Origin of the sequence: Paenibacillus sp. NPDC058177 (genome assembly GCF_042883835.1) — a bacterium.
GTDB classification, from domain to species: Bacteria; Bacillota; Bacilli; order Paenibacillales; family Paenibacillaceae; genus Paenibacillus_AQ; species Paenibacillus_AQ agri.
In genome coordinates, this window is record NZ_JBHVVB010000005.1 from 184,982 (window position 1) to 242,652 (window position 57,671).

The following is a 57,671-nucleotide window of genomic DNA, read 5'->3' on the forward strand; positions in this document are numbered from 1 at the left end:
TCCCCGTCCAGGTGAACGAGATCCGTATGCGGGGACAGCAAAAAAGCTCCGGCTGGCAGCTCCTCGCCTTGGTCCCGCAATGATAATAGTGTCATAAGGACAAGCGTCCCTCCTACAGAATCGCCTCCCAGTATAATATCACCAGCAGCATAGCCCTGATTCCGCAGCCAGCAGTACGTGTTAAGGCAATCCTCATTAGCGGCTGGGTAAGGATGCTCTGGGGCCAGGCGATACTCCACAGTGAGTACCTTGCTCCCGCTGGACTTTGCGATTCTAGTACAAAGATCCCGGTAAAAATCGCAAGTTCCGGCAACAAAGCCCCCTCCGTGAAAATACAGAATCGCCTTGTTCTCCATATCTGGAGCCAGATTGCCAGGAATGGCCCATTCGCCATGCAGTGGCCCGATACTCTCTGGTCGGTACGTCATATCATCATGGCTTGGCATCCCCGCTGCCGGGTTCGCCATACTCTGCCTTATACCTGCCACCGTCTGACTCTCATAGTTATTGTTGTGCCGCAAATATTCTTTAATGGCCTCAAGCTGCTCTATACTCGTTCTTAACATAGTAACGCCCTCCTACTGGTCTTGTTACGACTACTTTAAGACCTGTAGTTAGGTACAGGGTCAACTAGGAATCCATATTGAGGATTTGCAGTGTCGCTTGCACGCCTGGATGCATATCCGTGGACTGCAAGTTGCTTTTCAACTGATTCAGCGCCAGGAGCATTTCTTCTTTTTTCGAGATCTCGGATCTGATCTTCTCCTGCTTTCGGTCTATTGTCATTAGAAAATCATCTATGTTGATTTCACTATTTCTGGATTTAGTTAGAGCCTTTCTAATTTCCTTCAGCGTGAATCCGCAGGATTTGGCGTTATGAATAAACGTCAGCCGGTCCAGCACCTCTTCCGGATAGAGACGGTATCCAGATTCTGACCGCTGCAGCCGGGGCAGCAGCCCTTGCTTCTCGTAATATCTCAACGTTTCCATATTTACATTGGCTAATTTCGCTACCTGTCCACGCAAGTATCCCGTCACCTTCTTGACTCCTCCCATCATCCATCTCTTCTTATTCTAGCAAAAAAATTCCAAGACCTGAATATCAGGCCTTGGAATCATGCGAATCTATCTATTTTGTTACATAACGAAAAGACGAACGAATGACTATTGATTCTTTTTGGCTAACAGAAGCTTAACAATCGAGTCTAGCTGCATTTCCAGAGAGTAGGGGTCCTCCATAACAAATTCATCGCCTTTTTCATCAAATGAACCGTACATGTAGACCTGACCCTTTTGAACAGCGGGCAGACCCTTCCATAATTCACTATCCAGCACATCACTCGCTCCTTCGTCTTTCGCACCGTATACAAAGATATGATCACCCGTATATTCAGGTAGAAGCTCAAGTGAAATATTCTCAAATCCCTCTTTCATATTCAGTGCCTTCTCCGTAGGCGGAAGCTTAAGCATTTGATAGATTGTGGAACTGCCGTAGTTGCCGCCTTCTGCCGCCAGAACATACAATGACTTATTAGCCACCTGTACAATGGAGACCGTCTCGCCTTCTTTGATGATCCCTTCAATGCTCTTTCGAGCCTCCTCGACTTTACCCTCATACTCTGCTATCCATTGCTCCGCGACCTCTTGCTTGCCAAATATCTCACTGATTCTGCGGAATTTATCCAGCGGTCCTGCGGTAGATAAGCCTTCCCAATATGGAAGGAATACCGTTGTACCGATCTTTTTGTAATCCTCGATATTCTTCTCTATCGAACCTATGATTAGATCAGGCTCCAAATAAGTTAATTTCTCCAGATTCATAGGGAACCCTCCGAGGTCCTCAATACCGGCCAGGATCTCCTTGGATATCCCCGACTGATCGAGCCAAGCCTCGTTCAGCATGAAGGTTCGCACGCCTACCGGAATAATCCCTAATTTCAAAAGATGGCCCATATACTGATCGGACACTACCCGCTGCGGATCTGCCGGCACTTCGACATCCCCCATTAGCGTAGATACCGTTCTTGTTTTGGATTGTACAGCCTCCGGCTGCCCGTTGTCCTTAGGCTGATTATTTCCGGTCTCAGCAACCGTCTTAGCAGGCTCTGCCTGCGTTCCTCCACCAGCTGCTGGCGAGTTTGCGCAGGCTCCCAGCAACAACGATAGACACAACAGCATCGTCATTGCGGTAATTTTGATTCTACCGTGCATGAATAAATCCCCTTCCACATTGTTCTGATATTGATAATCAGTATCAGTATAATGGGTGGATGGGCTCTGCTGAAGTGCATATTTTGCCATTGATAAGGGCAAATCCTGATATCTCGCATGATGCTGACGTTCTTTTTTGAAGTGTACAGGGGATAAGCCCTTATATTTTTTGAAGCTGCGGCTTAAAGAATGAGCATCCGGGTAGCCCACATTCTCCGCAATTTCCTGTAAGGTCGCGTCCGTCTGCATTAGCAGCTCCATCGCCCGGTCGGCACGTACCTGACCCAAGTAATGAATGGGGCTAGTATGCATTTTGTGCTTGAACAGCCTGGACAGATGTCCTGCGCTACACTCCAATTCTTCAGCAATCGACTCCAGTGTTAGAGGCTTGCTGAAGTGTTCACGAATATACTCCGCAGCCTGCAATACCGGATCAGGCTTCAACGGACGTATGCCTTGACGGTGCATCTGCCCTAACAGGTCGTACACAAACTGATGGAATATTGCCCTCACATGCAGTTTGCCAAGTCCCGTCATCTGGCGCCATTCCTGCTCCAGCAGTTCTACTTTATTATGCAGGGACAAGGGATTGTGCGGTGGAAAGGCATATTGATCTCGGAAAGGATTCTCCCTTTCCAGCAGCTGAACAATTTCCTTGCGGGCCGGAAGGGCAAGAATGGCTTTATATAAAATCATATAGTATTCAAGCTCATCCTCTGCAGCAATGTTCAATGACATGCCCTTCCCGCCATGCAGAATATGGAACCGCTCCACGCTATGTATCCTCTGATCCAGCCATACCCGGGCGCTGCCACGCACAGTATATAAGAAGGCGCTCGAAGGCAGACGGTAGTCCCGCAGTTCCCCATCCTTTTCCATTCTTTTGTGACGGACATCCATCACTTTTATAAAAACATGATTCCACAGCTTGATGTGATCATTCAATTTCATGAACGCTGTTCAACCTCCGATTCAAACCTAACGTTCTCTCTTTTCCCGCTTCTTGGACGTAACTCTATTATAGTTGATAATCATTCTCATTGACAATGAATGCTTAATCAATACAAAAAAAAGCCCGGATAAAGCTCATCCAGGCTTCTTCTCACAATATTTGAACCCACTTCCATTTAATCTCTATCAATCCACCAGATACAGGTCGCCGAAGGCGTCAATATCCTTGGAGGTCCCTATGCCACTATTGTATTCGACCCAGCCTTTACGCCCTTCTCCGTCATTGTCATTGACCAGGATTGAGAATTTCAGCTTCAGGCCCTCTTTCACCAATGTGGTCTCATGGCTTAACTCTTCCCACGGAATCGCCAGCTCGTAGGTGGTTTTTAAGCCCTCCCGTTGGATGGCGTATTTAAGGTCTACAGCATCGCCCACTGGGAAGCCGCTTGGCGCGATCCAGCGCCACTTGTACAATGTCCCGTTGTCACCCCTTGCGGCACCTAGTTCATGATATTCTGACGGAACTGTGCCATCTGAGTTGGCTATGCCTATCCCGATCTGGATGCTGTCCCCGCTCCAGATGGCATCCCCCGATGCCGGCTGAACATGCTTGTCGTCAGTGACCTCTACCCCAAGATACAGGTTGTGATCATCCCAGGAGAGCTGGCCGGTGGCGCTAAGATCCTGCTCTCCTTTCCAGTCGTTGACCCTGACATCCTTCACAGCAAATCTAGCAGAATTATTCCACTCCGACAGATCGCCCTCGATCTTCAACGGCTTGCTGAGCTTTGGGATTAGAAGAGCATTGAAGGTATCCAACGCTGTCTGCAGCAGTGTACCCTGATCGTTAGAAGCTTTCAGTGTGCGGTGGCCCCTTGCCAATTCGGGAAGATCAACACGTACCTTCTCGCCTGGTTGCAGTGCCTCCACAGCTGTTGTAAAAGTACCAGGGGTAGATTGTGCTGTCTCATAATCCACTTGCAATAAACCGCTGAATTTGTTCTTGGACCGGTTAACAACGTCCATATGAGTTCTTACCGCTTGCCGTGATTGATCGTAGAAAGTCATATAATGTACCTCCAACGGATCAATGACATTCACATTGACGGTAAAGCCCTGGGCGGTCTCGCGCCCTTGGCCCTGCCACACATCAACGGATAGATTTCCTCGCTTAACGCCCTCTGGAGTCTGGATCTGCAGTGTGTGGTTCTCTTGTCCTATGAGCTCCCATCCATTCGGCAAAGAAACATTAAGCTGCTCCCCGGTAGTTCCTCTGTAAGCTTCGGGAAGTTTGATTTCAAAAATATCACCAGACGCAACGGAGAGACCGGAATTCTCCGGCAACCGGTCAAGGCCTCGGCTGTTCCGAACATTCCATAAAAAATGCGAGGTTGTCTCCACGATCTCGTCGATATACTTCGTGTTCTTGTAGTCGTGGCCTACGCCCTCCATCGTAAGCAGATTATGATAAATTCCCTGCTCCTTCAATTGGTTGCCCAATTCCACACTTAGCTGGTATGGAACCAGCTTGTCTATGGTCCCATGGATAATAAGAAACGGAGGAAGCTTGCTATCCGGAAGCCTTGTCATATCCCCGCCATAAATATCCACAATGGCAAAGACAGACTGTACAAGGGCCGGATCACTGGACAAAGAAAGATTGACAAAATTTATAGAAAGATGGCCTCCAGCAGAATCCCCACCGATCACAATGTGTCCGGCATCCAGTCCGTAAGTCGCTGCATTATCGTTAATCCAATGAATCACGTCCCGTATATCCTCGCAAGCATCGGTAAGCGTGCGGCTGAAGTTAATAAACGGGTCTGTCTTCAAGCGGTAATCCACGGACAGGACCACATATCCCCGTTTAGCCATCGCCGTTGCAAAATCGGCAGCATCTTCCTTGCCTCCTCCTGAATAACCGCCTCCATGGATGAAAACGAAGACCGGTCTCAGCTTGTTGTTGTCGCCAGTGGGCTGGTACAGGTCAAGCTTCAACGCTTCCTCCGCTTCTGTCTCATTCTTCTTCTTGGCATACAAAATATCACGTTTCACCTCAACCTCATAAGCCGGGGTCAAGTACTGCACCGGTTCTTGCTCATAAATCGCCTTAACGTTGGACTGTGCTCCACTGTTATTGACAGGAGCGACGGCTACCACCTCCTTCTCTTGATTATCAGAAACTTTGTTATCCTCGCGGTTATACAAAAATAGCCAGGCACCCAGAACAATAAGCAGAATCGGAATCACATAAAAAAGCCTTTGCTTCACTGTGATAACCTCCTAGAATGTTTTTATTTGCATACTCTTCACCCGAATCCAATGCCTTAGGATATATAATTATAACGGTCTGTTTACATTCTAGGTTTCTGGAAAGCATTTAACAATTATGTATTCCTTCGAAAATAGAGTGTATTATTACGTATTTCTATCATTATTTGTGAATTCAGAGACATGCCATTATTAGGACATAATAAAAAATCGCCTATAACCATAAATATGGTGATAGACGATTTTAATTTCCCATATGATCTGACAGCTATCCGTTATCTGTATTGAACGCAGCCCCCAGCGTTACAATCTCCGCTGGGCCAACGCTGACCTTCGCGCTTCCTGCTGAAGCAGGCAGCGGCTCGCTCCGCTCCTCCAGCACCGTGCTCCGGTAGAGCATAGTGGCAGGTCTAGTCACTGTCACACTCAATTCAGTCTCTTCCTCTGTCATATTGTACCACCTTAGCACAAGATCATCACTATGCTCACTGACCTTCACAGCTGTGAGCGCTAGCCCTTCACCTGCCCACTCGGCAAAGGTATGCTCCACAGGCAGCGTTCCGCTCTGCATAGGAGCCTGCACAACCGTTATGGGTGACTGGTTCTGGTAGGCCAACGCAAAAGATTCTTCTCTGGCACTGCCAGCTCCATGTGGAATCACCGCATATTTGAAGCTATGGTTACCAAGGCATTGAGCTTCTGGTGTAGGGAATACCCCCCAATCACCCAATTCCCCGACTGCACGAAGCAGGGTAACGGCAATGGTTCCCTGACCATCACGCAGTACCTCGTACTCGTTCAGGCCTAGGTTTCTAATGGTCAAGCCGACGTCAGGGCTGCTTACATTAACAAAGGCCTGCTGATGCTGGCAATGGCTAGGATTGATCCATTCCGCAGCAGGTACGGTATCACGCAACGCCACCTCGAACACAGAATCCACCCGGTGTACCGGAGATTCTATGCCTGTGGGGAACAGCACCCGCAGGCGGTGATCCTGAACCTGATTGTCTATAAGCGTCTCCACATGAAGCTGCGGATCGCCTTGAATCAATGTGAGGGTGGTCGTGATCCGAAACGGAACGCTTTGCGGGCTTCGGGCCGCTGTCCGCTCCAGAAACGGAACGAACGCCTCCCGCTCCGAAACCAGCCGCTCGTCCGCCCCTTCAGGCAAGGACCAATCATGTATGATTTCCACACTCTTACGGAACGAACCAGATGGAAGCTTCACAATACTGGCCCGCAGCCCTTCTGTGGTCAGCGGCTGATCGCCTTCCGGAGCCTTGAAAATATACTCGTTCCCAATATCCCCGATATTCTCATATACGCCCAGACCCGGGAAGACACCGCCGCTTATCTTATCTGTTACAGTATAGGAGCCATTCTCCTGCACGGAAACATGCAAAAAATCGTTCTCCAGAATGTACTCCTGTTGCTGCTGTTCCTGCTGCTCCCTCTCAATGTTACCGGCATTCAACAGGTCAAGCTTCTCTGAAGATGCTGTGTGGCTAACCCCCGATACCGGGACAAAAGCATAGGTCCGGTATCCCAGTACAGGCACCCGTTCAGCTAACAACGTTACGCTCACCATTCTCGCCATATAGGGCTGGCGGAAACGATCCTCCGGCAGATCGTAGCCGAACCGTACACCCAAATCCGTGATCTCTGCGGGTATAATCTTCCCAGAAGCATCTTGAACCTGGCCAGTTACAGCTTTCGCGGTAAGCTCGTGAATAATATCAGCCCTCTTCCGACCCTTCATGTAGATACGCTCTGTCTCAAGCTCTACAGTGATGGCTGATGTTCTGACCCAGCCAGAGGTGTTCAGCGCAACGAATGACACCGCGCCTTCAAGCTGTCCAAAGGCACTTGCAGTGTCAATACTGCTAGTGATGACATCCGCACTCTCTGCTATGATCTCTTCCGCGATGGCATCTGCCTTCGCGAAGCGGGTCATCATCTCGCGGTGCACCTCATCCACACTGCATCCGCAAATGCTGTCATGGGGATGATTCTGCATCAGTGTCTTCCATGCAAAGCGCAACAGATGATGCGGGTACGGCTTTCCAAGCAGTGCGGCGAAGGCAGCGAGCGGCTCTGCCGTACGCTCCAGTAATGCCTGCGAGTGCTGGTTGGCCTGCTTGATATATACACGTGCAGAAGCCGTATTTACTAGCGTCCACCAGCCGTCTGTCCGCTGGCTGCGCAGCTCTCCACGCACCGTGGATAGACTCTGCGGCAAGGAGGCCTGGACTTGACGCACATATTGGCCGAAATCGGAGTGCACAAATTGAACATCCGGGAACAGACTCCGCGCCGTATCCAGAGCGGCACTCAGGTCACTCTGTACCGGTTGATGATCGCATCCATTCATAAACAGCAGATGAGGTGTGGAAGCATAGGCTCCTGCATCCTGCAGACGCTTGTTCCAGTATTGCTGTGCTTCAGCAGCATCGACCGGAATCTCCATCCCATTGTTATACCAGTTGGCGAATAGGATGCCCAGCACTTGCGAACCGTCAGGCGATTCCCAGTTTAGCTCAGAATACGCCGACTCATAATCACCCTTCAATTCATTATTGAAGCCAACAGGCTTCACCCCCCGGCCAAAGACCGCTACGTCTATACCTGCTTGCCGTAGGAGCTGGGGAGCTTGCCCCATGTTGCCAAAGGAATCCGGGAAATAGCCGATTTTGGACACCGCTCCATATTCCGCAGCATCTCTATGCCCGATTTGCAGGTTGCGGATATTGGCTTCCCCGCTGGTCAGAAATTCATCTTGCAGGATGTACCAGGGACCGATAACCAGCCTTCCCTCTTGTACCAGCCGCTTCAGAATATCCTTATTCTCCGGCCGAACCTGCAGGTAATCCTCCAATACAATCGTTTGGCCGTCCAGATGAAAGCTGTGAAACTGCGGATCACGATCCAGTAAGTCAATCAGAGTATCCATCAGTTGGATTAACCGCACGTGATGCTTCTCGTAAGGCAGATACCATTCCCTATCCCAATGGGAATGAGCGATAATATGGGCAACTTTTTTTGTAGTCATCTGATCAGTTCCTTCCGAACATTATTATTCTTTGATTGAGCCTAGCATAACGCCTTTGACAAAATACCGCTGGAGGAATGGATAGAGCAGCAAGATCGGTACTGTCGCAACAATGATCGTTGCATATTTGATCGTCTCCTGAATCAGACCTTTGTCGACATCCGCCACGGTACTCATCATGGAGTCTGTGCTGTTCGTAATCAGAATTCCCTGCAGAACGAGCTGCAGCGGGTATAAATCCTTGTCGCGCAGGTAAATCAGCGCATCCATATAGGCATTCCAATGCCCTACACCGTAGAAGAGAGTCATTACAGCCATAATTGGCAATGAGACCGGGATAAAGATCTGGAACAGAATACGAAAATCATTGGCCCCGTCTATCCGCGCTGATTCTTCCAGCGCTGCGGGGATACCTGCAAAGGAGGTACGCATGACCAGCAGGTTCCAGGTGCTGATCGCAGACGGCAGAATCATCGCCCACCGCGTATCGAGCAGCCCCAGATGCTTCATATTGAGATAGGTAGGAATCAGACCCCCGGAGAAGAACATCGTGAATACGATGGCAAACATAATGGGTCCGACGAATCGAACACCCTTACGAGACAGCGCATAGGCAGCGAAGCTGGTCAGCGTCAGATTCAGCGTCGTACCGACGACAACGTAAATCATAGTATTGAAATAACCGATAGAAATCATTGGATTCTCGAATACCAGCTTATAAGATTCAAGACTGAAGCCGGTCGGCATCAACAGCAGCCCCTGATGCTGAATCAGATCGGAAGGGTTACTGAAGGAAGCAAACAGCACATACAGAAACGGATACAGGGTAACAGCCATCAGCACCACCATAAATACGTTGATGCAGATATCAAATAGCCGTTCTCCCCAGGAAATATGAGACTTCAAGGATCATTCACCCCCTGGAATGGACTACCACAGACTTGTTTCATTGATCTTCCGGCTGATCTTGTTGGCCGAGACGAGCAACAGGAAGTTAATCACATTGTTGAACAGGCCGATTGCTGCCGAAAAACCATAATCCATCTGAAGCAATCCTCGCCGGTATACGAAGGTGGAGATCACGTCCGCCGTTTCATAGGTTGTTGAGTTGTACAACAAAAGAATCTTTTCCAGACTGCCCCCAGCCATCAGTGTACCGAATCGCAAGATCAGCATAATGATGATCGTCGGCATAATCCCCGGGAGGGTGACATGCAGAATTTGCTTGAATCGTCCTGCACCATCAGTCTTGGCAGCTTCGTAAAGACTGGGGTCAATACCCGCAATCGCCGCCAGATAAATAATCGAGCCCCAGCCTACTCCTTGCCAGATTCCGGAAGAAACATAAATGGTCCGGAACCATTCAGGTACAATAAGGAAAGAAACCGAAGGAATACCGAAAAAGCCAGTCAACTGATTGATCAGACCGTTCCCGGAGAGAAAGTCGACCAGCATTCCCGAGACTACGACTATTGAGATAAAGTGCGGGAGATACGTAATGGACTGCACCACATTTTTAAATACACGGCTTCGAATTTCATTAAGCAGCAGGGCCAGAATGATAGGAGCCGGAAAGCCGAAAACCAATTCATACAAGCTAATCAACAGTGTATTGCGAATCAAGCGCCAGAAGTAATAACTGTCATAAAATGATATGAAATGCTTGAACCCGACCCATTCGCTGCCCAAAATTCCTTTGACAGGTGAGAAATCTTTAAAAGCAATCTGCAAACCGTACATCGGAAAATAAAGGAATACCAGATAGTAGATCACAACGGGAAGCAGCATCAAATAGATATATTTATGTCGGGACCAGTCTCGCAGCAGCTTCAACACATAGACCTCCTTCATGTACAGAGTAAAAACAGCGGGTCCCAGGCCGGCGCAGGTCAGCGCGACGAACCATTAGGAACCCGCTCAAATCAGCGTTACCGTTTCAAATATCGTTCGTAAGCTGCCTGCTGAATATCAATAGCCTCTTGAATCCCCATGCCTTCAATGGTTTTTACGAAGGTATCGAAATTGTCGATTGGCTCCACACCCATAACGAATCTGTCGAACATCTCGTCACGATAAGTAGTCACATCCGTCATAATCGCTGCCAATCTTGCCGATTCATCATTGGTTAACGACAGCGTTGGAAGCCAGTCACCATTCTCTACATCCATCCAGGTACTGAGCGCTTCCTTCTGTTGAGGCAGCGAAACGTTCTGCTCCTGATAACGTTTATCCTGTACAAACGGACCTCCGAACGGAATCGCATATTGGCCGAGCGCAGTAGCGAAAGCCATGCCATCCGGATTTTTCATAATTTCATCGGTATAGGTAGGAAAGCCGTCCTTCATCTCGTAGCTCTTGCCCTCAATACCAAAGTTGAACAGCATACTTCCCTCTTCACCATATTTGAAATCCAACCATTTTACTGTCTCCTCGATATGCTTGTTGCTGCTGGTAATGGCCGCTCCCACACTGTTGAAAATTGGCGTAATTTGTCCCAGAACCGGCTTGTCGCCCTTCTTGAGCGTTGGATAAGGTGCACCTACCAGGTTAAAGTCGGGATCTTTCTCGGACATCGCTGTCATATATTTTCCGATCCCGCCGCCTACCGCCAGTTCAGATGCAGCTAACAGCCCGCCAGTCCATTTGGCGTCCTTCTGCTTGTCGTCCGTCGCTGCATAATCGCGGTCAATTAGGCCTTCTGCGTACCAGTTGCGCATCGTGTTCAGGAACTCTTTATATTCCGGCTGAATTGGACCGTATGCTGCTTTTCCGTCCTTCAAATAGAATTGGCTGGTAATTCCCCAGGCATTGAGGAACACATTACTGAAATTCAGCATCGTATCCTTTTTAATCAGGAGTGGAATTTCATCGGCTTTGCCGTTTCCGTTGGGATCGCCTTCCTTAAGCGCTTTCAATACAGTGTGCCATTCGTCAATAGTTGTTGGTACCTGAAGGCCTAGCTTATCAAGCCAATCCTTACGGATGCCAAGGCCAAAGTACGTACGCAAGTATGGATCCGCCCGCAGGAAAGGAAACGCATAAATCCGCCCATCGTCCGTGGAAACCTCTTTCTTGATCTCCGGGTGGTCTGAGAGCAGTTTGGTCAAGTTCGGAGCATATTTATCAATGTAATCATTAAGCGGAACAATAACACCGCTGTTCATGGCACCTACACCACCGCCCGGGTAATCATTCCAGCCCCATTCGATAACATCCGGATAAGAGCCTGAGCTCATCAGCAGATTGAACTGGTTCTTCTCCTGACCGGTAGTAGGACTCTGGAATTCAATATGAATTCCTGTCTTTTTCTCTGTCTCTTGATAAGCAGCAATATCATTTTGAGTCTTGATTCCTGGCGCCGCACTGCCCAAACCCTGTACATAATAAGTTAATGTAAGCGGGCTGGATACGATCTTACCATCCTTAGGCTCTTCCACATTCCCCGTTCCCGCCGGTGGCGAATTCGCAGGTTCTTCTGCTTGGTTCCCCCCTGAACAGGCCGATAATGAAACGGTTAGTGCCGTCATGGCCGCCAGCATGGTGATCAGGCTTTTTTTTCCATAACTCATGAATATATTCCCCCCTCTGGTTACTGTATGGTGTGCGTCCACTCGCAACTCCGACATCATCATACCCATGTTACACTGTCGCTGAATATGGCCTGGATGTTACATTGCCATTCCAATTGAAAGATCGGAGACTGCACATATCTAAGATCGATGTTCCGTTTGTGTGTTCGTACGATATTGACCAGGGGTGATCCCCTCATGTTTTTTGAAAAAACGAATAAAACCAATGTCGTTGGAGTAGCCTACCGCACGGGCCACATATGCTACGGTACGATCCGTATCCGTCAACAGCCGTTTTGCCTCCTTAAGTCGGGTCTCTGCTATAAACTCAAGAATCGTGTGGCCGGTAACCTTTTTGAAAAAAGAGGATAGATATGGCTGTGTAATTCCCAATTCATCCGCAATCAGGTTTACACTCAACATGTTCTCGCTGTAACGTTCCCTTACGATCTGTTTGATCGTCTCCAGCATCCGGCTGCCCTGATCACTACGTCCTTCCCGCCAGAGACGGCAGACGGTCTGAAACTCTCCTTTCAGCTGCTGGAATGTACGGTGGGCATCCGCGTTGCCATCGGACTGATTCTGTAAAAGCCGCATAGCAAGCTCCGCATCCGCATTCGGTGTATTCTGGACAATCCGGAACAACGTCGAAGACAAATGTAGCAGGAAATACGAGCCAACCAGCGGACTGCTGCCGTCAGTGCTGTAATGATCCGAATACAAAGCATTCAGAAGCTGTTCTGTTTTCTCTTCCTCACCTGATTTCACATAATTGGTCAACTGCTGTTCGATATCCAACGGATAATAATAAACCGGCGGCCGCTCCCGTAATTGGTCAACTGCGTGATCCTTGGCCTGCTGCTTGGCGTCCTCATCGAGCCGCTTGAGAGCATCGCGGAAGGCTTCGCCGATTGTTTTTATTTCCCGCGCAATGAAGCTCGCACCAATAGACACCTTTAGCCGGAATCGCTTACACAGCATGTGTTCCAGTTGCTCTGTGATCGCTGACAGTTCTGCCGTGCATGCCGCCTCATCGGCTTCACTGAAATTAATCAGGAGAGCAATTCTGCCCTGATCCAGCTCAGTGGTGTAGGCGATATGTCGCTCGCCCACCAGATCGGTGGCAATATTCGAAATAACGAAGTTGATAAAGAGCCATTCTTTAGGATCATTTTCAGTAGAAAAAGTATTCATATCCTCCACGTCGATCAACAAGATCGCAAAAGTATCGGAAATAAAACGAATATCCATGAATTCCAAGGCTTCCGGCTGCAGCTCATGAGGATCTGCGTAGCCCTTGATCAGCCGATTCAGGAAATGAAGACGAATAATGGGTGTCTGCTGCGACAACCGGCCCCGGAGTTCCGTTTCCGTTATTCGGGCCGACTGGATCGATGTATGTATGAATTGATATTCCAGAGGTCCCTCCTTGCGCGGCAGCGCAGGACTGTTGCCCGTTACAACCGATACTAAATCACGGAGTGGGCGTACGTTACGATAGGATAGATAGAACGATACAGCCGCTCCTGAAAGCGCAGCCAAAATCAGCAGCAATAAGGCCCAGCTTCGTACCTCGTTCACTTCCTTCAGAAAGACTACACGGGGAACCTCCAACACAAATTTCCACCCGAAGACGCTTGAAGTCACATAGGAGACTATCATCTCTTTCCCCTCACGCCGGGTCTCCAGCTTACCCTGCTCTCCTTGCATGTCTCCATATGTAAAAGATAACGGTACCTTACTGGCGGCCGTTGTGCTGACCATCCGGTTACTGCTGTCCACAATGTAGATACTACCTTGTCCGGCATCCGCCAAGCCCTGGAACATTTTGCGTAGTTCATCTTCATTAATCATGATAAACAGCGTGGCTAATCCCTTGGAACGGTTGCCGAGCGGAAGGGTCTGCATATATGCTAGAATGTCGCTTGACTCCCCGATACTGCTCCTTGCATGCAGTGATGGCTCGAAGGTACGGAAATGGTATCCGCTTTCAAATTTCTGCACCCATTCATCAGCGCTCAACCCGTCAAAGCGAACGGCCTGCTCAAACAAAATCTCCGGTGTAGTCTTCACGCCCGGCCCCAGCATGGTTCCAGTTTTGGGCAGATATATGTAGTAATCATTAATGAATGGTGTCAATTGCTTGTAGCGCTTCAAATCCTCGGCTAATGCAATCATCTCGTACTGCTCTTTATCAGACAGGGGCGTTCTACTGCTCATTAGCTGCAGCAGTTTGGGATGATTGGCGATCTGCTGTTCCAACTGCTCGATCATTTGCAGCTGCCCATCAGCAAGCTCCCGGAGCTGTCCCAGCATAGCGGAATTACTACGCTCCACGGATTTCACCACCACTTCCCTGGCGCTCCAGTAAAGTATGCTGCCAAGAACAAGCAGCAGCAGAAGTATTGAGATATAGGACCAGAACAATGCCGGCCAAGCGCCTTTGAACCTAAACCATTTCCAGCTTCTCATACCTTTCTTCTCCATCGGCTCTCCTCCGCTTCCGCTCTATTGTTGTGCCCCTAACACCTAGAGGACCTCTATAATCCCGCTTTAGTATACCATCATTACAAGTGGGCAGGACCTAACCATTCGTTCACTGGAGTATCCATTTGTATGATTTGTAAGGAGATACCACTGGAATCCAAGCATAAAAAAACCATCCTCCAATAAGTTACGGAGAATAGTTCTGGATCTGATCCTGCAGAAGGCTTCTTCTTCGGGTGATACGACACCTCATTCCATCATATTTATTGATGCTGGGGATACAACGTTGACGAACTACTCCATTTTCTATTCTATTAAAAACACCTGATACTGCCTGCGGTACTCCCCTGGCGTGAGTGAAGTTTGGCGCTTGAACAAGCGTGTAAAATAGTTATTGTCCTGCAGGCCACACAACTCACCGATCCGTTTCAATGAAAGCTCGGAATGCGCCAGCAGCCGCTTGGCCTTCTCGATCTGAAGATGGTGCCTGTATTGTAGCGGGCTCATCCCCGTATACTGCTTCAGGCAGCGAGCCAGATAATCGAAATGATAGAGCAGATCACGCTCCATTTGCACGGAATCGAACGGCTGCTCTAAATGCTGGTTCAAATAAGCCGCCACCTTCTCGCTGAGAAAATAGGAACGGGCCTGCGGACTGCTGCGTCGCATCCCGTTCTGCAGTTGCAGGAGAAATTGGCCGAGCAGGATATTCAACTCAAAGGAACGCTGTAGGGTCAACACATGGTGCAGCTCAAGCATCTCGGTCAACAGAGGCTGGAGTGAGCGCAGATCCACAGCAGCGAATTTCGGAATCTCAATGACTCCCGGTGGAGCTTCCGTATCCTGATCACTCCGCTGGAGCAGCGGCTGCTGCCAATGTGTCTTCTCCTTCAAGATGGGTTCCACAGACACAGGGTACTGAAAATGAATCCAGTACACCTCGGTCTCCAGCTCGGTCGGCCGTGAGCCGCGATGGGTTTTGCCAGGCTCCAGAACCAGCATCATGCCTTCGGCTACCTCATAACCAATACCATCTTCCTCCATGTGCAGCATCCCTTTGGCGCATATAATGAGATCGAATACCTCGAACTGGCGCTGAGCATGCTGCACACCGGGCTTCCATAACGTGTGACCGATTGCCGCCAGCAATGGAAAGGGCGGGACAGGTAGTTCAAGCACAAGCATGTAACGTCCTCCTGATTTAAAGACACCGAAATTGTACTATACAAAGTCGGAATTGTCGGCTGTATGTCATCCCATAATCCATTAGAGTGGTAGATATAATATGATTCTATCATTTAATGACCAGGGGGACGCAAGCATGAAATTTCGTCAGGTGCATCTCGATTTCCATACATCCGAAGCCATTGAAGGCATTGGCCGGGACTTTTCCAAGCAGCAATTTCAGGAAATGCTCAAGACTGGGCATGTCGATTCCATCACCATCTTCTCAAAATGTCATCATGGCTGGGCCTATCATCCGACAACCGCCAATGAAACACATCCACATCTGGATTTTGACCTTCTAGGCGCCCAGATTGAAGCTGCGCATGAAATCGGCGTGAAGACGCCAGTCTATCTCTCCGCCGGATTGGATGAGCGGCTCGCCCGTAAACATCCACAGTGGCTGATTCGCAATCAGCAGGAGGTCATTAGCTGGACGGGTGACTTCATGACACCGGGATATCATCAATTCTGTATGAACACCCCTTATCTTGACGTTCTGGCCCAGCAGGTGGAAGAAGTCGTGAAAAACTACGATGCAGACGGCATCTTCCTGGATATCGTCGGCGTCCGGGAATGCTACTGTCAATATTGTGTGGCTGACATCCGTGAGCGGGGCTCAGACCCGCGTAATCTGGAAGATATGCGGAAGATGTGGGAAGAGACCTATGCCCGTTATGCCAAAAGAATGAATGATACCGTTCACACGGTGAAGCCTGGGCTTCCGGTATTTCATAACAGCAGCCACGTTGACCGCGGGCGGCGTGACCTTGCCCATGTCAACACCCACCTGGAGCTGGAGTCGCTGCCGACAGGGGGCTGGGGCTATGACCACTTCCCGCTCTCCGCACGTTATGCACAGACGCTGGGCATGGATTTCCTCGGCATGACCGGTAAGTTCCATACCTCCTGGGGCGAGTTCGGCGGGTACAAACATCCGAACGCGCTGCGGTATGAAGCCGCGTTGAGCCTTGCCAACGGAGCGCGTTGCTCCATCGGGGATCAGCTGCATCCCGGCGGCAAGATGGATCTCGCCACCTACACGCTGATCGGCGAAGCTTACCGCGAGGTAGAAGCCAAGGAAGAATGGTGCCAGGATACCACGGGCATCGCTGATATTGCCCTATTGTCACTTGAAGCTGCATCATGGGCTGCTGGCAATGGTCCGATCCCTCAGCACAACAAGCATGACACAGGAGCCGTGCGGATTTTGCTGGAGGGCAACTATCTCTTCGATGTGGTGGATTTGGAGGCAGATCTGGCATCATACAAGGTGCTAATTCTACCGGACGAGATTCAGATTACAGCGCAACTTAAGACTAAACTAGATGACTTTATTGCTGGCGGCGGCAAAATCCTGGCTACCGGACGTTCCGGTCTGTCCGTGGACGGAAGCGGATTTGCACTGGATTTGGGCGTTACTTGGCAGGGGGTATCAGCGTTTCGGCCATCATATCTGCGGCCGTCTTTCGAGCTTCCTTCGCTGCGCACAGCCTCCTTTGTCATTTATACCGAAGGTCAAGACGCTGTACTCTCACCGGGCGGTACTCTGCTCGGCAGCAAGGAAAATTCATACTTCAACCGCGACTTGTTCACCTTCTGTTCGCACCAGCATACTCCTTCCGATCTACAAGAAGCCGGAGCGGGCATCGCAGAGGGACTGGACGGTATCTATGTAGCTTGGCATGTGTTTGAAGATTATGCGGTAAAAGGTAGCCTGCCCGTGAAGGAAATCATCTGCTACGCGCTGGATCGCCTGCTAGGAAACCATAAATCGCTGACTACCAATCTGCCTGCGCAAGGTGTTACCACTTTGCAGGCGCAGCCGGCCTTCAAGCGTTGGGTTAATCATCTGTTATACGCTTCTCCGGTCCGCAGAGGGGAAGGTGTAGAAATTATCGAGGATCTGCTGCCTCTCATGAATACAGAAGTCACCCTTTCGGCGACAGAACAAGTTAAAGATGTATATCTGGCGCCTCAAAACGAGAGTCTTCCATTCAACCAAGTTGACGGCAACTTGAGCTACACTGTGCCGCTGTGGGCCTGTCATCAAATGGTTGTGATTCAATTCTAGTGCGGATGTCCAGCCAATAGTCCATTGTTATACAGAGCATCCCCGCTACCAGCCATGGTCGCGGGGATGCTTTTTAGCTAGACTTAATTTAGTAACGTAGGGATGGTTATTCTCTTAAATGATTCACAGACACCGAAGTAAGTTCAACAACTGCAACTTTAGCTTATCTAGAAAACTTAGATATATACTTTCACCGATTTTTTAAGTGGAATAGACTTTGTAAATACCTTCAATTCGTTTGGTTAACTCGCTTCTTACATGTTCAGGCTCGATACATTCGCATTTGTCCCCAAAGCTAAGTAAATGAGTATATCCATGGTCATTTGCAATGAAGGGGAACTTTGCTATCCACTTAGCACCTTCATAGAAACGAATGTTCTTCTCTCCACAGTACTCGCTCATATAAGGAATAAGTGATTGGTCAAAAAGCAGAGTTAAATGTATGATTTCTTTCTCCGTTATATCTAAAACCTCGTCTTCGATTTGTCTTTTCCTAAATGTATCCTGGTGAGTAACAAGAGAAGAAATGCGGGAAACTTTAAACATTCGGAACCCCCCTTTCTCTGTACAAAATCCTTGCATATACCACACTGAATTCTTCAATACTAGTCTGCAAGGCTCAATGGTGAGTTCCAAAGGAGTCATACCTTCAAAAGGATCTAGATATTCAAATGTAATTAAGCGGTCCTGTTCAATTGCGGTTCTAATTTGCCCCAATTCAGGTGGTTTGACATGAGTACTTCCGAACCAAGGTGAAGGATCAATTGCTATTAGTTTATCTACCAGTTGATTTTCATCTTCCGAGATCAAAGATTTCACTTTAGCAATGGCATTCAAGACTTCATCGCTAGAAACAGTTGAATGGATACTGTTTAATCCAAGTATTAAAACTAATATCTCCGCTTGCGTAAAGATCTTCTTCTCAAATTTGTAACGCTCCATAATACTGAAGCCCCCATTCACACCAAGGGAAGAGGTGATTGGAATTCCGGCTTTGGTAATGGTTTCGATATCTCGAAAGATAGTACGGGGAGTGACCTCAAACATGTTCGCTAATTCAGAGGATTGGCGCTTTAGTTGCTGCACTTGCAGGGAACTTTCAAGTTCTTTTATTAGGGCGAGTATTACAAGCTTTTGGAACAGGCATCATTATTCCTTTAATGTATAACATCGTACTTATTATTTTTCCCATACACAAAAGAGGAATGGCCATGGGATTAGTAACTATGGTTTATACAGCAGCTCCCGCAGTTGGACCCACTGTGTCTGGCTTGATTCTTTCTAATTACACTTGGCATTGGATCTTTTGGATTTCATTCACGCTTATGATGGCTGCACTCATTGTCGGATGGATCTCTATGCAAAATGTATCACAACCCCAAAAAATAAATTTCGATGTTGTATCGTTGGTTTTGTCAACCATTGGATTTGGAGGAGTTGTATTTGGATTTAGTCAAGCTGGTGAAGGGACATCTGGTTGGCTAAGTATTGAAATATATTTGCCCATTATCATCGGGGGGTTAGGCCTCTATTGGTTTATTAAGCGCCAACTTTCAATGGCAGAACCATTAATGGACTTGAGAGTATTTTTCAAACCGATGTTTATTATTGGAAACGTGTTAATTTTCATTTGTATGATCGTCAATCTCTCAGTGACATTGCTCTTGCCAATGTTTCTAATTAGAGTTTTGCATATGGGTGCATTTTCAGCAGCAATTACTTTGCTACCAGGTGGGATTATATATGCACTAATTTCACCGATAAACGGCCGCTTGTTTGATCGTTTTGGACCGAAATGGCTTGTTAGGACCGGGACGATTTTAATGGCAGCAGGCATGTTTTCTTTTATATTTCTAGATCCAGACTCGTCCAAAATGTATATTATACTGATGCACATCATTGTCATGTTGGGCTTATTATTCGTATGGATGCCCGCTCAAACGAATGGAATGACGGCATTGCCACCTCATATGCACAAAGATGGCAATGCCGTCATGAATACCATTCCACAGATTGCAGGTGCCATCGGAATTGCACTTGCTGTTAGCATTATGACGGTGAGTTCGCGTAAGTATTCTGGTGATTTGCTCCCATCTAACCATGAGGAATTTTCAACAGGCGCATTAGTTATGGGAATTCAAAGCTCATTCATATTTTTGTTTATTGTTGCAATAGTGGGTGTTATAGCTTCACTGTTTTTGCGCAGAATACATGGAGATAGTGATCTATCAACGTAATTCAAAAAACAGTTAATTAGAAAGTAATGATTAACAAAAGAAATGGAGAAAATGTATCTATGAAATCAATCGCTGTATTCTGTGGTTCCAAAGAAGGAAGATCTGCAATTTATAAAGAAGCTGCAATAGAACTGGGTCATGAACTAGCCAGACGCGAAATCACCCTGATTTACGGAGGCGCTATTACTGGGCTCATGGGAGAAGTTGCTGATGCAGTGTTGGATAAAGGGGGCCTTGTAATTGGAGTGCTTCCTCATTTTTTACAGACTCGTGAGATTGCGCATAAAGGTTTGACTGAACTTATTATGGTCGATTCTATGCATGAACGTAAAGCCAAAATGGCTGAATTAGCAGATGGATTTATTTCACTCCCAGGCGGGCCAGGGACATTGGAAGAATATTTTGAGATATTTACTTGGGGCCAGCTTGGCCTGCATCAAAAGCCTTGTGGTTTATTGAATGTAAATCAATACTTCGATCCCATTGTATCCATGTTTAATGTTATGGACCGGGAACGTTTCATGCAACCGAACGTTCGTGATATGGTCTTAATAGATCAAACTCCGGAAGGGATACTTAATCAATTTTCAATGTATACTGCTCCTCCTGTCAGAACGTATCTCACGGAAAAACGCACTTGATTAAATGAAGCTCTCCAAACCACAGAATAGCGTTCACTAAAGTACGAACAACTCTCTATTACGTTCTAACGGGAAACGATAGCTTAAATAGCAGATTGCTAATGCAATCTGCTTTCTTTATTGAAGTAACGGGCAAAGTAGTTCCACGTTCGTTAATGTCTGGATAGCCCGTTAAGTGAACGGATCATGCCCCAATCTACTCCTGGATCAGCATCATACCCAGCGCCCATATCTTCTCTATGTTCTGCTCATCCGCAGCGTAAGCGGGATAGCTCTCCGATCCAAAGATATTCCTCAATTGTGCGAGGCCTGTCTCCGTTGTTGCCGGATGCATAATCTCTCTCCTGTGGTTAATGAACCGTCCAGTGACAGTCTTGAATTCGTCAGAGGTGCAGATGTGAAAATAATGATCAGCCATACCGGATGGCAGTGGGTTGGTCAGATTTTGGACCCGTGCCAGCACTCGCCACAGGGGACTCATTTTGTTAATCGTCGCTGTAGACAACTTTACACGATTAATCTGCAAGGCATTCACGTTAATCCCTCGGCTCTTGTACTCTTCGGCCAGCTTGAAGTTCAACAGCAATAAGGCCATCTTGGAATCCCCATACCGCTTATACATACTGAACGGCCGGGTGCTACGGTATTCACCGCGCAAATTATCGAACTCAATCGTCCGTTTGGGATCAAAGAAATGCTTGATATTCGTCGTACAGGCATGCAGAATCCTCGCGTCTGGCGATTGTTCAAGAAGGCCGTGCAGCAAATGACTCATTAGCAAAGGACCAAATGTGTTGGTCGCAAAGGTCAGCTCGATATGCTCGGGGCTGAGCTTATACTCTTTTTCACCATGATTCAAGTAAGCAGCGTTATGGACGAGGATATCCAAACGGGGGTACTTGGCTATAAAAGCTGTACAGAATGCACGGATGGATGCAAAAGAAGACAAATCAACCTCCATAAGATCGACACTCTCGTTACTGGAAAGCCGTATAATCTCCTCCTGGACGCCCCTGCTCTGCTGCAAACTTCGACAAGCCATCACCACATGATAGCCCTCACTGGCAAACTTCAGCGTCGCCGCCCTGCCTATGCCCGAATTTGCCCCAGTAATGATCACCATTCGCTGTTCCATACCCGGCCTCCCTAACATCTTAGTTTGCCTTGGACCTCTAATCTTGAATTACTCAATTCTTTCTATCAAGCCTGTAATGATTATAGCTTTCGTTATCGATCTCAATAATCCCTTGCAATTGAAATCCGGATTTTTGGATGACTTTATTAGACGGCAAGTTAATTAAAAGTGCAATAGCATTCAGCACTTCAACCTTCGTATGTGCGAATAAATACTTGACCATCCCTTGCACGGCTTGTGTTGCGTATCCTTTACCCCTATGATCCCTGGATATTGCGTACATAATTTCTCGGCTTGAGGCCGGCAATTCATCCTTTATCCCTGAAGCGCACCATCCGATTAACTCTCCCGTCTCTTTCAAAACAATACCCAGTCGAAGGCGGAGTTCACCAACATCCCCACCTTCTGCTACAGCCTTCAGAAACTGCCCGTTCTCTGGAATTTCGTAGTGTATGAGCCATTCTTCCCGCTGCTCTTTCGCTACGTTCCAGCCTGGCAAAAATTCATGTATTTCAGGTTGCCAGGTAAGCGAATGAAATGCATCCAGATCAGTAACTATGTATTCTCTTAAAATGATGTCCTGACAGTCAATGCTAAATGTATGACCTTCTTCATGATTATGAGTATAGGTGTCCATGAGATAGCTCCTTCGGGAAAATGTCCTTTTATCCATCATAATCATTTATTAGATTCTATGACTTGGCGAAAATAATTATAGCTAAACTGTACCGTTCATGAAGAAAACCTGAGTGATGCGGGGCGCCTCGTTTTCATCTCACCCATTTCTAGAATTTTTATTAGCCTAAAATCAATCCAATAACTGGTTCTTTATAATCTCAACAAATTTTGTCGATGCTGGCGATAAGGATACACTTTTCAAAAAAGAGATGCCAATACTTCGCTTCGGTATTTCCTCAGTTAATGAAACCTGATGCAATACTCCAGTATTCAAATATTTCTGGGAGAATTCCTTCGTCACACAAGCTACGCCTAAATTGATCTTGGCAAATTCCAGTAACAAATGATGTGAACCCAGTTCAAATTCGGGAGAAATTTTAATTCCTTTAGACAGCATATAGTCTTCCACATATTTTCTGGAGTTGGACTTGGATTCAAGGAAGATTAACGGCAATTTGACGACCTGCTCCAGGGTGACCGTTCCTGCTAACTGGCTCTTAAATTTCTCCCCATATACAAAAATATCATGAATATCAGTGCAGGGGACTAATTCTAGTGCCGGATCTTCCAGCGGAAAATTACAAATACCAATATCCACACTGCCTGATTTAATTAGCGCACAAATCTCAAGGGTAGTGCCGTTCACCATCTTGAACTTGATATTGGGGTAACGATTATGAAACTCTTCTAAGTACGGAAGTAAAAAATACTTGGAAATCGTATCGCCTACACCTATCTTCAACTCGCCAGTCGTTAAATTTTTCAATTCGAGCAGCTTTTCTTCCCCGACGTGGATTAAATTCATGGCCGAATTGGCATAGTCAAATAAGAGGCGGCCTTCATCCGTTAAAAATACACCCTTTGATGTTCTGGTGAATAGCCTGGTATCGAGTTCCCTTTCTAATTGCATAATCCCCTGGCTGACAGCCGGCTGTGTCATATAAAGCTCTTGAGCCGCTTTGGAAAAGCTTGTGTTCCTAGCCACTGTACAAAACACTTTATATAAATCTAACTTACTCACTCCTATAAGCACCTCTTATATCACGTATTCAATATATTAATTTCATTTATACCACTTGCTGAGTGTATATTACAAATAGGAATCCAAATTATGCAAGGAGCGATTATATTGGAAAGAGTCGTCGGAACAGTTGTAAGAGGCCTTCGCTGCCCCATCATTAATCATGGAGACAGCATCGAAGACATCGTAGTAGATAGCGTTCTAAAAGCTTCCGAAGTGGAAGGCTTCAGCATTCAGGATAAAGACATCGTTACAGTTACGGAATCCATCGTTGCACGTGCGCAAGGCAACTATGCTACCATTGATCATATTGCACAAGATGTAAACTCCAAATTTGGAGATGATACGATCGGTGTTATTTTCCCAATTTTAAGCCGGAACCGCTTTGCTATCTGTCTTCGCGGTATTGCTAAAGGCGCTAAAAAAATTGTGCTCATGCTCAGTTATCCGTCGGATGAAGTAGGCAACCACTTAGTGGATCTGGACGAGCTTGATGAAAAAGGGGTTAATCCTTGGACCGATGTACTGACAGAGCAACAATTCCGCGAGCTGTTTGGATATAAAAAGCATACCTTTACCGGCATCGATTATATCGATTACTATAAATCATTAATTGAAGAATATGGCGTGGAATGTGAAGTCATTTTCTCCAATAATCCCAAGACTATCCTGCAATATACTAAACATGTACTGACTTGTGATATCCATACAAGATTCAGAACGAAGAGAATTTTGAAGGCCAATGGCGGAGAAAAAGTATATAGCCTCGATGACATACTGGCTACATCGGTGGATGGCAGCGGATGTAATGAAAGCTACGGTCTGCTTGGTTCTAATAAGTCGACAGAAAATAGCATAAAGTTGTTCCCGCGCAATTGCCAACCAATCGTGGATAACATTCAGCGCAGACTCAAAGAAAAAACGGGCAAGCTCGTCGAAGTGATGATCTACGGGGATGGAGCATTTAAAGATCCTGTCGGTAAAATATGGGAACTGGCTGATCCGGTTGTATCGCCTGCTTATACAGCAGGACTAGATGGCACACCAAACGAGGTGAAATTGAAATACCTTGCTGATAACAACTTCGCTGATTTGAAAGGTGCGGCATTGCAGCAGGCCATCTCTCAATACATTAACAATAAAGAGACCGATCTGGTAGGCGCCATGGAAGCACAAGGTACGACACCTAGAAGATTGACCGATCTGATCGGCTCTTTATCTGACCTGACTTCCGGAAGTGGCGATAAGGGTACGCCAATTATCTTTATTCAAGGATATTTTGATAACTATACGAATTAACGTTTTTTGGGAGCCTGCTCCCAATATATAAGACTACTCGCAAAAAAAGCTGGGCACCTGCAGAGGTACCCAGCTTTACTTTATTTATGGGATATGCCACAGTGATTTCACTGAAAGACATCGCTTGAAGGTTTGTTATATGCCAAGGGTAAATGCTGTTAACTTACTGTCAGCTGCTCGTTATTTGCTTGTACAAGCGCTGCAACTTCCTGCGCAGTTGCACAGTTCAGCGCCTCTTCCGCCAATTGCTGAGCCGATTGGAAAGACAGCTTCGTCAGTTGGCTTTTGGCTGGGAGAATCGAGCTTGCGCTCATACTAAACTCATCCAATCCCAGACCGAGCAATAACGGGATTGCGATGGCATCCCCTGCCATCTCCCCACACATACCAACCCATTTGCCTTCTGCATGCGCTGCGTCAATCACCATTTTGATTAGCCGCAGTATGGAAGGATTATATGGCTGATACAAGTAGGACACCCCTTCATTCATGCGATCGACGGCAAGCGTATACTGAATCAGATCATTGGTGCCGATACTGAAGAAATCAACCTCCATGGCGAACAAATTCGCCAGAACAGCTGTTGAAGGAATTTCCACCATAATGCCTAGTTCAATATCCTCCGCAACCGGAATACCTTCACGCACCAGCGCGTCCTTCTCTTCCAATAAAATATCTTTCGCTTGTCTGAACTCATCCAGCGTAGCGATCATTGGGAACATAATCCGCAATTTGCCACTCACACTGGCACGAAGAAGTGCCCGAAGCTGTGTTCGGAATATATCCTGTCTGTCCAGACATAGGCGGATGGCCCGCAAGCCTAGAAACGGGTTCATTTCCTTGGGAAGCTGAAGATAAGGCAGCTCCTTGTCTCCGCCGATATCCAGCGTCCGAACGACAACGGGCTTATCCTCCATTTTTTCAAGGATTGTTTTGTACACATGGTATTGCTCGTTTTCCGAAGGCATAGTGTCTCTGCCCATATACAAAAACTCTGTCCGGAACAATCCTACCGCTTCTCCGCCGTTCGCTAGAACTCCCTCTACATCAGATAGAGAACCAATATTCGCTGCCAGCTCTACCCCATGACCATCAGCCGTTACGCTTGGCTCATGCAGCAGCCGTTTCCATTCCAGCTTCTGCGCTTCGTATGCAGCCTGCTTATCACGATACAAAGCAACCGTTTCCTGATCAGGATTGACAAACACGCTTCCCGTTAATCCATCCAAAATCAACAGGTCACCATCCTGCACCTGGTCAATAATATGCTTGGTTCCGACAACAGCAGGGATTTCCATAGATCTCGCCATAATGGCAGAGTGCGAAGTTCTCCCTCCGATATTCGTCGTAAAGCCTTTTACATAATTCCTGTTCAGCTGTGCGGTGTCAGACGGGGTTAAGTCTTCTGCAACAAGAATGACATCTTCATGAATAGAACTGAGATCTGTCGACTTGGCATACAATAAATGGTTCAATACACGCTTGGTCACATCTCGCATATCTGCTGCCCGCTCTTGCAGATAAGTGCTCTTCATATCTTCAAACATTTTAATGAACATATTAGAAGTTTCTTGCAGTGCAAACTCGGCATTGCAGTGGCCGCTGCGAATCTGCGCTTCTACCGGCTCGATCAGTTCAGGATCACTCATGATATGCAGATGTGCTTCAAAAATTTTAGCTTTTTCCTCGCCTAGCTTCTGAAGTGTCCGCTCTTTCAGCGCTTTCAGTTCGTCCCTAGAGACGGCCAGTGCCTGATGAAAACGAGCGACTTCCGCTTCCGGATCTGGAACAGCCCGCAGTTCAATTGTTAGCTTAAGCTCTTTAATAACAAAGGCTTTAGCAATTGCTATTCCTGCGGCGGCAGCTATCCCGGATATGTTATTCATGAACTGTGCCCAGCCCTTCCTGCTCAAATACCGCTTCAATAGCAGAGATCACAGCTGGCGCATCTTCTCCTGTAGCCTGAAAGGAAATATATTCTCCTGGCCCGACACCTAGTGAAAGCACGCCAAGGATCGATTTAAGCGACACATTACGACCATTAGAAGCAACAGTTACCTCTGATTGAAATTTCTGTGCTACGTTTACAAGAGCAGTAGCGGGGCGCGCATGAATTCCTTCCTTACTTGTAATAATAAATGTCTTGTTCATCCGGCTTCACTCCATCTTTATAAATTCAATAATGCCTTAGCCTGTGCAACTACATGTTCCACTGTAAATCCAAACTCTTTCATTAACCGGTCTCCCGGTGCAGATGCACCGAAAGTCGAAATCCCAAGAATAGCACCTTCTGTTCCCGTAAACTGTTCCCAGCCAAACGGAAGTGCCATTTCGATCGCAAGTCGTGCGTGAACTTCCGGATGCAATATAGCATCGCGATAAGCCTGATCTTGCTGCTTGAACAGCTCCCAACTCGGCAAACTAATGACGCGTGCCAAAATGCCTTCTTCAGCAAGCACTGCCTGCGCCTGAACGGCAAGTTGTACCTCTGAGCCTGTGGCAATCAGCTGCACATGCGGCTTCCCAGTCGATACATCCGATACGATATACCCGCCCCGATTCACACCTTCAGAGACTTGTGCTTGACTCTGCTTCAGAATCGGCAAATTTTGTCTTGTCAAAATCAGTGCGGTCGGTCCTTCTTGCTTCCGAACCGCAAGCGCCCAGGCTGCAGATGTTTCATTGCCATCGGCAGGCCGAATCACCGTCAGACCAGGAATAATACGTAAAGAAGCCACTTGCTCAATCGGTTCATGCGTTGGTCCATCTTCACCCACAGCGATACTATCATGTGTGAACACATAGGTAACCGGAAGCTTCATCAGTGCCGCCAGTCGAATGGCCGGACGTAAATAGTCAGCGAATACGAGGAACGTTCCCCCAAATACTTTTAACCCGCCATGCAAAGCTATACCGTTCATCACAGCAGCCATGGCAAATTCACGGACACCAAAGTAAATATTCCGGCCCTCATAGCTGGAAGGAGTGAACATGGCTTGACCCTTCAGGTGCGTCATCGTCGAGCTCTCCAAATCAGCAGACCCGCCTAGTAGGAAAGGGATAGCCTGTGCCAAGCCATTTAACGCATGACCTGACGCTACTCGTGTAGATACAGCAGCATCCCCTTGTTCATACACCGGCAGTAGTTGCTCCCAGCCCTCAGGCAACCCTCCCGATATCGCCGTTTCAAGCTGGTCAGCCAGCTTTGGATAAGCCTCTTTATAAGCCATAAGCAGCTGCTCCCATGCCTGGTATGCTTCGACGCCACGCTGCTTCACTTGTGCAAAGTGTTCACGGACTTTATCCGGTACATAGAACGGCTCTTCAAACTCCCATTCATAGAAACCCTTCGTTAACTTGGTTTCCTCCTGACCAAGTGGAGAACCATGCGGCCCTCTATGTCCGCCTTTCCCCTGCTTATTCGGGCTGCCGTATCCAATTACCGTCTTGACTTCGATTAAAGTTGGGTGCTCGCTGTCCTGTTGTGCCTCTTCTATGGCAGCAGTTATTCCGTTCAAATCATTCCCGTCTTCTACGAGCATGGTTTGCCAGCCATAAGCTTGGAACCTGTCCCGAACCTTCTCTGAGAAGGAAAGCCCCAACTCGCCGTCAAGCGAAATATCATTGGAATCATACAGCACGATCAGCTTACCGAGCTTCAAATGGCCTGCAAGCGATGCTGCCTCAGAGGCCACACCCTCCATCAGATCACCATCGCCGCAAATCGCATATGTGAAATGATCGATAATCGGGAATTTTTCTTTATTATACGTCGCCGCCATATGCGCCTCGGCTGCAGCCATGCCGACAGCCATGCCAATCCCTTGCCCGAGGGGGCCTGTCGTTGCATCAACCCCAGGTGTGTGCCCATACTCCGGATGTCCCGGAGTTTTGCTGCCCCATTGCCGGAACTGCTTAATCTCGCTAAGCGGAAGATCATAACCGCATAGATGCAGGAGGCTGTACAACAGCATTGATCCATGTCCTGCTGATAGTACGAAGCGGTCACGATTCAACCAGTCCGGCTGACCCGGATGATGCTTCATAGTGTTGGCGAATAGCTGATAACCCATAGGTGCTGTCCCCATCGGCATACCCGGGTGCCCTGAATTAGCCTTCTCTATCGCATCGATCGCTATCGTGCGGATTGTTGCAATCGAAAGCTCATCTATTGACTTATGTTGACTCATGCAATTCAACCGTCCTCTTCTCAAAATATCCTTGTCTTCATGACAATCGTAGCGTCAAATAACAAACAGCTTACACTGTAGTTCCTTTATTCTTCTCAACCGTCTCAAGCAGTTCTCTTAAACTTGGATCATCAATATAATTGCTGATCGTCACAATGTTCTTGCCCTTATGTCTGAGCAGCGCTCTTTCGTACAAGTCCTTATGAACAACAATAATATCGGAATCATCCGGTACGTCTTCGATTCTGAAATGCTTGACCTCAATACCGGTAATGTTTTTCTTTTGCAGTCTCTTTCTAAAGGTGGTAGCCCCTAAGGCACTGCTTCCTGCTCCGGCATCACATGCAAAAGAGATCTTGTTAATTTCTGTTGTAGCAGGTGCATCCGTTACAATCTCATTTAGCAGTTCCTTACCTTCAGCTTTCATTGCTTTGGATTTTTCCTGAGAGCTGCTGAAGCTTTCCTCATCATCAGACTTATTGTCCAGCTTCAAAATAATAGAGGTGATCACAAAAGAAACGATTGTCGCAGCAAGCACGCCCAGAAACATGCCGAGGAAGCTTCCTTTTGGCGTTAACGCCAAATATGAAATAAAAGAGCCTGGGCTTGGTCCTGCTACCAGACCGGCATGAAACAGATTAAAGACTGTAATGCCTGTCATGCCGCCTGCAATCATTGCAATAATCGTCAGAGGTTTCATTAATACATAAGGGAAGTACAATTCATGAATCCCGCCGAAGAAGTGAATAATAATAGCACCCGGCGCTGTTTTCTTCGCTGCCTTTTTCCCAAAGAATGAAAATGCAAGCAGAAGGCCAAGACCTGGTCCCGGGTTGGAGGCCACTGTAAAGAAAATCGATTTGCCTGAGCTTAAAGTATCCTGCATACCAAGTGGATAATAAATACCTTGATCGATAACATTATTCAGGAATAATACTTTGGCCGGTTCATTAATGAGAGACAGTAACGGCAAGTAGCCGCCTGCAACCATGGCTTTAATCGATGTTGTGACAAAGGCATTTGCACCCTCGATCACCGGACCAATTACATAGTAAGAGAACACCATTAATATAAAGCCCAATATTCCGATAGAGAAATTGTTAATGATCATTTCAAAGCCCGCTGGCATTCTGTTCTCCAGGCTTTTATCGAATTTCTTAATGACCCATCCGCCCAGAGGACCAATAATCATAGCCCCTAAAAACATAGGTATATCGGATCCGACAATAAGACCAATCGCTCCAATTGCGCCCATTACCGCACCCCGATTGCCTGCTACCATTCTTCCGCCGGTAGATGCAAGCAGTAAAGGCAGTAAATACGTGATGGCCGGACCGACGATTTCCGCCAATTTCTCATTTGGGAACCAGCCCGTGGGAATAAATAGCGCGGTCAAAATCCCCCAAGCAATAAACGCACCAATATTAGGCATAACCATGTTGGTCAAAAAACCGCCTACAACTTGAATCCGTGCACGTATTGATGATTTCTGCTTTGCAACACTGGACATTGGAATCGTCCCCTTAGTTCAAATTTTCTGCTGCTCAACACCATTTGCAGGTGTTATTCCACTTCTTCGATGAGGGATATTAATTCCGTCTCACTGCTTACTTGGAGCAGCTTCACCATTACATCCTCGTCTATCAGCATAGAGGAGAGATCTGTAATAAGTTCCAAATGTCCTGTACTATCCTCAGCTGCAAGTACAAACAACAAGCTTACTTCCTTACCTTCCGGGAATAACACTGGTGTTTCCAGTTTCAAAAAGGACATTCCTGTGGCATTAATATTGCCTGTATTCTTAGCATGTGGCATAGCAATACCCGGTACGATCACGATGTACGGACCATTCTTATGCACATTATCTATCATGGCCTGGACATAAGCAGTTGTAATGGCGCCTTGATCCAGTAATGGCTGAGCCGCTATTTGAATGGATTCTTCCCAGCTATGAACCGATTGAAGGAATTTAGTATTATTTTTCAAAAAATGACTTAACATGATGTTTAGCCCCTCTTCATTCATTTGGATACAGCTGTCAATGCAGAAACATGCTGTCTTATTACTTCCTGTACTTCCGGCTCGGTAATGTGTGAAAAAGCTGCCAGAGCGCTTATCAAACCTTGTTCTGATATATAGTCTTGCAGCTCTACCGCCTCTTCATCCTTCGTATTGCTGAATAAATAACCGGCGGCAATCACTTTGGCAAGCTGGCTGTAAGGAAGACCTCGCTTATACAACTCAGTCGCTGGTTTTACAAGCCGCTCATCCTGACCAAGCTTCCGAATTGGGGACCTGCCAACCCGAAAAATATCATCGCTCACCTGTTCGTTTCTGAAGCGTTTACATGTTGTTTCGATAAAACTTTGTAATTCTTCGGCAGACTTGCCATAGGCTGCTTCAAAATAACGGGCCACCTCATACATCGCCCCCTGAACCGTAGCTTCGATGTCCGGATGAGCAAGCGCACGCTGGATAGTCGGCTCGTTATACAGGTAACCAAGGTAGGCTGCTGCGGCATGACCCATATTTACGATAAATAGCTTTCTCTCAATATAGGGCGTCAAATCATCTACATAAATGACTTTATCCAATAAAGGCAAAGAATGATTCAGCATCTCCGAACGATTAATGATCCATTCAAAAAATGGCTCAACCTGAACCAACTCCCCCTCATTAGTTCTTCGGGATAATGCAAGCCGGTCGACCGCCGCATTAGGAAAGCCTGCAAACGAAAGGATCGTTGCCATTTCTTCTGCAGAGGCAAGCCTTTCAATTTCCTTACGCAAGGTCGTCGAAGCGTTGATTGCATTTTCGTTAGCAATGATATCTATTGGGCCCTTGCGAAGTTCTGCTCTGGAGAGCAGAGCCTTGAACAGAATATTGGCAACCTTAGACAGATTCGGAACACCTACAGAAAGCGTAATTAGGTCGGCTGCTCCGATATTCGCAATGACCTCTTCCTCTTGTGTTATGCTGTTAAGCGCTGACACCGGCGAGATCACTTCAATCGTATGATCCGCATCGAGAAGTTCAACCTTATAGCTATTCGTTTTGTTGATGGTGTCGATCATCTCTGGATTAACATCAACAAAGCATACCTCAAACCCGGCTTTGCTAAGCACATTCCCTATGAAACCTCGGCCGATATTACCGGCACCAAAATGAACCGCCTTCATCATAAGCCCCCTTCTACCTCTTATTCCAGGTTGGCATGGTACTGCCACAGAGCGTGCATATCGACATTGTTTTCTTTGACAATCATTAATGAGATCGTGTCGCCAAGTAACAACAGACTCTGCTCAAACAGGCTGGTCATCGGTTGAATCGACGGGATTTCACCTGGCAAATTCAGCTTTGTGCTAACGGGAATTCGTACAAATATATCAGCATACTCTCTCATGGAGCTCTGCGGGTTAGCTCCGATATGTGCAACGGTTGCTTTGAATTGCTTCGCCTTCTTGGCAATGATAAGCGGGAAGGCCGTCTCTCCACTGCCAGATCCCACAATGAGCAAATCATTTTCCGTAATCGCCGGCTCCGTAATTTGACCAACTACGAAGGTGTTCACACCGAGATGCGCTAATCGCTTAGCAATCGACTTTAGGGACAATAGTACTCTGCCAACACCTACAAAGAAAACTTTATCTGCCTTTTTAATCGCTGCTGCCAACTGCTCAACCTGCTGAGGCTCGATACTGATCAATGTCTCGGAAAGCTCGTTAGCAATGGCCTTGGACACCTCATTGAATGGACTCATTTACTTCACCCCCGCTTGAAGTCCTTGATGAATTGCTTCCTCAACCAATACTTTGTTGTCAGCCAAGCTGCGGTGTGGGATAAACAAACTGGTTGAGCCCGCGACCAAAATATCCGCTCCTGCCTCTACAAGTGCAGGGATCGTATCCAGGGACACCCGACCATCCACTTCAATTTTTGTGTTCAGCTGCTTCGCTTGGATTAGTTGCTGCAACTCCTCTACCTTCTTCACAGCATAAGGCACTTGCTTCTCATTCTTGTCTGTTGCAAAGCCTGGATTAATAAGCATCAGCAGCACTACATCACATTCCGGCAGGATATGATCCAGCACAGACAACGGCGTAGAAGGATTTAAGGCTACCCCTGCTTTAATGCCACTTTTTTTAATAAGTTGGAGACAACGATCAACATGTATACCGCTTTCAACATGAAAAGTAATTTGTTGTACCCCGATATTGATCATCTCTTGGATAAAAAATTCGTTATTATTCGACATAATATGAACATCAAAATTCATATCTGTAATTTTGCGGAGCTGCTTGATTGTATCGATTCCCAGCGGCATGCTTGGGCTGAAGCTTCCATCAATAACATCAACATGCAAAGTATCCAGTCCGACCTTCTCGATTTCTTTAATTCCACTTTCCAGATTGCAAAGATCCGCACACATGATAGATGGTGCAATTGTGATTGCTCTTTTGCTCATGTTTATGTCTCCTTTTATGCGTTTATATGCTTCTTTGTACGAGTATAAAACAAAAAATATGCGCAGTAAAGCGTTTATTTTCGAATTAAATAAGACAACAATTATAAACACGCATAAATTAGCTAATCTTTTTATCGCATCATGCATATAAACCGCAAAAAAAACGTCAATTCAGGTGAATGAACCAGGCATAATAATGATAAACATGCAAAACAAGGACCTATTTATTGCAGTTTTTTTGAAAATTGTGCTACACTAAAAAGAAAAGAAGGGTACGGACTACATGTTAAAAGAAGAACGTCAGCAAAAAATCGTGCAGATTTTAAACACTGAGCACAAGGTCATCGCCAGCGATTTAAGTAAACGCTTAAACGTATCTGAGGATACTATCCGCAGAGATTTGAAGGATCTTGACATACAAGGGCTTGTCAAACGAGTTCATAGCGGTGCACTCCGCATAGGCCCGCCTGTTGAGGATTTTTCCACGAGGCAAAATGTTTCCAGTGACTTGAAGACGAAGCTGGCACTCAAAGCGCTGGATTATATCAAAGACAATATGGTCATTCTTATTGATGGAGGAACGACCAACCTGTATCTGGTGAAGCAGCTTCCATTAACATTAAAAGCTACTATTATTACCAATAGCCCGCCTATCGCGATGGCCTTGTCCAACCATAATTCAGTAGAGGTGATTATGATAGGCGGCACCTTGTTCAAGGAGTCCATGGTCAATTTAGGTATTGATACCGTAGAAACACTCAACACAATGCGCAGCGATCTATACATTATGGGCGTCTACAACATTGATCCGTATATCGGCATTAGTGTTCCAAGTCTGACCGAAGCGTTGGTCAAAAGAAAAATGATATCTATTTCCACCGAGGTGCTGGGAATGGTAACCTCTAATAAGCTGAATACAATTTCGAATCATATTGTATGTCCGTCCAACCAGTTGACTTATCTCGTTACAGAGCATGTGCATCCCGAAATTACAGGGCTGTACGCTAATCAAGGTATCATTGTGACGGAATAGGAATAGCTACCCTCCGGTGTACTCCCCGACAAATTGTACATGATTGTATCAACATGAAATTGAGCATAGCAAAAACCTCCTTATACGAAGATAACTAGATCTCTTCTTTGTACAAGGAGGTTTTTACGTATTGAACAGAAGAACTTATCCTTTAAAAGTACACTCATAAATAACACAAACAGGACCACCCTATCCGGGCAGCCCTGTCTGCGTGCAAATGCTGCAGCTATTTTATTCCTCTTCCTCCACGATGTAATCTAGCAGACGTCCATGATCATTCCATTGACCGTACATTTTGTTTTCTCTAGTATTTGTTATGAATTTGTCTAATCTGCTCTGAAACAATTCTGGCTGTTTCTTATTGCTTTGTATCGTGTCGATCCGGACTCTTTTATAAAGCTCTGGAAAGGCCATGAAATGATCGTATACTTGCTTTTCCTCTTTTAATCTTTGCTCTACATCTTCATCTATTTTGAAAGAATCGTAATCCATATCAGGAAGAACCTTCCTTCCTTCGTCTGTCAGGAGTCCCAACTTTTCGAGGCGGCGAACACGTTCTTTATTCAATTCAGTCCATGAGCTTTTTTGGCTTCGGGGAGATAGTCTCTGAGCCAGCTCCGTTTCAGATATTTTCTTCTTGACTCCATCAATCCATCCAAAGCACAAAGCTTCCTCGACCGCGTCCAAATATAAGAGCGTATCCGATTTGGGCGTCATACTGACCAAGACCCAACAGCATTTTTCAGTCCTACTATTCTCCTGTAGCCAGAACCTCAGCTCTTCTCTCGATTTTACGGGAGTCAAATGATCCATTTCCATATATAAAAAGAAACTCCTCTCCACAGTTATCATATATCGGTTAATTCACGCTTGCTTTCTCAACATGCGCATTAGAAATGGCTTTTTTTATCATGATCAGTATGAAAGCAAGCAATAAAAGCATAACCACTCCTGACAAGCTAGTATAAGCATACACCAAATTAGAGATGGCAAACATCAGGATAGAGGAAAGTAAGATTGCTTTTCGATTCATGCCGGATGCGAGTAAGGTTAGGAATGGGCCCGAAATCGCAACGATTAACGCAAATGCACTGACAAGGTATCCGGCCTCCGAGGGCGCTATGTGAAACTTTTGAGTGATTTGGGGAAGAACTCCGATCAGCCCAGCGAAGAATAGCTGTTTTTCATAAATCGTGCCTCCATCGGTATAAAAAAAATGGCCTTCAGCTGGAAGACCATTTTTCAGAAGTGAGTTACTGTTTGTTGGCTATTACTTGATCTAGGAATTTATCCGCGTCACTATTAAATTTCCAGTTGACCCCGAACTTATCAACTAGCGTTCCAAAACACGAAGACCAAGGATAATTGGATAACGGCATGGTGACATATCCACCAATGGACAAACGACCAAAGTACTCCTCCAGTTTTTGCTTATCATCGATGACCAGACTAATCAGAATATTATTCCCTTGCACCAGCTCACCTGTTACCGCCTTCATGGAAGGCAGAATGTCCGACATCATAAGCTTCCCGCCTGCGAATTCGATGGAAGACTCCATGATCATATTTAACTCATTTTCCGGCATTGGGTAGTTTGGATCTTGCGGGATATCCCCGAATTTCACTTTCTTTACTTCAATTGCACTTAAAGCCTCCGAATAAAATTCAATCACTTCTTCTGTGATTCCATCAAAATTCAAATATGCAATAGCTGACATAAAGTAATCCCTCCTTCTTATGATAAATGTAGTATAATCTACAAAAGGTGACAACTATATGTCACCGTTCTCAGATGATGTAGAGAAATAAGAGGAGGAAATATGGACAAGGTTGAGCGACTTATTTCTATAATAATGATTTTGCTGAAAAAAAATATCGTTTCGACTAGTGAATTCGCGCAATTATTTAATGTTTCCAAAAGAACGATTCTTCGTGATATGGAAACACTGAGTCTATCAAACATCCCGATCTATGCTACCCATGGAGTTAATGGCGGCTACGGTATTATGGATGAATACAAAGTTGATAAACGTCTTTTAAGCAGCACCGACTTAGAGAATATATTAACTGCGCTAGGCGGATTGGAACAAATTCTAATTAGCGAAGAAGTTGAACTTACTATAAAAAAAATAGAAGCGATGGTTAGCCCCTTATCTCTGAAAAGTTCAATTCAACTGTCATTTTATGATTGGGAGGGGCGTTCTGAGATCCTTCAAACCTTGAGGGCATGTCAAGAAGCCATATTAATGAGAAGGTTAGTTTCATTTGATTATATAGATAAGGATGGCGCTACGTCGAATAGAATTGTCGAGCCCTATCAGCTTCATTTTAGCGAAAGAAGTTGGTATCTGAAAGGATTCTGTTTAGATCGTATGGGGTATAGAACGTTTAAATTATCCCGGATCGATAAGCTTACTATGGATGAAAAAACATTTAGCCCTAGGGATGATTTGTTGGAACAAGTGCAACAAGCAAGTTATCAACCGCAGCTAGTCGCCATTAAGGCATTGATTTCGCCTGGCATCAAAGATCAATTCATTGAAAGATACGGTCGGAAAAGTATTGAAAACTATAGTGCTGAATTTTTATTAGCAACCATTTATGTTCCTCAAAACAGTACGGGATTTCAATTTTTAGCAAGTTTCGGCACCAATCTAACCATCCTAGAGCCCAAAACATATGTTGAAGACTTTCGAAAATATTTAAAGAAAATGATGGATAATTATTCCAGATGATAGCAGAGGGGATGAATTCTATTTCAACCGCCGCTTTAAGCAGACGGAGGGCCTAACGCCTGGACAATTTGTCCGCAACTATGAGAATAAACCAGCTAATATTTGTGCTTTAACCTGTCTTGGGCATTTACTCGCACTTGGCATCCGTCCCACTGCAGCCGCAAAGAATTTGACCAACAGACCCTACTTGCGAAACCTTATTCTGGATATTCACCGGGTGAACAATATTCCTTATCAACTGGAAGAGATCGCCGAACTACATCCGGAATATATACTGGTATCGAACGAACAGGAATGTGAAGAGCTGTCAACCGTTGCATCTACGATGATCTTCTCACAGAACGACCATAAACCAATGACTTTACTGGCGATGCTTGGCGATGCTTGGCGATGCTTTTAACAAACAGAGGATGGCGCAGCAGCTTATTATGCAATATGAACAGAAAGCTGAACGTCACAGAACCGAAATACGGAGATTCATATCCAAGGAAGAAACGGTGTCAGTTATCGAAATACGCACCGATTCCATTTATGTGTTTGGCAACTTCTGGTGCCGTGGAGCTTATAATTTATACGATGGGCTTCAGAACGCTGGAGAAGACTTTCATTTGGAAGCAGTTAAAGGCTGTGCAAAATAATCGTGTCTATTCCATAGATCCGGAGCATTTGCTGTCAGCGACCCCATCTCCATGCATAGCCAAATGGACGTGCAGATGAATCTCCTGCTTGCTCGGTAGTTAGGAAACAATCTGGCTAAAGATTCTCTTTACTCTATAAAACGAAACCAAGATCATGCTAAAAAGCCAGCTATAATAGCTGGCCTAATTTGTATTGTGAGGATGTAGGTTAGAGCATAGATTTATAACGTAGACTGGATGAACACCGTAAACGTAAAATAGTCCCCACCTAACGATCAGATGGAGACTACTTCACACTTACTAGGTGAAACCCTTCTGCTTTGCGCCAATGGCGGTTGTGCCTATCCGAAGCCCGACCGTCCCTGTTGCGCCAACTACGGTGGCCGAGTTAGTTCGTGTGTGCGACGGCACTTATTTCAACCAATTGCTCAGGGGACGCAAGATAGGTCACGCCGATGAGACTGCCGGGATATTTTCACTAGCTATGAGAGGCGGATACTCCGAATGATAAGTTCAATAGTATCCTTGTTTTGCTCGTAAACGTCCTTCGTCATATGGATGTTCCCGCCTAAAGCTCTTGTATTGTATCCAAGATCCCTTAATTGATTCTGATCAAACACATAATAAATGGAGATCGTATCTTGATCCTCACTGGTATATTTCTTACCCTTTAATCCGGTTTGCGTGACAAAGTCTTCTACAACAGCATTACCTGCGGGGTCCCAAGACAGTGTTCCTTCTTGGCCAGACAAAGATATTTTTTGTTCAGGATCGTTCTCAACATTTATAACAATTCCTGCATCAGGTATGGCTTCTCTCGATTCGGTAGCTTTGTAATTTTCAGTTCCTTCAACCCTGTAATCCCAATTATCGGGAATACCCACACTAAAGTTAAAACGTGAATTGCTGTGCGTAATAAAATTTTGTGGTGTTGAAAACTCTTCAACGATTTCATTGGATTGACAGGCTGACAGTCCAAAAACTGTGAATATCAGTAGAATGAGCTTTTTGAATTTAAGTCGCCTCATTATTAATCGCTTCCTTAACTATCGTTCTTAAAGTGGTGTGCCGAATTCGACAAGCGTATTTCGGGCAGATCGTTGTCTATGTTTATCAACAAGCTCTCGAGAAGAAGCCGTTATTCGACATTCTTTAGCATCTCAAGATATCCGCCTAAACTGTTATTACTAATTCCTACTACAGGTCTGCCCATTTGAGATGCTTGTCATAGGAAATCGCAACAGTCGAGTAAATAAATTACTTGTCATTCCAACAACTCACTTTTCTACTTGTGGAGTCGGTTATCTAGCACCGTCTGAATGATTTGACGATCTGAAAGATCACTGAGCAAAGAAGCAAATCGATATGGTTGTAGGCTGTAAATTGTTTAAAAGTGAACATTCACTTACCTTTGCACCAAATAAAACATTGAGCAGGGACATGGTAGTGACCATTCTTGGACGATTGGCAGAAATGGATGTTGCAGCTTATACGTACGACCAGGGCGAACCATGTTCCGAAACGTTAGTAACGAGTGTAGCAATGGACCCGGCGACGCGAAAAAGCCGTCCGGTGCCGGACGAGCTTCGTCATATTTTCGGCTAGATCCAGCCAACGCAAAAATCTTTTCAATATGAGCCACGTTGCTGGTCCGTTTCGGAAAGCTTTTTGCGTTCAATATGATATCTTCCCAAATAGATCGAAATTTCCAAATCATAATTTCCGGTAGTCCCTTGGAACTTTTATGCATGCATTGCGACTCGAAAGCCACAATGACCGCTTGAGCTATCCGGTGTATTCGAGCTTCGAGCAGCAACCCTGTAGCGATTACAGTAGGAACGGTGACAAAGGTAAGATCCTCCTCTCATCGATTTATGTCCTGTATCGATATTAAATATCGGATTCACATTTTGCGTCTTTTGGTGATAAGCCGGACTGAACCAGTCTGCGCACCACTCCCATACGTTTCCTGCCACCTGATATAAACCATAGCCATTCGGTTCGAATGTATGGACCGGAGCCGTATCGATATAACCGTCGCTTGCATGGTTTTTAACAGGAAACTTTCCTTGCCAAATGTTGCACATGTGCTGGTCGTCAAGCTTCAGTTTGTCTCCCCACGGGTATCTTTTCCCTTTCAATCCACCACGTGCTGCGTATTCCCACTCCGCTTCGCTTGGCAGCCTTGTCCCTGACCATTTGCAGAACGCTATTGCATCATTCCAAGTGACATGAACGACCGGATGATCCATTCGATCCGTGATGCCAATCTCTATTCCTTCCGGCCTTCTCCAATTTGCTCCTTCTACCGCCAACCACCAGGGCGCCTGTTGCGAGGAACCCTTCACTTTGCTCCTTGTCTCTTCGGACACCAGAAGATGAAATACATAAGACCAACCGAATTTCTCCGCTTCCGTTATGTAACCCGTAGCCTCAACAAAAGCTTGATATTGCGCATTTGTGACTGTATAAGCCGAAATGTAAAACGGATCAATCTCAATCTTTCGAGCTGGCCCTTCCCCATCGTCCGGAAAGCCTTCCGAGTCATTCGTTCCCATCTCGAACGCACCGCCTGTTAAACTTACCCAGTCAAATCGGAGACTAGATGGAGCACTGAGAGTGCATGGTGTCGCAACCGGTTCTGCTGCTTGTATAAGTTTATCATTCGTATGCTGTCTGCTCACCGAGCAGCATGCTTTGGGAATTGGATGGTTCATCTTTCTCTCTCCTGTCGCAGTATTCAAATGTGCAAAAGTTCCCTGGCCGTACTAACGGACAGGGAGCTTAAACTTAACTGTTGTATAGCCGGTACACTTGGGCGCTGTTCAGCGCAGTATTGTATAGCTGGAAATCATCTACGCTGCCGTTCCAATAATCGTTGGCATCGGTAGGCGATTTATGGGCCCCGATGCGGAACGGGGACGTTTGGGATTCGATGGTGCGTGTTGCCGATCCGACCGGTTGTCCATTCACATAAAGCGTGACGGCTCCGCCCCGATTTACAACCGCTACATGCGTCCATTCTCCTGTAGGAATCGTCTCAGATGAGAGCAAGGCGCTTCCGCCAAGAAAAGTACCGAGTTGGCCAGTCGAAGTTACTCGGTATAGTAATGTGCGCCCCAAAACGCCCTCCTGTTGAAAAATAACTTGGTTAACACCAGCCGCAGTATCCAGCTTGACCCATCCCGCAACGGTAAAATTGCCTGAGCCCGGATTCAGTACGGCCGGCACGCTCACGTAATCGCCTCTGCCGTTCAGCTTGAGCGAACCGCCGATTTTGCCGTTGTTGTTCCAGACCGGGTTGCCTATCAAACTGCCGTTATTCGTACCTGCTGCATCAGCGGCCGTGACGCCGCTTCCGTCATCGAGCTTGAAATGAGCAAGCGGACTAACGAATGCAGGTGCAAGGCCTGGCCCTTGATAAGCTCCGATACTCGGCGCTGTCGTAGAAGAAACAGCATTACCAAAATAATCTCGGCCTCCGTTTGCAGGGATCACAGCCCCTACATTCAGTGCCACCGAGCCGGCTCCCAGCTTGTAACCCGCCTGGTCGAGACTGCCGGGGCCGTTCAGCCAAGGGTCAGTTGTTACCGTATTAGTCGCCCATGCTGGAACCGGCACTCCGAAAAACGCGTTATTGTCGATAACGAAATTCAAATCGTCCAGCGTCCATGTAACCTGACCGCCACCCTCTTTGTAAATGAGGTTGTTCCGGAACTGGATGGCCTGCCGCTGATTCGTCGTCTCTTGATAAATAACGGGCGCAAGGCCGGAACCTATATACATTGTATTATTGTAAATATGGCTTGAAACCACCTCGCCGCCGCAGCTTTGGAACATACGCGCCCGGTCGTTGACCGAAATATTGTATCGGATCACGAAGTTGACCGCCTTACTGTTTCCCTGGGCACAAATCAGAAAAAATCCGCCTTCGTTTCCATGGGAATAGTTGTATTGGAATGTGATATTGCTTGTGGAATGATCGATGTCATATGCCATACCATCCTTAGTCGTTTTGCCACCGGACGTGTCGTTGAATTGAAAGGTGACATTGTTTGCGTTCGCCGTCCACATACCTGCGTTCGGCGAGTCGGATCGCATATTGAAACCGGTTAAGGTATTGGATTCGACCAGCGCCCCGTCAACCGTCATTGGTGCGATTCCGTCCCCGCCGATATCCGAGAGCGTATTACCGCTAATGTAGAGGTCGGTCATCGGCTTCCACGACCCGTTGCACAAACTCCCCCAAAACTCCACCAGTCCCGGTCGTTGGCAATAATTAGACCAAACATAAATCCCTTGACGGTCTACGCTTGCAATCTGATTGTTCAACACTTGCACCTGATGAAAAGCGGTCGGCACCGCTGTGCCAAGCACCTCAATAACGATGCCGCCTGAAGCATTCGCGTATTTGCCTGTGCCGTGATAGTTGCCGCTGACCGTTGAAGGCATGTAGCCGCGGACATCGTGAATATATAAGTTTCGCAACGTAATGCCGTATAAGTCGCCTGCGTTTTCGCCAAGAACGTGTACCCCCCGTCTAGCCGTCTTGTTATCGCCGGAAGCTGTCAGTTCGAGATCGCTTAACTCTATATATTGCAAATTACGCAGCAAAATAGCGTCGGTCTGACCATTCGCGTTAATAACGGGTCTTGCCAAGCCCGGACCGTAGGCAGCAATCGTGACAGGTGCGGCGAAACTCCCGCTTCCTACCGGCGCAAAAGTGCCGGAGCAGATCGACCCGCGTTTGAACAGAACGGAATCACCGGGGGTAAGATGAACCGTATTAATTGCCGCCAAATTGTGAAATGGAGCGGCCTCGGTTCCCATGCCGGCTTTCTCAGCAGCACAATCCACATAATAGGAAATGCCGGCCGCGAAAACGGAGGGTACGCGCTCTATCCGACCAAAGACGGGAATTAACAACGCTAATAGAACCAGTAATCGGACTAGTTGACGAATCATTTTGGAAAACAGCTCCTTCGTTCAGTGTAGGTTTAATCGCACTGCGGCACTCTTTGCAAGGCAAGCAAGGGAATTGTACCGCAGTTGCGGGCTTCACCGGCAGGTAGCGGAAGTCGCGCCCGTCACGGAAGGAGACCAGTACTGGAAATTAAGATCAAGCGATGTGAAAAGCGATCCGGCAAGAAGGGCAGCGGCCCTTTCCGTTGTCAGCTCCGCGCTTCCTGCAACGAAACATGACGCTGGCCTCCCGGCACGGCCGGCGCCGGCCGGATGATCGGCACGCTCTCCCCCGCGGCCGCCATGCGATGCTGCAGACGGGCTTGCAGGATATCCGCAGCCTCGCGATGAGAGTCCAGACCAATCAGGTTCGTTAGTTCATACGGATCAGCATCAAGGTCGTACAAATAAGCCTCGATATACTCCTCCGAGCCGGCCTGCGCGTTACCGTCCTTGCCCTCGGCGACGACACAATATTTCCATTTTCGCGTGCGGATCGCTCGAGCGATGCTGCTTTCGCTGATTTGCACGAACACCTCCTCCTGCCAAGGCTGAGAAGAGCCCGCACCGTTCAAGAGCGGCATTATCGAGTTCCCTTGCATCTGTGCAGGCACCTTAATTCCTGCGGCATCCAGCAGTGTAGGCGGCAGGTCGATCAGACTGACAAGCTGCCGCAGCTTGCGGCCTTCGCTAAATCCAGGGCCACTAAAAGCTGTAGGGACGCGAATCGAGCTGTCATGGCAAGAACGCTTGTATTCCTCGTTCCGCGTCTTGAAATGGTTGCCGTGATCGGAGGTAAACAGTACAATTGTTTGCTCGTCCAGCTCCAAGCTTTTAAGAGCGTCGAGCACCCGGCCGAGCGCTTCGTCTAGCCGTTTAACCATGCCATAATAACCGCCGATATGCTGATGGACGGTGCCTCCTAGTGCCGCGAGATCGGGCGGAATCCAGCGGCCGCCATATTGCTCGCGGTAGCCAACTGGAGCAGGATAGTCGTCAATATGATTCTGATGATGAGGCTCCAAATACGATACAAACAGAAAGAATGGATTTTCCCGATGGTTGTCGATGTATCGAATTGCAGCATCGGTAAGCGCATCAACCCGGTATCCCGGCAGCCGTACCGGATTGCTGTCATTATCGTACATAACCGTTCGGTAGCTGTCCGACGAAAACTCGAGCACGTTCGAGGCAAGCCAATAATCATAGCCACCACGTTTGGCCGCAGGTACCGGCTCCTCGTCTGCCAGATGCCATTTCCCAATATAGCCGGTCTGATAGCCAGCCTGCCCGAAATATTGTCCGAGCGTCCCTAAATGCTCCGGCAATGGAATACCGTTTTTGTAGCAGCCGGATGTAGTGCCATAAACACCGGTTTGCAGGCTGGATCGCGCTGGACCGCATACGGGCTGGCAAGTGAAGGAATGCTCCAAATGCGTACCGTATGCAGCCATTCGGTCGAAATTAGGCGTCAGCCCCAGTGGATTGCCATGGATGCCCGTGGTGTCCCAGCGCTGTTGATCGGTGAAAAAAATGAGGACATTCGGTTTGCTGACGGTTGTCATACTTCTTCTCCTCTCAAGCATTTTGCTTATTCTTTAACTCCTCCTGCGGTTAAACCTTCCACCATATACCGCTGCAAAAACAGAAACAAGACGAGCAGCGGGGCTGTAGCCGTGACAGCTGCTGCAGCCGCCCCCGACCAGTTGGTGCTTAATTCGCCAAGGAAGGTAAGGGATAGCCCCGGACTGAGAGTCCGCATATTGAGATCACGAACAAGCGTCATGCCAAACAGAAAATCGTCCCACGCTACGAGAAAACAATAGATTGTTACCGCCATGATCCCTGGCTTGGTCAACGGCAAAACGATATGGATAAGCGCCTTTAGGCGTGTCGCGCCGTCGACCTCCGCGGCCTCTTCCAACTCGCCGGCGATCCCGTCCATGAATGTTTTCATCATCATAATAGAGAAAGGTAGCGCTGTCGTTGTTGCGGCTAACATCAACGCAAGCAGGGTGTTGAGCAAATGAAGCTTGCTGTATAGCGTGTACAGTCCGATCAATAACGTCACGGCGGGGAACATTTGCGACGATAGAAAGAAGACGAGCAGTAGATGGCTGCCCCGGAACCGGAAGCGCGAGAGGCCGTATCCGGCGAGAATCGAAACGGCAATTGAAAGTGCTGTTGATCCGGCCGCGACAATCGCGGTGTTTTTGTAAAAAGTAAGAAAGTTCGCCGAGAGCAGGACACCCTTATAGCTTTGCATCGTCAGCTTGAACGGAACCCATTGGGGTGGAAACTGAAACAGATCGTCGTTCGTCTGCAGTGAGACCGATACCAACCAGTAAACCGGAAATAGAAACAACGAAAGAATAACCGCAAGCAGGACATAAACACCGATATTGCTGCGGTTCAGCAGATGACGTCGAACAGTGGGAAGCCGATATACCCCCTTCATGACATACTCCGATGCGCCACACGGTTAAGTGGAACAGCGATGAGTAGCAGCAACAGCATCCATATTACGCCGATTGCCGAGCCCTTACCTAGATCGTAGGCCTGGAACGCCGTTTCGTACGTGTAAATAGCCAATGATTGAGTCGCGTCCGCCGGTCCGCCTCCGGTAAGAGCATAAAATAACGTGAACATTTGAAAGTTGGCAACGACCATCAACAGCGTCACGTTAGCGAGTACAGGTTTCAAAGCGGGAAGAGTAATATACAAAAATGTTTTTAATTTGCTTGCACCGTCAATTGTTGCAGCTTCATACCAGTCTCGCGGGACACCCTGCAGCCCGGCAAGCGTCATTACGGCGGCCAGCGGCGTCTGGCGCCAAATCGCAACGCCCATGATGCCATACAACGCCAAGTTTAAATCATTCAGAACGTTCAGCTTCTTGTCCGTTAATCCGCTCTGGATAAGCAAGCCATTCAAAACTCCATAATCAGCCTGATAAATCAGTAGGAAGACAAGCGCTGCGACAAGCGTTGGGATCGCCCACGGGATGAGCAAAATGCTGCGGAAGAACGCCCGAAATCGGATACGGCTGTTCAGCAGCAAAGCGCTCACGAGTCCAAGAACAATCTCAATGCCGACAGTGCATGCAACATACCGAAGCGTAATGGAGAGCGCATGATAAAATTCTTGTCCCGACAACAACGCCTTATAATTGGCCAGACCAATAAAGGGCTGTTCAGCCGAAAGCAACGAAGCGCCCCGGAAGCTCGTCGAAATGGAACGAGCCAACGGGATTAGAATCGTCACAGACAACAGCAGGGTCGCGGGTGCGACAAGCAGCATGCCGAACGCCTGATTTTTAAGGGTGCGAGACCATTTGATTGACATAGACTGCCTCCCCCCTTAGCTTATAAGTGTTTGAAATACAGGTTTGCCATTGCCTACTTCGCAGCATACAGTTCTTGAAGCTTCGGCAGTATCTTGGCGATAATAGCTGGAATATCCTCGGATGTTGTTGTCGCGAGCACAGTCAAGTTGGACGTTTCTTTCATAGCCTGTTCGAACGCAGGGTTGCCCGTCGGGAATGGGCTGGCCGTTTTCATCTGCTCATTGAATACCTTGGCGTAATCGTCCTCGTTCAGCTCGGGCAATGATGCAACTGAGGCGCGGGAGGACATGACTCCGTTAAGTTTGTGGTACAAAATCATGGCATCCTTAGATACCAGATACTTCACGAACTCAGCGGCTGCTTCGGCATGTTTGGTCGACGATGAGATAAGCAATTGATGCTCGGTGAAGACGGTCTCGGAACGTCCGGTCGCGCCGACAGGCACGGTTGTCACGCCCCACTCCTTATCGAAAACTTCCCCTTTGCCGCTAGTGGTTCGGAACGTGTTTCGGCCGAAGTCGCCGTCGACGAGCATGCCCAGCGAACCCGTCCCGAACATGGCGCGCAAATCCTTGATCTCGGCGCCGACCGGGGCAACATTCTTATTGGCGATGTCGCGCAGGTATTGCAGCGATTCTACGAGCGCCGAGCCTTGGTTGACGATCAGCTTGCCCTGATCGTCAACGAACTTACCGCCATGAGAGAGCGTTAAACGGAGCAGCATTTGGCCGGTGTAAGCGCCGGTTTTATTTGCTTCGCCGATACCATAGATTGGGTTGCCTTTATCGTCTTGTTTAAGCGCTGCGACTGCCTCCGCATATTTCAGAAGCTCGTCCCACGTCTTTGGCGGCGCATTGGGGTCGAGACCCGCTTTGGCGAACAGCGTCTTGTTCCAGAACAGCGCATTAGGATGCGGCGCCCACGGCATAGCGATCACTTTGCCGTTAAAGGTGACTCCTGCTTTGCTCGAAGGCAAAATATCGTCGATGATGTCACCGCCAAGTATTGTTTCTAGCGGCTGTACGATGTTTGCATTGCCGAATGCCGGCGTAAAGCTCTGGTTTGCCATCAGCACATCCGGCGTATTGCCTCCGGTAGAGGCAATGAGTACCTGATCTTTGTATTCGTTGAACGGGATGCCGAGTGACTTGATCTTGATGTTCGGATGGGCGTTTTCAAAACCTTCTACTAACTGGTTGTAGGCATCCTTCGTCGCATCCTCCGTTGAAATCCAGTTAGCAAACGTTAGTTCGATATTTTCTTCTAATAAGGCTGGTTGTTGTTGATTATCTTTTGAAACGTTGCCTGCCTGATTGACCGGCTTTGCGCCGTTATTACTGCTGCCCGAGCAGGCCGTTACGATGGTTAGTATTGCGGTGACGAGAGATAAAGTTACTATTTTCCATAATTTCATGACATTCCATCTCCTTTGAATTTGTTAACGGCTGAGCAATATCTCATGGGTGTAGCGTTCTGGATTGCAATAAGACAAGGAATATTGCAAAGGCTGATCACGGTTGTTGAACAACAGCGTCTGTATGACTAGCAATGCGGTGCCTTCGGGAACTTCGAGCAGTCTGGCGATGCGGGCGTCGGCATTGACTGCTGAGTAGCCTTGCGAGCCTTTCTTGACATTCATTCCGCTCTGTTCCAGCAGATCGAAGACAGTTGAGCGCCCAAGCCGCTCTTCCGTTATGACCCCGGATAAATTGATGTTGAAATAGTTCTCATCCACTATCACATGACCGCTGGATACCGCAATTCGTCTAACCGTACGGATCATCTGCGTAGATGCCGGAATGCCGAGTGCCTGTGATACGGCGGCCGGCGCTTCGCAGTGTCGGAATTCCGCGATTTCAATGGTCGGGTATAATCCCTGGCTGCGAAGCTGCTCGACTAGTCCGACCAGCTTCGTCGTGACAGCGGCGGAAGTACGCTGTGCAACGAAAGTGCCTTTTCCATGTTTGCGTTCAAGCCATCCCTCCGCAACAAGTTCTCCAAGGGCCTGACGGATGGGCGTACGGCTCAATCCCAACAGTTTCTCCAGTTCCCGCTCGCTTGGAATCGCGATACCTGGCTGCCATTGGCCGCTTTCGATTTGTTGTTTGATATACGTTTTGAGCTGGTGATACAACGGTACCACCTCTTGCAACAGTTCCAAGAATATTCCCCCTTTTGGTCTCTCTCTCGATCAAGTGGTAATCTGGTAATTACCAGTAAACGAAAAAGAGACAATTATTCGCAAAAACGAATAATTGTCTCCAGTGGACTGGTCAACAATGCAATACGTATAAATCGAACCCGATTAGTTGGAATTATACGGGGCAAGTGTGCGAGATGTCAATATATGTTTTTTGGCTGAAAACCAAAATCAGAACCGGCAAGATATCTCCTTTAATTGAAATGTGAAAGGACATTCGAGGATAGGCTTTTAGAGAAACGCCTTTATCGCGCGCAGATATCGGCATGATCCCATGAAGATTCTTAAACGCCCGTGCAAACGCTTCTGGCGAATCATATCCATATTTCATAGCTATATCAATAACCTTAAGGTATAAATGTGGACAAGGAAAAAAAGTATGTTTGTCTGGCGGTTGCGAGATCAATAGATCGCCTTCTCTGCTGGTGTATCGGTACAGATAGCCTTTTTATACATTGAATCGAAGACGACTCCGCTCTAAGATGATGAAAACAATCATCATATAGAAAAAGGTAGGGACTGAACGATGAAACGATTAAACTACATGCTGCTCTTAGGCATCGGCCTGATCTGGGGTTCCCAATTCTTCTTTGTGGATCTCGTTATTGGCAACATTACGCCGATTACACTGGCGGCCAGCAAAGCTGTGCTGGGCACCATTACCCTAGCTGTACTGTATCTATTCACAGGTAAAAAGGAGCGTACACCACTGCCAACCGGCACCTGGAAGTCCTTTATCCTGATCGGTTTATTTGAAGCTGTGGTTCCCTTCATCCTGATTGGCTGGGGACAGCAATATATCAACAGCAGCACTGCTTCGATTTTGTTAGGTTCCATACCGATCTTCACCATTGTGTTTGTGAAAATCTTTGTACCCAGCGAGAAGGTATCCTGGCAAAAATGGCTGAGTGTACTGATCGGCTTTGCAGGTCTGTGCCTGCTATTCGCTCCGGATCTGGCGTCGGCGTCCTTGGCTGGAAAAGGAAGCTTTATCGGTTATGCCGCACTACTCGGCGCTGCGATCAGCTTCGCGGCTTCCCTGCTGCTGATTAAGCGCCTTCCGCCCATATCGTCGATTCTGGCGATGCGCAACGTTTTGCTCGTGGCATCGGTTGTCCTAGTGCCGCTGGCCTTTATCTTTGAGGACCCAATGCATCTACACTTAAGCGGACAGCAGGTTCTATATGTCATCATCCTTGGGGTCTTTCATGCCGGGCTAGTCTACATGCTGTACAACACACTAGTCAGACGAACTGGAGCGGCCTTCACATCGTTAACCAACTATCTGGTTCCGTTGTTCGGTATCTTGCTCGGCACGTTGATTCTGGGAGATCACTTGGCTTGGACCTCTATCGCTGCGCTTATTGTTATTCTGGCTTCTTTGGCGATAGGCGAACTATCCGGCTCAGCGAAAGTCAAGCAATCCGGCTGAGTTCTTACCATTAGCGGCAGATGTGGTCGGTACTGATAGGTGCAGCCGAAAGCGGTAAATATAGCGGATATCAACAGGTGCAACCTTTAGCGGCAAATATAGCGGATACCAACAGGTGCAACCTTTAGCGGCAAATATAGCGGATACCAACAGGTGCAACCTTTAGCGGTAAATATAGCGGATACCAACAGGCGCAACCTTTAGCGGCAGATGCAGCCGGTACCGACAGGTATATTCCTTATCGTCAGACACAACAAAGAACCGGGAAGCGTGCAATCACACGTCTCCCGGTTCTTTTAATTGTCATCAGAGTCAGCCTCGACATAGTCTTTAAGGGCCAGTAATTTATTGGACCAGTATTGTTCAAAAAAGGTCAGCCATTCCTGTAGCTCCGCCAAAGGCTCCGGCTGAAGTCTGTACCGCGTCTCCCGTCCGACCTTCTGGCTGCTGACCAGCTGTGCATCGGACAGAACCTGCAGATGCTTATTAACAGCCGTTCGGCTGATTGGGTAGCAATCCGTAATAGATGCAATGGACATTTCCTTATCCGCTAGCAGCTTCAACAAACTACGGCGGGTAGGATCTGCGATGGCTTGAAAGACATCATGACCTGATTCCGCAACAGGCATATTAACCCTCGAGGTAGGCAGGAAGCTTCTCCTGCACGATTTTCTCCCAACCGCTGTTCATGAAGCCCCGGACGATTGGATGCGGTTGTCCAAATTCTGTCATCTTGTTGTGGTCCCAGCCAGAATGAATCAGCGTAAATTCTGTCTTGCCGTCGACTTCTTTCAATTCAAAGGCCAGATGCCAATCCTTGCCCCAATTGAAACCGAGCCGGTACGGTGGATCAAGCTCCGTTACTTTACAAGGCGAATCGCCGTATGGGCCGGCATGTAGGATGAACTCATGGCCTAGCACAGGTTCAAATGTACTTGGCATCCACCATGCGGCCATTCCTTCTGCCGTGGCAACAGCCTTCCATACTTTATCGATTGGGGCATTAAGAACAATAGTCTGACGAATTTCTGGCAATGATTCCTGAGTTGACATAACTGGCCTCCAGTATTCAATGTAACACCATTTGGGTTCACATCTGATTATAACACCTTTAGGTGTTATGTCAATTCACTATTGTTCCAGCGCAGTATTCGTCTTCCCGGCTTCCCGCAGCATCAGTAAACCAATGAACAAAGCCGCAGCCCCGATAATAATCAACAGCGCCCCGATTTCCAGACTATAAAAGGTCAGGGAGCCCCCGCGGAACCCCATTCCGCGAATGAGACGGTTAAGCCAATTCATTGGCAAGGCCCAGGCGGAGATTTGAAAAGCTTTCGGGAACGCAAGCGGACTCAGCTGAATACCCGTCACCAAAAAGGAAGGGTACAGCACAATACTGGTCCGGGAACCGACCTTGGAAATATCTTTTGCAGAATACCCTAGAAGCATTCCCAGCATTGATAAGGCAAATGAATAGACCAATAACGGAATCAAGAATAGAAAAGGTGAAACTTCAAAGCGCATACTGCCTAACTGTTTAAGGAGTCCGTAGCTTAAGAATAAGGACAGTGCACTTAGTACAGCGTAGGGAACACTACGGAGCCATAGCTGTGCCGGATTGCCGCCACCTGCGAACAGTCTCCCTTCCCTTCTTAACCGGGGTGCGACAGAACCCGCAGCAGTAGTAGTAATCATTAGAACGACGATATTCACAAAGCCCAGGACCATAAAGCTGACATAGCTTGTGGTCGGATTGTACAGCATTCGTTGTTGAAGGGCTAACGGAGACACCAGTCCCTTGGAAGCGTCGGCATCCATTCCACTTTGGCCCAGCCGGGTCAGGGAGATGGTCGTATTTTCCGTCTGGATGACCTCAGAAATCGCGGTTCGGATACCCGTTAATCCGGATGGCATGGAATTATCCATTAGGATTCCGATATTTGATGATTTCCCCTGCAGCTGGCGCAGCTCTAATTGACTTGGCAGCATAATAACCGCTACTGCTTTTTCGTTAGCCAGCAAGGTGTCAGGATCCATTCGATTAGGAAAAACATTCGTGACCTTCATATATTGGGATGCATTTAATTTGTTAATTAGCGACCGGGAGTACGCACTGTGATCCTCGTCAATCACTACAACGGGCGACTTGTTAATCTGATTATGGGAGAACATTAAACCAAAGAACAGGGCCGCAATTAGCGGAGCGATGAAAATCATCCTAACATACTTGCTGCCCGCTACGAATTTCCACTCGTCAATTAGCGAGTTCATCAAGATCAACCTCCGCTGTCATGCCGGGAAGCAGTTCAGCCTTGGCATCCATAGATATTCTGACCAGGAACATGCTTAAATCAGCTTGCCCTTTCTCACGTGTCATCCGCAGGCTCGCGAATTGTGGCGCAGTCGCAATGGAAGCTACCACACCCTTAGCCTCGGCAGGCTCATCCAAATTACGGAAATGAACAGTAACATTCTGATTTAACTTAAGCTTTTGAATAACCTCTTCTTGGACATAAAGATCGGTGTAATACGAGTTCTTCTGCAAAAGTGCTACCGGCATTCCGGGCTGCAGCTTATCTCCTGGCTTGACTACCAGTCTGTTAAGCTGGCCATCTCCCGGCGACACGATATCTGCTTTCGCACCATCTGCCGTCTGAACCGTGAACAAACTTTGCCCCTGCTTGACGGAATCGCCTACGGCCGCGTTGACCGCTACAATGGCTCCCGGACTTTTATCATAGAGGACTGTTGTCTGCTCCGCCTCCAGTATACCCTGTTTTCTGTGCTCTGCCTGAGTTACAGCATCATTGCCCTTGACAGTTAAAAGTATGCCGCCTGCGATCAATATAACCGCCAAACCAATAGATAAACCTGCTTTCAATTTCATTATTCTGACTCCCCTTTGATCTGATCGTTTCTATGCGTGAATCTTAACTTTCCTGGCAGCACTTTCGGCAGCCTCCATAATCACTTCCCCCAAGGTAGGATGGGGATGAATCGTCATGGCTAGATCCAGGGCAGTAGCCCCCATCTCAATCGCCAATCCCAGTTCTGAAATAAGGGTGGAGGCCTCTACACCAACGATTTGCGCACCAACTACAACCCCCGAGTCCGCATCCGCAATGATTTTTACGAATCCATCCACAGCCTTCAGAGCCAAAGCTCTACCATTAATAGAAAATGGTGATTTGCCGATGACCACGGATATCCCTTTCGCCCGGGCCTCCGTCTCACTCAAGCCAACGCTTGTTAACTCCGGCTCGGAAAAGACAACCAGCGGTAGAGCTTTGTAATCGACTATAGAGGCTGTATGTCCTGCAATAGCCTCGGCGGCAATTTTTGCTTCATAAGAAGCCTTATGTGCAAGCGCCGGACCAGCCGTAATGTCTCCAATTGCAAAAATGTGTGGGATAGCCGTCCGACATTGTGCATCAGTCTCGATCAGACCTCTATTCGTGACCTGCAAGCCAATGCGGCCCAGTCCCAGATTGCCGTCTGTATTCGGCTTTCTGCCAACAGTAATCAGCGCGTATTGTACGGTCAGCTGATGCTGCTCCTGATCTTTTGAATAATGCAGCGTAATGTTGTCTTCACCCTGGTCAGCCTTAGAAGCAATTGCCCCGGTGATGATCTGGATACCGTCAGCCTTCAGCTGTTTGATCACAGGTGCCGCAAGCTCCGCTTCGAATCCTGGCAGCACTTGTCCTCCTCCTTCGAGAATCGTGACCTGTGTGCCGAATTTGGCATACATCTGACCAAGCTCCACGCCGATGTATCCTCCCCCGATGATGGCCAGACTCTGCGGAATCTCGGAGAGTGACAATGCCCCGGTCGAGGACAGGATACGTCCGCCGAACGGCAGTGATGGTAGCTCAATCGGACGGGAGCCTGTTGCCAGAATGGCATTTTTAAAAGTAACAACCTGTTCTTGCCCATCCTTAGTAATGCTCGCAGTGTGTTCATCCAGCAGGCTCGCTTCGCCTTCCAGTACAGTGACACCGGCAGATTTCATCAAATAACCTACGCCACCCGACTGCTTGTTCACAACCGCCTGCTTGAATGCCTGGGCACCTGCAAAGGAAGCTGCGGCATCCACGGTTGCCCATTCTCTGAATGCACTAAAACGATGTGACTCAGCAATCATTGCTTTAGAGGGAATGCAGCCGACATGGGTGCAGACACCACCGAGACGATCACGTTCGACAACCGCCGTCTTTAATCCGAGCTGGGCGGAACGCTGGGCTGCCACATATCCCCCTGGACCTGATCCAATAACTAATGTATCCACTTCAATCTGACTCATGTTTGTTACCCCCAATCCTTTATTTTTAAAATATTATGATCGTAATATATTATTATCATCATATTTTAGAATCGTCAATAGCCCAGTTTATTGTTTTTCATGAAAGGCAGGCCGGTTGAGACAATTTGACACCCTTTATTATGATGATTATAATATTTTAAGAATTCATCTATATTTAACAACGGAGTGATGGCTATGCCTTATCCCGAAGGACATAAGTTAAAGGTTCGCGGCAAAATCATCGAAAGTGCAGCCCAGGCTTTTCGCACCCATGGCATCCGTGAGATTAGTGTTCCGTTCATTATGAAAGGGGCCGGACTGACCCACGGAGGGTTCTACTCACACTTTGAAAATAAAGAACAGCTGGTGGCCGAAGTCTGCCGGTATGCCATCAGTGACACGATTGCGCTTTTGCAAAAAGCTGCCAACGAGGAAACGCAAATCCCTAAGATTCATGCGGTTATCCATTACTATCTGAGCCAGCATCACCGCGACCAGACAGAGATGGGCTGCATCCTGCCCGCGCTTTCCAGCGAAATATCCCGGGCTTCAGAAGAAATCCGGCATATTTTCACCCAAGAGCTGGGACGAATGATCGACTTTATCTCCAATATCGCAGAGGTGGATAAGTCCGTCGGCAGTGCGCTGCTCAGTACCATGGTTGGCACGGTTGTACTGGCACGTTCCGTCAACGATGCCGCTTTGAGTGACAGTCTGCTTGCAGCAGGTAAACAACAGGCTAAAGCGCTGTTGGTTGCATAAGTGGCTGGTTTGCTGCTAGCTAAGCACCGCTTACAGCATATGCAGCAGACTAACGGCTAGCTAAAGCGCCGCTGCTGCTGCGTATACGGCCTGATGATTGTGCAAAAATCTCACTGGTGAGTGATCCCATCAAGCATTGAGCGTCGGGGATTGAACAATAGGCCCACATGACTTACCAACAACACCCAACAATAAAAAATCTCCCCTATACAACGGAGAGACTAGAAAGATCATTGCTATTTCTTACTTAACTAATTTAAATGTCATTTATGGAGAGCCCGCCTTAATGCGGCGATATATTGCACGAAGGTACGTTCACTGATTTCCGCTGAAGGAGCCACAACTTCAAATCCGTGAAAGCCTCCCGGATACAGATGAAACTCCGTTGGAACGCCAGCTTGGCAAAGCCGAGTTACATAATCAATCGTTTCATCCCGGAATGGTTCTAATTGTGCGATACACGTATAGGTAGGCGGTAAGCCTGACAAGTCAACTGCGCGATTTGGGGCCGCATAAGGCGACACTTCCCCCCTATGATTTTCACCCAAATAGGCTTTCCATCCCCGTAAAGTTAATTCCCTATTCCAAATTCGGGGATCTGTAATCTCATAACTGGATGATGTCTTATTCCGGTCATCAATCATCGGATAGAGCGGCATTTGAAATATAATCGATGGCCCCTTGCGATCTCTGGCCAACAAAGCGAGTCCCGCCGCTAATCCCCCGCCCGCACTGTTACCCGCAACCGCAATACGTGAGGCATCCACTTTTAGACTTGCAGCATTCTCAGAGAACCATGTCAAAGCGGCATAGCAGTCTTCCAATGGACCAGGAAACGGCGTTTCAGGCGGCAAGCGATAATCTACGGAGACGATAACACAGTGGGCTTCCTTCACAAAACGCACGCAGAGCTCATCATTCATTTCCGGGAGACCAACGACATAGCCACCGCCATGTATCCATAGACTTCCAGGAAGTATTTCGTTTCTTACGGCTGGTTCATAAATTCGCACACGAAGATCAGGATCTCCGGCAGCCCCTGGAATCATGCGATCCGTTATCGTGACCGCTTCATCCACATAAGGCTTAGCTGTAAAGAATGCTTGCAAATTTTTTCGAGTCACATAAAAATCTGCATTCAAGTTAGGCATACCCTCTAATACAACACCTATTTCAGAATCCCAAACCGGTTCCAACTTCTTATCCATTTCACTTCTCCTCCTTGGCCGAAATCGTCACTTCCCCCTTGTTAACCTGTAACAATTTCGCCATTCCAGCCCGAAGATATCGGCATAGAGGAATGTTCGTGTATGACTTTCCACTGCCCGTTTTGTTTTTCAAAACAATTGGTCTGACGAACAAGCATAGGAGGTTTGACAGTCCCATCTTTAGTTACCAAATTCCAGCTTTGAACGGACCAAACAACACCCATATCGCCGTTTATGATGGTATCCATTTGCATAATGTCAACTTTAAATGATTTTAATTGACTGAATGCTTTATCGAATTCTTCATATGCAGGCTTAATGCCTTTTGAGGCAAAAGGAGCAATATCAAACCAAACCGCATTGTCAGCCCAATGCTTCGTACTTTGTGCTCCAGTCATTGATTTTGACATTTCCTCAACAATAGAGATAAGGATCTCTTTATCTTTTTCCGTATTCATAAAATTGTTTTCCATCATGTTCTCCTTTTCAAAAAAGGTTTTATTCCCACTATACGAATTTAACTTAGGATTCTAACAATAGGGCTAGGTCACTATAAATTAAGCTCTGACAGATCGCCAGCAGAACTATACCGAGCTACATGTTGAATCGTTTTATCCATAAAAATGGTTCAAGTTCTTCTGGCGCAAACGTGCAATAATAGTATCCCTCTGTTATTCCATAAACATGTATTGGCGACAATTCAGCAGGTAGGACTGACTATGTTTAAGACATCATTCACCGATACCGATTCAACAGATTCTGTGCCCGTCGTTTTACTTCTTCAATGAGATGATCAGGCGCAAGTACCTCTACCTTATCCCCGAATCCTAAAATAAGCTGTACGATGTATTCCAAATTCGTATAGGGATAATTAATTTTGAGGCGATTGTCCCCCATCTTTTCATACGAACCATCACCCGTCAGATCAATCAATTGGTATTCAAGGGCAGCGTCGAACAATAACACTGCATGCTTCATTTCTTGAAATGAGCAGCGAATTGAAGACTCTCTTTCTCGATATCCCTCGGCTTATAAGTCTGGTCCGTTCCCTGCAAATCTACCATTCGCGTTAACCGGAACATCCTAAAGCCACCACGAAGCTCGCAATAGCCATATACGTACCAGGATGACCAGCGGAAAATAACATAATACGGTTCCAGCCGGCTCTGAGATTGTCCTTGATCTGAATAATATTGAAAGGTTACATAGGTTTCATTCTTTAATGCCTCTCGAATAAGACTGATTTTCTGGGGAATGCTTGTCCGATGAAAGGTAGTCAGATCAATTAAAAATCGGTTGTTAAGGGTCAATAAGCTTTCGTGCTTGGATGCCAATTTTTCAAGAACGGCATTGCTATGTTGCTGATTCAACGACACGCTCTCAAAGCTCTTTAAGCCGATTATGATATGATCCAGTTCGTCAACCGTCAGCATATTTTCTTTAAGCCTAAAGCCTTCCGCCAAACCGACACCACCATCGCCGCCTTGATAAGTCACTACCGGAAGACCGGCCATGCCGATGGCCTCCATGTCTCTATAAATGGTTCGTAC

Annotated in this window: 50 protein-coding genes and 3 pseudogenes (2 of these 53 running past the window's edge); 9 read left to right on the top strand and 44 right to left on the bottom strand. The window is 47.2% G+C overall.

Features of this window, described 5'->3' with window-relative positions:
- The 10 genes from ACFVU8_RS20325 to ACFVU8_RS20370 form a co-directional block, all read right to left on the bottom strand.
- Window positions 1–566 carry the 5' portion of an alpha/beta hydrolase gene (locus ACFVU8_RS20325; protein WP_387429728.1) on the bottom strand. The gene continues 364 nt to the left of window position 1, outside the view, so 566 of the gene's 930 nt are visible here — the first part of the coding sequence; it begins with the start codon at window positions 564–566; its stop codon lies beyond the left edge, outside the window.
- A 64-nt stretch (window positions 567–630) separates the two neighbouring features.
- Window positions 631–1,038, bottom strand: coding sequence for a MerR family transcriptional regulator (locus ACFVU8_RS20330; protein ID WP_387429731.1), 408 nt, complete (start codon window positions 1,036–1,038; stop codon window positions 631–633).
- A 126-nt stretch (window positions 1,039–1,164) separates the two neighbouring features.
- Window positions 1,165–3,162 (bottom strand): ABC transporter substrate-binding protein, encoded by a 1,998-nt coding sequence (locus ACFVU8_RS20335; protein WP_387429734.1) that lies wholly within the window; start codon window positions 3,160–3,162, stop codon window positions 1,165–1,167.
- A 186-nt stretch (window positions 3,163–3,348) separates the two neighbouring features.
- The gene (locus ACFVU8_RS20340) at window positions 3,349–5,433 is read right to left on the bottom strand and encodes an alpha/beta hydrolase fold domain-containing protein (protein ID WP_387429738.1); all 2,085 of its coding nucleotides are present in this window, start codon (window positions 5,431–5,433) and stop codon (window positions 3,349–3,351) included.
- Between the two features lie 268 nt (window positions 5,434–5,701).
- Entirely contained in the window at window positions 5,702–8,482 is a 2,781-nt protein-coding gene (locus ACFVU8_RS20345) for an alpha-mannosidase (protein WP_387429741.1), read from the bottom strand.
- 24 nt (window positions 8,483–8,506) lie between these two features.
- Window positions 8,507–9,331, bottom strand: coding sequence for a carbohydrate ABC transporter permease (locus tag ACFVU8_RS20350; RefSeq protein ID WP_379465514.1), 825 nt, complete (start codon window positions 9,329–9,331; stop codon window positions 8,507–8,509).
- 81 nt (window positions 9,332–9,412) lie between these two features.
- The gene (locus ACFVU8_RS20355; RefSeq protein ID WP_379464798.1) at window positions 9,413–10,333 is read right to left on the bottom strand and encodes an ABC transporter permease; all 921 of its coding nucleotides are present in this window, start codon (window positions 10,331–10,333) and stop codon (window positions 9,413–9,415) included.
- Window positions 10,334–10,410: 77 nt separating this feature from the next.
- Window positions 10,411–12,051: an extracellular solute-binding protein gene (locus ACFVU8_RS20360; RefSeq protein WP_387429742.1), complete on the bottom strand. Its 1,641-nt coding sequence runs from the start codon at window positions 12,049–12,051 to the stop codon at window positions 10,411–10,413.
- Window positions 12,052–12,192: 141 nt separating this feature from the next.
- Window positions 12,193–14,538, bottom strand: coding sequence for a helix-turn-helix domain-containing protein (locus ACFVU8_RS20365; protein ID WP_387429744.1), 2,346 nt, complete (start codon window positions 14,536–14,538; stop codon window positions 12,193–12,195).
- Window positions 14,539–14,844: 306 nt separating this feature from the next.
- Window positions 14,845–15,723: an AraC family transcriptional regulator gene (locus ACFVU8_RS20370; protein WP_387429746.1), complete on the bottom strand. Its 879-nt coding sequence runs from the start codon at window positions 15,721–15,723 to the stop codon at window positions 14,845–14,847.
- A 136-nt stretch (window positions 15,724–15,859) separates the two neighbouring features.
- Here ACFVU8_RS20370 and ACFVU8_RS20375 point away from each other — a divergent pair, with 136 nt between their 5' ends.
- Window positions 15,860–17,836, top strand: a complete 1,977-nt coding sequence (locus tag ACFVU8_RS20375) for an alpha-amylase family protein (RefSeq protein ID WP_387429748.1) — start codon at window positions 15,860–15,862, stop codon at window positions 17,834–17,836.
- Between the two features lie 201 nt (window positions 17,837–18,037).
- Here ACFVU8_RS20375 and ACFVU8_RS20380 read toward each other — a convergent pair whose 3' ends face one another.
- A complete protein-coding gene (locus ACFVU8_RS20380) occupies window positions 18,038–18,778 on the bottom strand; it encodes a helix-turn-helix transcriptional regulator (protein WP_387430128.1) in 741 nt (246 codons plus the stop codon).
- 30 nt (window positions 18,779–18,808) lie between these two features.
- Window positions 18,809–18,922 (bottom strand): annotated as a pseudogene (locus ACFVU8_RS20385) (HTH domain-containing protein); the annotation flags it as partial.
- Here ACFVU8_RS20385 and ACFVU8_RS20390 point away from each other — a divergent pair.
- Window positions 18,901–20,073 carry a DHA2 family efflux MFS transporter permease subunit gene (locus ACFVU8_RS20390; RefSeq protein WP_387430130.1) on the top strand — a complete coding sequence of 391 codons (1,173 nt, stop codon included), beginning with the start codon at window positions 18,901–18,903 and terminating at the stop codon, window positions 20,071–20,073. The pseudogene ACFVU8_RS20385 and the gene ACFVU8_RS20390 overlap by 22 nt on opposite strands.
- A gap of 59 nt (window positions 20,074–20,132) precedes the next feature.
- A complete protein-coding gene (locus ACFVU8_RS20395; RefSeq protein WP_379464804.1) occupies window positions 20,133–20,714 on the top strand; it encodes an LOG family protein in 582 nt (193 codons plus the stop codon).
- Window positions 20,715–20,910: 196 nt separating this feature from the next.
- Here the strand turns inward: ACFVU8_RS20395 and ACFVU8_RS20400 are convergent, their stop codons facing one another.
- From ACFVU8_RS20400 to ACFVU8_RS20410, 3 genes are all read right to left on the bottom strand, one after another.
- Window positions 20,911–21,849: an SDR family NAD(P)-dependent oxidoreductase gene (locus ACFVU8_RS20400; protein ID WP_387429750.1), complete on the bottom strand. Its 939-nt coding sequence runs from the start codon at window positions 21,847–21,849 to the stop codon at window positions 20,911–20,913.
- Between the two features lie 52 nt (window positions 21,850–21,901).
- Window positions 21,902–22,486 (bottom strand): GNAT family N-acetyltransferase, encoded by a 585-nt coding sequence (locus tag ACFVU8_RS20405; protein WP_387429753.1) that lies wholly within the window; start codon window positions 22,484–22,486, stop codon window positions 21,902–21,904.
- Between the two features lie 171 nt (window positions 22,487–22,657).
- Window positions 22,658–23,548: a LysR family transcriptional regulator gene (locus ACFVU8_RS20410; RefSeq protein WP_175371283.1), complete on the bottom strand. Its 891-nt coding sequence runs from the start codon at window positions 23,546–23,548 to the stop codon at window positions 22,658–22,660.
- 108 nt (window positions 23,549–23,656) lie between these two features.
- On the opposite strand from ACFVU8_RS20410, the gene ACFVU8_RS20415 reads away from it, so the two are divergent.
- Entirely contained in the window at window positions 23,657–24,847 is a 1,191-nt protein-coding gene (locus ACFVU8_RS20415; protein ID WP_387429754.1) for a coenzyme F420-0:L-glutamate ligase, read from the top strand.
- 158 nt (window positions 24,848–25,005) lie between these two features.
- Here the strand turns inward: ACFVU8_RS20415 and ptsP are convergent, their stop codons facing one another.
- From ptsP to ACFVU8_RS20455, 8 genes are all read right to left on the bottom strand, one after another.
- Window positions 25,006–26,733, bottom strand: coding sequence for a phosphoenolpyruvate--protein phosphotransferase (gene ptsP / locus ACFVU8_RS20420; protein ID WP_387429756.1), 1,728 nt, complete (start codon window positions 26,731–26,733; stop codon window positions 25,006–25,008).
- Window positions 26,726–26,998, bottom strand: a complete 273-nt coding sequence (locus ACFVU8_RS20425) for an HPr family phosphocarrier protein (protein WP_387429759.1) — start codon at window positions 26,996–26,998, stop codon at window positions 26,726–26,728. The genes ptsP and ACFVU8_RS20425 overlap by 8 nt, the downstream gene beginning before the upstream one ends.
- 17 nt (window positions 26,999–27,015) lie before the next feature.
- On the bottom strand, window positions 27,016–29,037 hold the full coding sequence (tkt, locus tag ACFVU8_RS20430) for a transketolase (RefSeq protein ID WP_387429761.1): 2,022 nt from the start codon (window positions 29,035–29,037) through the stop codon (window positions 27,016–27,018).
- A 70-nt stretch (window positions 29,038–29,107) separates the two neighbouring features.
- Window positions 29,108–30,547 (bottom strand): PTS mannitol transporter subunit IIBC, encoded by a 1,440-nt coding sequence (locus tag ACFVU8_RS20435; RefSeq protein ID WP_387429763.1) that lies wholly within the window; start codon window positions 30,545–30,547, stop codon window positions 29,108–29,110.
- 53 nt (window positions 30,548–30,600) lie between these two features.
- Entirely contained in the window at window positions 30,601–31,038 is a 438-nt protein-coding gene (locus ACFVU8_RS20440) for a PTS sugar transporter subunit IIA (protein ID WP_387429765.1), read from the bottom strand.
- A 20-nt stretch (window positions 31,039–31,058) separates the two neighbouring features.
- Entirely contained in the window at window positions 31,059–32,219 is a 1,161-nt protein-coding gene (locus ACFVU8_RS20445) for a mannitol-1-phosphate 5-dehydrogenase (RefSeq protein WP_387429766.1), read from the bottom strand.
- 17 nt (window positions 32,220–32,236) lie between these two features.
- On the bottom strand, window positions 32,237–32,797 hold the full coding sequence (gene hxlB, locus ACFVU8_RS20450) for a 6-phospho-3-hexuloisomerase (RefSeq protein WP_387429768.1): 561 nt from the start codon (window positions 32,795–32,797) through the stop codon (window positions 32,237–32,239).
- Window positions 32,798–33,502 (bottom strand): ribulose-phosphate 3-epimerase, encoded by a 705-nt coding sequence (locus tag ACFVU8_RS20455; RefSeq protein WP_379464815.1) that lies wholly within the window; start codon window positions 33,500–33,502, stop codon window positions 32,798–32,800.
- Window positions 33,503–33,785: 283 nt separating this feature from the next.
- Between ACFVU8_RS20455 and ACFVU8_RS20460 the strand changes: the two genes are divergently transcribed.
- On the top strand, window positions 33,786–34,535 hold the full coding sequence (locus tag ACFVU8_RS20460) for a DeoR/GlpR family DNA-binding transcription regulator (RefSeq protein WP_175371274.1): 750 nt from the start codon (window positions 33,786–33,788) through the stop codon (window positions 34,533–34,535).
- A 231-nt stretch (window positions 34,536–34,766) separates the two neighbouring features.
- Here ACFVU8_RS20460 and ACFVU8_RS20465 read toward each other — a convergent pair whose 3' ends face one another.
- The 3 genes and pseudogenes from ACFVU8_RS20465 to ACFVU8_RS20475 all read right to left on the bottom strand — a co-directional run bounded on the left by ACFVU8_RS20465 (window position 34,767) and on the right by ACFVU8_RS20475 (window position 36,253).
- The gene (locus ACFVU8_RS20465; protein WP_387429771.1) at window positions 34,767–35,354 is read right to left on the bottom strand and encodes a YdeI/OmpD-associated family protein; all 588 of its coding nucleotides are present in this window, start codon (window positions 35,352–35,354) and stop codon (window positions 34,767–34,769) included.
- A gap of 94 nt (window positions 35,355–35,448) precedes the next feature.
- Window positions 35,449–35,700 (bottom strand): annotated as a pseudogene (locus ACFVU8_RS20470) (MFS transporter); the annotation flags it as partial.
- Window positions 35,701–35,788: 88 nt separating this feature from the next.
- The gene (locus ACFVU8_RS20475) at window positions 35,789–36,253 is read right to left on the bottom strand and encodes a VOC family protein (RefSeq protein ID WP_387429774.1); all 465 of its coding nucleotides are present in this window, start codon (window positions 36,251–36,253) and stop codon (window positions 35,789–35,791) included.
- A 102-nt stretch (window positions 36,254–36,355) separates the two neighbouring features.
- Here ACFVU8_RS20475 and ACFVU8_RS20480 point away from each other — a divergent pair, with 102 nt between their 5' ends.
- Both ACFVU8_RS20480 and ACFVU8_RS20485 read left to right on the top strand, forming a co-directional pair.
- A complete protein-coding gene (locus ACFVU8_RS20480) occupies window positions 36,356–37,270 on the top strand; it encodes a helix-turn-helix transcriptional regulator (protein WP_379464818.1) in 915 nt (304 codons plus the stop codon).
- A 187-nt stretch (window positions 37,271–37,457) separates the two neighbouring features.
- Complete coding sequence (locus ACFVU8_RS20485; RefSeq protein ID WP_387429776.1) at window positions 37,458–37,670, top strand: hypothetical protein; 213 nt, start codon at window positions 37,458–37,460, stop codon at window positions 37,668–37,670.
- Between the two features lie 720 nt (window positions 37,671–38,390).
- Here the strand turns inward: ACFVU8_RS20485 and ACFVU8_RS20490 are convergent.
- From ACFVU8_RS20490 to ACFVU8_RS20530, 9 genes and pseudogenes are all read right to left on the bottom strand, one after another.
- Window positions 38,391–38,936, bottom strand: a complete 546-nt coding sequence (locus ACFVU8_RS20490; RefSeq protein WP_379464819.1) for a hypothetical protein — start codon at window positions 38,934–38,936, stop codon at window positions 38,391–38,393.
- Between the two features lie 714 nt (window positions 38,937–39,650).
- Window positions 39,651–40,625: a formylglycine-generating enzyme family protein gene (locus tag ACFVU8_RS20495; RefSeq protein ID WP_387429779.1), complete on the bottom strand. Its 975-nt coding sequence runs from the start codon at window positions 40,623–40,625 to the stop codon at window positions 39,651–39,653.
- 73 nt (window positions 40,626–40,698) lie between these two features.
- Window positions 40,699–42,873, bottom strand: a complete 2,175-nt coding sequence (locus ACFVU8_RS20500) for a LamG-like jellyroll fold domain-containing protein (protein ID WP_379464821.1) — start codon at window positions 42,871–42,873, stop codon at window positions 40,699–40,701.
- Window positions 42,874–43,079: 206 nt separating this feature from the next.
- Window positions 43,080–44,435: a sulfatase family protein gene (locus ACFVU8_RS20505; RefSeq protein WP_175371265.1), complete on the bottom strand. Its 1,356-nt coding sequence runs from the start codon at window positions 44,433–44,435 to the stop codon at window positions 43,080–43,082.
- Window positions 44,436–44,461: 26 nt separating this feature from the next.
- On the bottom strand, window positions 44,462–45,328 hold the full coding sequence (locus ACFVU8_RS20510) for a carbohydrate ABC transporter permease (protein ID WP_175371264.1): 867 nt from the start codon (window positions 45,326–45,328) through the stop codon (window positions 44,462–44,464).
- On the bottom strand, window positions 45,325–46,215 hold the full coding sequence (locus ACFVU8_RS20515) for a carbohydrate ABC transporter permease (RefSeq protein ID WP_387429781.1): 891 nt from the start codon (window positions 46,213–46,215) through the stop codon (window positions 45,325–45,327). The genes ACFVU8_RS20510 and ACFVU8_RS20515 overlap by 4 nt, the downstream gene beginning before the upstream one ends.
- A 53-nt stretch (window positions 46,216–46,268) precedes the next feature.
- Entirely contained in the window at window positions 46,269–47,630 is a 1,362-nt protein-coding gene (locus ACFVU8_RS20520) for an ABC transporter substrate-binding protein (RefSeq protein WP_387429784.1), read from the bottom strand.
- Between the two features lie 24 nt (window positions 47,631–47,654).
- Window positions 47,655–48,377: a GntR family transcriptional regulator gene (locus ACFVU8_RS20525; protein ID WP_387429786.1), complete on the bottom strand. Its 723-nt coding sequence runs from the start codon at window positions 48,375–48,377 to the stop codon at window positions 47,655–47,657.
- A gap of 223 nt (window positions 48,378–48,600) precedes the next feature.
- A pseudogene (locus ACFVU8_RS20530) lies at window positions 48,601–48,765 on the bottom strand (helix-turn-helix transcriptional regulator); the annotation flags it as partial.
- A 177-nt stretch (window positions 48,766–48,942) separates the two neighbouring features.
- On the opposite strand from ACFVU8_RS20530, the gene ACFVU8_RS20535 reads away from it, so the two are divergent.
- Window positions 48,943–49,848, top strand: coding sequence for a DMT family transporter (locus ACFVU8_RS20535; protein WP_387429789.1), 906 nt, complete (start codon window positions 48,943–48,945; stop codon window positions 49,846–49,848).
- A gap of 296 nt (window positions 49,849–50,144) precedes the next feature.
- On the opposite strand, the gene ACFVU8_RS20540 is transcribed toward ACFVU8_RS20535, so the two are convergent.
- The 5 genes from ACFVU8_RS20540 to lpdA form a co-directional block, all read right to left on the bottom strand.
- Entirely contained in the window at window positions 50,145–50,477 is a 333-nt protein-coding gene (locus ACFVU8_RS20540) for an ArsR/SmtB family transcription factor (protein ID WP_387429791.1), read from the bottom strand.
- Window position 50,478: 1 nt separating this feature from the next.
- Window positions 50,479–50,901 carry an SRPBCC family protein gene (locus ACFVU8_RS20545; protein ID WP_387429793.1) on the bottom strand — a complete coding sequence of 141 codons (423 nt, stop codon included), beginning with the start codon at window positions 50,899–50,901 and terminating at the stop codon, window positions 50,479–50,481.
- Window positions 50,902–50,979: 78 nt separating this feature from the next.
- A complete protein-coding gene (locus tag ACFVU8_RS20550) occupies window positions 50,980–52,119 on the bottom strand; it encodes an ABC transporter permease (RefSeq protein WP_387429796.1) in 1,140 nt (379 codons plus the stop codon).
- Window positions 52,103–52,735, bottom strand: a complete 633-nt coding sequence (locus ACFVU8_RS20555) for a biotin/lipoyl-containing protein (protein WP_387429798.1) — start codon at window positions 52,733–52,735, stop codon at window positions 52,103–52,105. The genes ACFVU8_RS20550 and ACFVU8_RS20555 overlap by 17 nt, the downstream gene beginning before the upstream one ends.
- A 30-nt stretch (window positions 52,736–52,765) precedes the next feature.
- Window positions 52,766–54,151 (bottom strand): dihydrolipoyl dehydrogenase, encoded by a 1,386-nt coding sequence (gene lpdA, locus ACFVU8_RS20560; RefSeq protein ID WP_387429800.1) that lies wholly within the window; start codon window positions 54,149–54,151, stop codon window positions 52,766–52,768.
- 195 nt (window positions 54,152–54,346) lie between these two features.
- Between lpdA and ACFVU8_RS20565 the strand changes: the two genes are divergently transcribed.
- Complete coding sequence (locus tag ACFVU8_RS20565; RefSeq protein WP_387429801.1) at window positions 54,347–54,913, top strand: TetR/AcrR family transcriptional regulator; 567 nt, start codon at window positions 54,347–54,349, stop codon at window positions 54,911–54,913.
- 263 nt (window positions 54,914–55,176) lie between these two features.
- Here the strand turns inward: ACFVU8_RS20565 and ACFVU8_RS20570 are convergent, their stop codons facing one another.
- The 4 genes from ACFVU8_RS20570 to ACFVU8_RS20585 form a co-directional block, all read right to left on the bottom strand.
- Window positions 55,177–55,962, bottom strand: a complete 786-nt coding sequence (locus tag ACFVU8_RS20570; protein WP_387430132.1) for an alpha/beta hydrolase — start codon at window positions 55,960–55,962, stop codon at window positions 55,177–55,179.
- A gap of 200 nt (window positions 55,963–56,162) precedes the next feature.
- Window positions 56,163–56,597, bottom strand: coding sequence for a YybH family protein (locus ACFVU8_RS20575; RefSeq protein WP_387429803.1), 435 nt, complete (start codon window positions 56,595–56,597; stop codon window positions 56,163–56,165).
- 259 nt (window positions 56,598–56,856) lie between these two features.
- Window positions 56,857–57,087, bottom strand: a complete 231-nt coding sequence (locus ACFVU8_RS20580; protein WP_387429804.1) for a helix-turn-helix transcriptional regulator — start codon at window positions 57,085–57,087, stop codon at window positions 56,857–56,859.
- Window positions 57,088–57,095: 8 nt separating this feature from the next.
- On the bottom strand, window positions 57,096–57,671 hold the 3' portion of the coding sequence (locus tag ACFVU8_RS20585; RefSeq protein ID WP_387429807.1) for a helix-turn-helix transcriptional regulator. Its footprint extends 93 nt past the window's final position; 576 of the gene's 669 nt are visible here — the last part of the coding sequence; its start codon lies off the right edge, out of view; its stop codon occupies window positions 57,096–57,098.

What these genes read in the sequence shown, in the direction of transcription:
- ACFVU8_RS20335 (WP_387429734.1), bottom strand. Translation starts at nt 3,162, where the DNA reads ATGAAATTGAATGATCACATCAAGCTGTGGAATCATGTTTTTATAAAA.
- ACFVU8_RS20345 (WP_387429741.1), bottom strand. Translation starts at nt 8,482, where the DNA reads ATGACTACAAAAAAAGTTGCCCATATTATCGCTCATTCCCATTGGGAT.
- ACFVU8_RS20350 (WP_379465514.1), bottom strand. Translation starts at nt 9,331, where the DNA reads ATGGTGGTGCTGATGGCTGTTACCCTGTATCCGTTTCTGTATGTGCTG.
- ACFVU8_RS20355 (WP_379464798.1), bottom strand. Translation starts at nt 10,333, where the DNA reads ATGAAGGAGGTCTATGTGTTGAAGCTGCTGCGAGACTGGTCCCGACAT.
- ACFVU8_RS20360 (WP_387429742.1), bottom strand. Translation starts at nt 12,051, where the DNA reads ATGAGTTATGGAAAAAAAAGCCTGATCACCATGCTGGCGGCCATGACG.
- ACFVU8_RS20365 (WP_387429744.1), bottom strand. Translation starts at nt 14,538, where the DNA reads ATGGAGAAGAAAGGTATGAGAAGCTGGAAATGGTTTAGGTTCAAAGGC.
- ACFVU8_RS20370 (WP_387429746.1), bottom strand. Translation starts at nt 15,723, where the DNA reads ATGCTTGTGCTTGAACTACCTGTCCCGCCCTTTCCATTGCTGGCGGCA.
- ACFVU8_RS20375 (WP_387429748.1), top strand. Translation starts at nt 15,860, where the DNA reads ATGAAATTTCGTCAGGTGCATCTCGATTTCCATACATCCGAAGCCATT.
- ACFVU8_RS20380 (WP_387430128.1), bottom strand. Translation starts at nt 18,778, where the DNA reads ATGGAGCGTTACAAATTTGAGAAGAAGATCTTTACGCAAGCGGAGATA.
- ACFVU8_RS20395 (WP_379464804.1), top strand. Translation starts at nt 20,133, where the DNA reads ATGAAATCAATCGCTGTATTCTGTGGTTCCAAAGAAGGAAGATCTGCA.
- ACFVU8_RS20400 (WP_387429750.1), bottom strand. Translation starts at nt 21,849, where the DNA reads ATGGAACAGCGAATGGTGATCATTACTGGGGCAAATTCGGGCATAGGC.
- ACFVU8_RS20405 (WP_387429753.1), bottom strand. Translation starts at nt 22,486, where the DNA reads ATGGACACCTATACTCATAATCATGAAGAAGGTCATACATTTAGCATT.
- ptsP (WP_387429756.1), bottom strand. Translation starts at nt 26,733, where the DNA reads ATGAATAACATATCCGGGATAGCTGCCGCCGCAGGAATAGCAATTGCT.
- ACFVU8_RS20425 (WP_387429759.1), bottom strand. Translation starts at nt 26,998, where the DNA reads ATGAACAAGACATTTATTATTACAAGTAAGGAAGGAATTCATGCGCGC.
- tkt (WP_387429761.1), bottom strand. Translation starts at nt 29,037, where the DNA reads ATGAGTCAACATAAGTCAATAGATGAGCTTTCGATTGCAACAATCCGC.
- ACFVU8_RS20435 (WP_387429763.1), bottom strand. Translation starts at nt 30,547, where the DNA reads ATGTCCAGTGTTGCAAAGCAGAAATCATCAATACGTGCACGGATTCAA.
- ACFVU8_RS20440 (WP_387429765.1), bottom strand. Translation starts at nt 31,038, where the DNA reads ATGTTAAGTCATTTTTTGAAAAATAATACTAAATTCCTTCAATCGGTT.
- ACFVU8_RS20445 (WP_387429766.1), bottom strand. Translation starts at nt 32,219, where the DNA reads ATGATGAAGGCGGTTCATTTTGGTGCCGGTAATATCGGCCGAGGTTTC.
- hxlB (WP_387429768.1), bottom strand. Translation starts at nt 32,797, where the DNA reads ATGAGTCCATTCAATGAGGTGTCCAAGGCCATTGCTAACGAGCTTTCC.
- ACFVU8_RS20455 (WP_379464815.1), bottom strand. Translation starts at nt 33,502, where the DNA reads ATGAGCAAAAGAGCAATCACAATTGCACCATCTATCATGTGTGCGGAT.
- ACFVU8_RS20460 (WP_175371274.1), top strand. Translation starts at nt 33,786, where the DNA reads ATGTTAAAAGAAGAACGTCAGCAAAAAATCGTGCAGATTTTAAACACT.
- ACFVU8_RS20465 (WP_387429771.1), bottom strand. Translation starts at nt 35,354, where the DNA reads ATGGAAATGGATCATTTGACTCCCGTAAAATCGAGAGAAGAGCTGAGG.
- ACFVU8_RS20475 (WP_387429774.1), bottom strand. Translation starts at nt 36,253, where the DNA reads ATGTCAGCTATTGCATATTTGAATTTTGATGGAATCACAGAAGAAGTG.
- ACFVU8_RS20480 (WP_379464818.1), top strand. Translation starts at nt 36,356, where the DNA reads ATGGACAAGGTTGAGCGACTTATTTCTATAATAATGATTTTGCTGAAA.
- ACFVU8_RS20490 (WP_379464819.1), bottom strand. Translation starts at nt 38,936, where the DNA reads ATGAGGCGACTTAAATTCAAAAAGCTCATTCTACTGATATTCACAGTT.
- ACFVU8_RS20495 (WP_387429779.1), bottom strand. Translation starts at nt 40,625, where the DNA reads ATGAACCATCCAATTCCCAAAGCATGCTGCTCGGTGAGCAGACAGCAT.
- ACFVU8_RS20500 (WP_379464821.1), bottom strand. Translation starts at nt 42,873, where the DNA reads ATGATTCGTCAACTAGTCCGATTACTGGTTCTATTAGCGTTGTTAATT.
- ACFVU8_RS20505 (WP_175371265.1), bottom strand. Translation starts at nt 44,435, where the DNA reads ATGACAACCGTCAGCAAACCGAATGTCCTCATTTTTTTCACCGATCAA.
- ACFVU8_RS20510 (WP_175371264.1), bottom strand. Translation starts at nt 45,328, where the DNA reads ATGAAGGGGGTATATCGGCTTCCCACTGTTCGACGTCATCTGCTGAAC.
- ACFVU8_RS20515 (WP_387429781.1), bottom strand. Translation starts at nt 46,215, where the DNA reads ATGTCAATCAAATGGTCTCGCACCCTTAAAAATCAGGCGTTCGGCATG.
- ACFVU8_RS20520 (WP_387429784.1), bottom strand. Translation starts at nt 47,630, where the DNA reads ATGAAATTATGGAAAATAGTAACTTTATCTCTCGTCACCGCAATACTA.
- ACFVU8_RS20535 (WP_387429789.1), top strand. Translation starts at nt 48,943, where the DNA reads ATGAAACGATTAAACTACATGCTGCTCTTAGGCATCGGCCTGATCTGG.
- ACFVU8_RS20540 (WP_387429791.1), bottom strand. Translation starts at nt 50,477, where the DNA reads ATGCCTGTTGCGGAATCAGGTCATGATGTCTTTCAAGCCATCGCAGAT.
- ACFVU8_RS20545 (WP_387429793.1), bottom strand. Translation starts at nt 50,901, where the DNA reads ATGTCAACTCAGGAATCATTGCCAGAAATTCGTCAGACTATTGTTCTT.
- ACFVU8_RS20550 (WP_387429796.1), bottom strand. Translation starts at nt 52,119, where the DNA reads ATGAACTCGCTAATTGACGAGTGGAAATTCGTAGCGGGCAGCAAGTAT.
- ACFVU8_RS20555 (WP_387429798.1), bottom strand. Translation starts at nt 52,735, where the DNA reads ATGAAATTGAAAGCAGGTTTATCTATTGGTTTGGCGGTTATATTGATC.
- lpdA (WP_387429800.1), bottom strand. Translation starts at nt 54,151, where the DNA reads ATGAGTCAGATTGAAGTGGATACATTAGTTATTGGATCAGGTCCAGGG.
- ACFVU8_RS20565 (WP_387429801.1), top strand. Translation starts at nt 54,347, where the DNA reads ATGCCTTATCCCGAAGGACATAAGTTAAAGGTTCGCGGCAAAATCATC.
- ACFVU8_RS20570 (WP_387430132.1), bottom strand. Translation starts at nt 55,962, where the DNA reads ATGATTCCAGGGGCTGCCGGAGATCCTGATCTTCGTGTGCGAATTTAT.
- ACFVU8_RS20575 (WP_387429803.1), bottom strand. Translation starts at nt 56,597, where the DNA reads ATGATGGAAAACAATTTTATGAATACGGAAAAAGATAAAGAGATCCTT.